Genomic DNA, 52,991 nt, shown 5'->3' with positions numbered 1-52,991 from the left:
ACGAACTGCGTGCGGTCCATCGCCAGCTCGAGGTAGAAGATGTTGTGCTGGCCGGTGTAGAAGGTGACGCGGCGCGCCTCGGCCTGGTCCAGGTTGGCGTCCACGCTCAGCACCACCTGCTGGTTCAGCACCAGCATCTTGGGCTGGTTCTGGCGGATATGCGTCTGCAGCTCGCGCCGCACGGCGCTGGTGAAATCGCCCACCACCTGGTTCATCAGCTCGCCCATGACGTTGCTGACCTCGTCGGAAGTGAACGAGCGTGCCAGGTCCTCGCGCCCCATGCCCATGCTGAGCATGTAGCCCTCGTAGATCTCCATGGCCGCGGCGGCCGAGAAGTTGGCGATCACCAGCCCGGAAAACCCGCCGTCGAACAGCACGAAGCAGCCAATGTCGGGCTTCAGGCAGGTCTTGGTGATGCGCTGCACCATGGCCGAGTAGTGCACCGGCGCCTGGGTGGCCACGGACAGCACGCGCGTGACCGAGTTGCACAGCGATACCAGCACGCTTTCGGTGCCATAGACGACGGGGGTGGAATCGGGTTGGATACTCATGGAGGGCAAAAGCGGCAGGCGCCGCAGGGCTGGGTTGGAACCGGCCGCCATCATGACACGCACCCCGTGTGCCGCCCGCCACGCCGGCCCATGGCGGGGAGTGTGTCGCCGGGCAGGATTCAAAATTCCTGAATGTCGATATGAATGCGATTGAATTGCAACTGGTGCCGGCCGGCCTAGCATGGCGGGCCTTCTGGGGCGGCGCCCGTGGGCCCGCCCGTCCGTCTGTTGATCTCCGATGCGTTCTCATCCCCATTCATTCCCCGTACCTGGTGTGCCCCAACGCTATGGCCTGGTCGCCATCGGCCTGCACTGGCTGCTGGCGGCGGCCGTTCTGTGCCTGCTGGCGCTGGGCTGGTACATGACCGGGCTGCCGTTCTCGCCGCAGCGCCTGAAGCTGTACAACTGGCACAAATGGGCCGGCACCGCCGTGCTCGGGCTGACGGCGCTGCGCCTGGCCTGGCGCCTAGTGCGCCGACCGCCGCCGCTGCCGCCCCAGGTGCTGCGCGCCATGCCGGCGTGGCAGCAGCGCGCGCACCATGCGGTGCATGGCCTGCTGTACGCGCTGTGCCTGGCGGTGCCGCTGGTCGGCTGGGCCTACAGTTCGGCCGCCGGCTTCCCGGTGGTGTTCCTGGGGCTGCTGCCGTTGCCCGACCTGCTGCCGGTGAACAAGGCGCTGGCCGAGGCCATCAAGCCCTGGCACGCCATCACGGCCTATACCCTGGCGGCGCTGGTCGCGGCGCATGTGGGCGCGGCGCTCAAGCACCACTGGGTGGATCGCGATGGCCTGCTGGCGCGCATGTGGCCGTCCGGGGCCCGGGCCTGACGCCCGGCGCCTGCTCTTCCTGACTTTTCCTTCGTGCCAAACGGATCGTCCGACATGCATCTGCAATCCCTTTCCTTCCTCGCCACCCACGCCTCTGCCGGCGTGCTGGCCATCGCCCTGACGGGCACGGCAGCCTGGGCCCAGCAGCCGGCCGCGCCCAAGCTGGTGCCGGCGCAAAGCGAGATCACCTTCACCAGCAAGCAGATGGGCGTGCCGGTGGAGGGGCGCTTCACGCGCTTCGACGCGCAGCTGGCGCTGGACCCCGCGCACCCTGAGACCGGCAAGGTGTCCATCACCGTGGACACCGGCAGCGCCACGCTGGGCGCCAAAGAGACCGACGCCGAGCTGCCCAAGCCGGTGTGGTTCAACGTGGCGCGCTTTCCGCAGGCCACCTTCCAGTCCAGCGCCATCCGCTCGCCCGGGCCAAACCGCTATGAAGTGCGCGGCACGCTGGCTATCAAGGGCGCCAGGCAGGACGTGACGGTGCCCGTCACCCTGGCCCAGAGCGGCGCCACCACGCTGGCCACCGGCAGCTTCGCCATCAAGCGCTTGGCCTTCAAGATCGGCGAGGACGAGTGGGCCGACACGTCCATGGTCGCCGACGAGGTGCAGGTGAAGTTCAAGCTGGCTTTCACCGGCCTGGCCAAGCCCTGACCGCGCCAGCCGCACGTATTTTTTTCACGCAACACCACCCATCCACGCAACAACGGAGAGACCTTCCATGCGCAAGCACCCCCTGGCCCTGGCCCTGGCCGTCCTGACCCTGGGCAGCGCCGCCCACGCCGAGCTGGCCACCTATGCCATCGACCCGGCGCACACCTTTGCCACCTTCGAGATCAGCCACTTCGGCGCCAGCGTGAACCGCGGCCGCTTCGACAAGAAGGAGGGCACGGTGCAGCTGGACAAGGCCGCCAAGACCGGCAAGGTGGACCTGACGTTCCACATCGACTCCATCAACACCGGCACGCCGCCGTTCAACAAGCACCTGCAGAGCGCGGAAATCTTCGATGCCGCGCAGTTCCCCACGGCGCGCTTCGTCGGCGACCGCTTCACCTTCGACGGCGACAAGCTCGCCTCCGTCTCAGGCCAGCTGACCATCAAGGGCAAGACCCAGCCCGCCACCTTCAAGGCGCACCAGTTCGCCTGCTACGACAGCCCGATGCTCAAGCGTGAGGTGTGCGGCGGCGACTTCGAGGCCACCATCGACCGCACGGCCTTCGGTGTGGACTACGGCGTGCAGTACGGCTTCCCGAAGAACGTGCGCATCGTGGCCCAGATCGAGGCCGTGAAGCAGTAATCGGCAGCCTGCGAAATGCTCCTGAAAAAATAGCTGCAGGCCCTTTCTTGATAAGGGTTAGAGGCCAATATGGCCTAAAACCTCAGCGCAGCGTCCGCAGGATGGCGCGCACCGGCGAGGCGTCGGCGCCCATCAGCTTCAGGGGCAGGGCGATGAGTTCGTAATCGCCCTCGGGCACGGCGTCCAGCACCAGGTTCTCCAGCACGCGCAGGCCGCGCTGGCGCACCACCTGGTGGCTGGACAACTCCAGGCTGTCCGCCGGGTCAATGCTGGCGCTGTCGATGCCCAGCAGCTGCACGCCGGCGTCGGCCAGGCGCTGTACCAGCGCCGGCTCCAGCCCGCTCAGTGCCTCGTCCCAGCGCTCCACCACCGCCTGCACGCGCGTGCGCACCAGCACCCGCGGCGGCGGCGCCGCCAGCGCGTGCGCGACGTGCCGCCACTGCACCCGTGGCCCGCAGTCGATGGCATGCACCACCCGGCATGGGCCGATGAACGGCGCCAGCGCCAGCGCGCCGATGGCGGCGCCGTGCGGGTCGTAGTGCAGCGGTGCATCCGCATGCGCGCCGATATGCGGCGACAGCGAAATCTCGCTGACGTTCACCACGCTGCCCGCGCCGATGCGCGCCGTCCAGCGCTGGCGATACGGCGCGTCGCCCGGGTAGGAAGGGCTGGCGGCGTGCACCGGCGGCGAGATATCCCACAGCCCAGGGGTGTCGTCGGATCTGGTCATGGCTGCAATGCCGGCAGGCCGTGGCGCGCCCGGGCGCGGGTGCAGGCGGCGCAGCCGGCCTCGAACTCGCGGCACGGCGAGGGGCGCCATTCATAGATGCCGCAGGCCACGCGCGCACCGACCTGGCCGGTCAGCGCCGCACAGCGCGGGCGCGCGTGGTCGGTGCCGCGCATGCGCGCGGTGTGCGCCGTCACCTCGACGGTCAGGCCCTGCGGCACGCTGCCGCCGAGCTCTTCGGTTTCGTGCACCGAAAAATCCACGCGCAGGCTGGCGCAGCAGGCGCCGCAGTGCAGGCAGGGGTCGCTCATGGAGGCATCGGGCTCGGGCTGGCTGGAGGCCATGCAGTCGGCAGGCGTGCTGATCATCGTGCGCCAGCCTTCAAGCCGCCAGGGGCAGGCCGCCGCCCGCGTCCCACGACGGATCCACCGGCCCCAGGCCGTGCGCGGCGCGCGCCTCGGCGCAGCGCTCGCTGGCCATGGCGAAGGCACGGCAGGCGCTGGGGCGCGCCTCGTAGATGCTGCAGATGGATTCCTCGCCGCACAGGCCGGTGAGCGCGGCGCAGCGCACCGGCCGCGCGGCCGTGCCGTTCATGCGCCAGCGGTTTCCGCTGACTTCGTGCGCCAGGGCGTCCGGTACGCTGCCTCCCATACTGGAAAGCTCATAGACGGAAAACTCGACGCGAAAGTGGTGGCAGCAGGCGCCGCAGGTCGGGCACGGGTGGACAGTCTCGGACACAGGGAGACGCTTTCTTTGGAAGTTCATCGGGCTTGGCGAGGGCGCCCGGAGCGCCGCGGCGGCGTCCAGGGTCTCGGCAGGCGAGGCAATGGCCCTGCGCGGGCCGGCTCAGGGTGTCAGCGCCGGGTGTGCGGTGGATGCACCAGCACCAGCTGGTAGGCGTCCAGGCAGCAGGGCGCGGGGCTGACTGGCATCGACGGCACAAGGAGGATGAAGGAATGACGGAAGAAAAGAAGGCGTTCCAGGTGGGCGACCACGTGCGCTGGAATTCCGAGGCAGGGCATGTAACGGGCCAGATCACGGCCGTCCACACCCGCGATTTTGACTACAAAGGCCATACCCACCGCGCCAGTCGGGAAGAGCCGCAGTACGAGATCAAGAGCGACAAGACCGACCACATCGCCGCGCACAAGGGCAGCGTGCTGCACAAGGTGCGCTGACGTGGCGGTGCTGCCGTTCTTCACCATCGGACATTCCAGCCGCAGCATCGAGGAGTTCCTGCAGCTGCTGGCGCAGGCGCAGGTGACGCGCGTGGTGGACATCCGCAAGATGCCGCGCTCGCGCGCCAACCCCCAGTTCAACGAGGATGCGCTGCCCGCCGCGCTGGCGCCGCACGGCGTCGGCTACGAGCACCTGGCGGCGCTGGGCGGCCTGCGCGGCAAGGTGACGGGCGTGCCGCGCGAGGTCAACGGCTACTGGACCAATGCCAGCTTCCACCGCTACGCCGACTATGCGCTGACGCCGCCGTTCAGCGCCGGCCTCCAGGAACTGATTGCCCTGGGGCGGCGCGAGCGCGTGGCGTTCATGTGCTCGGAGGCCGTGTGGTGGCGCTGCCACCGGCGCATCGTCGCCGACTGGCTGGCGGCACGCGGCGAGGCGGTGTTCCACATCATGGCTGCCGGGCGCATTGAGCCGGTCAAGCTGACGGTGGGTGCAGTGGTGGACGAGGGTGGGGTGGTACGTTATCCGGTGGCACGTTACGAGTAGCAAGAGGATGGCGCTGCAGGGTGATGGCCTTACGGCTCATCCTTACCAGAAGCATAGCGTTGACAAACGCGGACGCCCGCAGTGTCAGTAATGCAGCGACCATAGCCGACGGCGCGCCCACGAAACGCTGCGCGTGTCGTACAGCATTTCGGCCTGGATGGCGCCGGTGTCTGCACCGAAGCCCGAAGCGCTTGCCGCGACCTGGGCTACGTCGTCTGCATTCATGTCGTCGGCTGTGAGCATCCCGCCGGTATGCACCTCTGCCCGCGATGACTGTACATGTCGCTTGCGGCATCGCGGTTGATGCACGAGCGTTGCGCCTTGTCGGCATCCCCGGCAGGGTCGACTACTCCGGCGGCGGGGCGGCTGAGTCAAAGATTTCGCGCAGCTTTTCCTTGGTTTGCGGCGAGAGCTACGCGGTGCTGAAGAGGTGCCAACGGCACGTGATCTGCAGTATGCGCGGCTCCTGCTCCCCCTACTGCTCCTGCTACTTCAAAATCAACTCGGCTGCCAGAAATACCTGATCCAGGCCCACTTGGCGCACTTCCAGATCTCGCGCCGCGACCTTGATCTCCTCCTCCGTCCATCCCGCCTCGCGCCACGCGTGGCGCACGAAGAAGTGCGGATCTTTTTCCTTCTGCTCCCGGCTCCATCTCAGCGCGGCCTCTTGCTCTGGTGTCCCCAGTCGATAGGGTCCGGGCGGACGCTTGCTGCCCCGCGCCTTCATAGCCTGAATCCGCTTCGCTGCCAGGGCTGCCCCCTCCAGAAGTTCGCGCATCGGTGAGGGCACCGGGCGCCCCGCGTGGTGCTCCTCCAGGGCTAACAGGATTTCCTTGCGCGTCGGACGGAATCCGAATTTCATCGCTTCGCCAACCTTGCGGTATAGCTCGCTGAGGTCGTCTTCTGTAGGCATCTTCGAACTCCGATTGGTCACAGGCCAGCAGCTGCAGGTCCAGCTCACCGTCGTCATCGTTCAAGTTACTGACGTACCGGTCAATAGCGTTAGCGCTCCAGGGGTTTAGCCCACCCGCCCCAGCAAAAGGTACTCCATGAGTGCCTTTTGCACATGCATCCGGTTTTGGCTGCGGCCTGTGGCCTTCGCCGGAATCGAATACCGACGCTTGCGCGCCGCCGTCTTGCCTTTCAGGCAACCCGGCCGAGCAGAAGGTACTCCATAAGTGCCTTCTGCACATGCATTCGATTCTCTGCCTCGTCCCAGACGACGGATTGCGGGCCGTCGATGACCTCGGCGGTGACCTCCTCGCCGCGGTGCGCGGGCAGGCAGTGCATGAACAGCGCGTCGGGCCGGGCGGCGGCCATCATCTCCTGGTCCACGCACCAGTCGGCGAAGGCGCGGCGGCGCTCCTCGTTCTCGGCCTCGAAGCCCATGCTGGTCCACACGTCGGTGGTGACCAGGTCGGCGCCGCGGCAGGCGTCCAGCGGGTTGCTGAAGAATTGATAGCAGCCGGCCGTTGTTCCACCAGGGCCCATGGCCAGTTTCTCGTCGATCTCGTAGCCGCGCGGGGTGCTGACATGCACGCGGAAGCCCAGCAGCTCGGCGGCCTGCAGCCAGGTGTTGGCCATGTTGTTGCCGTCGCCCACCCAGGCCACCGTCTTGCCGGCGATCGAGCCACGGTGCTCAATGAAGGTGAAGATGTCGGCCAGGATCTGGCAGGGGTGGAACTCGTTGGTCAGGCCGTTGATGACCGGCACGCGCGAGTGCGCGGCGAAGCGCTCGATCTTCTCCTGCTCGAAGGTGCGGATCATCACCAGATCGACCATGCGGCTGATGACGCGGGCCGAGTCTTCGATGGGCTCGGCGCGGCCCAGCTGGCTGCCCTCGGCGGTCAGGTGCACCACCGAGCCGCCCAGCTGGTACATGCCGGCCTCGAAGCTCACGCGGGTGCGCGTGCTGGCCTTCTCGAAGATCATGGCTAGCGTACGGTCGGTGAGCGGGTGGTACTTCTCATAGTCCTTGAACTTGGCCTTGATGGCCGCCGCGCGCTGGAACAGGTAGACGTACTCCTGGGCGCTGAGGTCGCTGAACTGTAGGTAGTGTTTGAGGGGCGTGGCCATGGGTCAGGCCTCCGCCAGGAAGTCGCGCACCAGCGGCGCCAGCAGGGCGACGATCTCGTCGGCCTCGGCGCGCGTCAGGATCAGCGAGGGCACCAGGCGGATCACGCTGTCGGCGGTCACCGAGATCAGCAGGCCCGCGTCGGCCGCGCGCTGCACCAGCGCGCCGCAGGGGCGGTCCAGCTCCACGCCCAGCATCAGGCCCTGGCCGCGGATCTCCTTGACGCCGGCGACGCCGGTGAAGGCCCGCGCCAGCGCGGCCTTCAGGTACTCGCCCACCTCGGCGGCGTTGGCCAGCAGGCCGTCATCCTCCATGATGCGGATGGTCTCGACGCCGGCGCGCATCGCCAGCGGGTTGCCGCCGAAGGTCGTGCCGTGGTTGCCCGGGCCGAAGATGTTCGCGGCCTTGGGGCCGGCCACCACGGCGCCGATCGGCACGCCCGAGCCCAGGCCCTTGGCCAGCGGCATCACGTCCGGCACGATGCCGGCCCATTGGTGCGCGAACCACTTGCCGGTGCGGCCCATGCCGCACTGCACCTCGTCGATCATCATCAGCCAGCCGCGCTCGTCGCACAGGGCGCGCAGCTCACGCAGGTAGTCGGCGCGCATCGGGTTCACGCCGCCCTCGCCCTGAATGGTCTCGAAGAACACGGCGACCACGTTCGGATTGCCGTCGGTGGCCTGCCTGATGGCCGCGATGTCGTTCATCGGCACGCGGATGAAGCCCTCGACCAGCGGGCCGAAGCCGGCCTGGACCTTGGGATTGCCGGTGGCCGACAGCGTGGCGATGGAGCGGCCGTGGAAGGCCTTGTCATAGACCACGATCTGCGGCTGCGCGATGCCGCGGTCGTGGCCGTACTTGCGCGCCAGCTTCAGCGCCGCCTCGTTGGCCTCCAGGCCCGAGTTGCAGAAGAACACGTTGGTCAGGCCCGAGCGCTCGACCAGCAGCCGCGCCAGTTCCTCCTGCAGTGGTACGTGGTAGTAGTTGGAGGTGTGGATGAGCTTGGCGATCTGCTCCTGCAGCGCCGGCACCAGCTTGGGGTGGTTGTGCCCCAGCGTGTTCACGGCGATGCCGCCCAGGGCGTCCAGGTACTGCTTGCCGTTCACATCCCAGACGCGCACGCCCTGGCCCCGCTCCAGCGCGATCGGCACGCGGGCGTAGGTGTTCATGACATGGGGCGAGGCGGCCGGGGCAAAGGCGGTCATGCGGGGATCTCCTGGCGGAAACGGAAAGGCATCGGGGAATGCCAGCGCTGCGACGGGCAGGGCGCCGGCAAAAAGCGAAAGGCGATTCTAGGGGCCGCACCAGACCGCCGCGTTGAGGATTGCGCATCACAGCCATGCAGGCCCGCGCCTACGGTCTGTTTGGCTTGAGTCTTGTATAAGAGTTAGAATGCCATGTTGCGGTGCACCACGCCGCGACCGAAGAAACTTGACCGTACCGATGGTTGCTCCTCCCCCGCCTTCCAAGGAAGTTTTCATCCAGGGCATTACCCATGCCGGGAGGACTTTCCGGCCTAGCGACTGGGCTGAACGCCTGGCCGGCGTCATGAGCCAGTTCCGCCCCGGTGGCGCGTCCAGCGCACCCGGCCGGCACCTGGGCTACTCGCCTTGGTGCGTGCCGACCAACATGGGTGGCGTGAAGTGCGTGGTGGTGCGCGAGGCGCTGCGCGAGCACGAGCCCATGGCCTGGGACTTCGTCATGAACTTCGCACGTGACAACGACCTGCAGGTGGTCGATGCCTGCCTGCTGCCGGACGCTGCGGGCTGACTGCCGCCTTCTTTACTTGGGTTTCAAGCGCTCACGAAAAAACCGCCCGAAGGCGGTTTTGACGTTTTTGCTGGCAGCGCACCCGTTACAAACGGCGGGTGGCCGGGCCACCCGGGCGGTTGCCTGAAAGGCTCAGGCGGCGGCGGGAGCAGCCAGGGCCTTGACCTTGGCGGACAGGCGGCTCTTGTCGCGAGCGGCCTTGTTCTTGTGGAAGATGCCCTTGTCGGCAACGGTGTCCAGAATCGACTGGGCCTTGGCGAACAGCTCGGTGGCCTTGCCCTTGTCGCCGGCCAGCACGGCCTTCTCGACGTTCTTCACGGCGGTGCGGTACTTGGAGCGCAGCGAGGTGTTGGCTGCGTTCAGCTTGACGCCCTGGCGCGCGCGCTTGCGGCCGGATGCCAGGCGGGGGTTCTTCTTCTTGGGCTTGGTGGATGCCATTGATCAATATTCCTTGTGGTGTCTGTAGATGTTGCCAGCAAAGCCCGCGATTATAGCGCACGCCCCGTTTTGGGCCCCGTGCGCCGGCGCCCGCATACACTCGCGCCGGTGTCCCTGTTCAAAGCTGCCTCCACCGTTTCGCTGCTGACCCTGGCCTCGCGCGTGACGGGTCTGGTGCGCGACCTGCTCATGGCGTCCATCTTCGGCGCCAACGCGCTGACCGATGCGTTCAACGTCGCGTTCCGCATCCCCAACCTGTTCCGCCGCCTGTTCGCCGAGGGTGCCTTCAGCCAGGCGTTCGTGCCGGTGCTGGCCGGCCACCGCGCGCAGCACGGCGACGCGGCCACGCGCGGGCTGGTCGACGCCGTCGCCACGGCGCTGTTCTGGGTGTTGCTGGCGACCTGCGCGGCGGGCATGCTGGGCGCGCCGCTGCTGGTGTGGCTGCTGGCCAGCGGGCTGCGCCAGAGCGGCGCCGGCTTCGACGGGGCGGTCTTCATGACGCGCTGGATGTTTCCCTACATCGGCTTCATGTCGCTGGTGGCACTGTCGGCTGGCGTGCTCAACACCTGGAAGCGTTTCGCCGTGTCCGCCGCCACCCCCGTCCTGCTGAACGTCTGCATGATCACCGCCGCCTGGGCTGGCGCGCCGGCGCTGGCGGCGCGCGGCATCGAGCCGATCTACGCCATGGTCGGCGGCGTGATGGCCGGCGGCGCGCTGCAGCTGGCGGTGCAGGTGCCGGCGCTGGCCCGGCTGGGGCTGCTGCCGCGCATCGGCCTGCTGCCCGGCCGGGTGCGCGCGGCCTGGGCCAGCCCCGGCGTGTGCCGCATCCTGGCGCTGATGGCGCCGGCGGTGCTGGGTGTGGGCGTGGCGCAGCTGTCGCTGATGATCAACACCCAGATCGCCTCGTACCTGGCGCCGGGCAGCGTGACCTGGCTGTTTTATGCCGACCGGCTGATGGAGTTTCCGACCTCGCTGCTGGGCGTGGCGCTGGGCGTGGTGTTGACCCCGCAGCTGGCAGCCGCACGCGCCGCGGGCGACGGCGCGCGCTACAGCGCCATGCTGGACTGGGGCCTGCGTATCGTGCTGCTGCTGGCGCTGCCCTGCGCGGTAGGCCTGCTGGTGTTCGGCCTGCCGCTGGTGGCCACGCTGTTTCACCACGGCGCGCTGGGCGCGACCGACGTGCGGCAGATCACCCTGGCGCTGGCCGGCTACGGCGCCGGGCTGCTGGGGCTGGTGGCGATCAAGGTGCTGGCGCCGGGCTACTACGCCAGCCAGGACATCCGCACGCCGGTGCGCATCGCCATCGTGGTACTGCTGGCCACGCAGGCGATGAACGTCGCCTTCGTGCCCTGGCTGGCGCACGCCGGGCTGGCGCTGTCCATCGGCCTGGGCGCGCTGCTGAACGCTGGCTGGCTGCTGGCCGGGCTGGTGCGGCGCGGTAGCTTCGCGCCGACGGCCGGCTGGGGGCGCCTGGGCTTGCAGGCGCTGGCAGCGAATGCGCTGCTGGCGGCCTTCCTGTGGTGGGGCAGCACGCATTTCGACTGGCTGGCGCTGCAGGCGCGCGGCGCGCAGCGCGCCGGCCTGCTGGCGCTGTTTCTGGCGGCGTCCGCGCTGCTGTATTTCGGCACCCTGGCGGTGGCGGGCGTGAAACTGCGCCAGCTGCTGCGCCGATGAACCTGGTGCCCCCATGAACCTGAGCTATTTCATCCCCACGCCGCTGCAGTACTTCGCCGCCCTGGTCGCGCCCCAGCCCGGCGGTGACGCGCCGGCGCTGCTGGAGGCCGCTGCCTGCATCGCGCAGGTCGAGGAGCCGGCGCTGGACGTGCAGCAGGTGCTGGCCGACGTGGACGCGCTGCAGGCGCGCCTGGCGCGGCGCATCGCGCCCGATGCCGGGCCGCTGCAGCGCCTGCGCCTGCTGAACCATTTCTTCTACGGCGAGCTGGGCTTCGCCGGCAACCCCAACGATTACTACGCGCCGGGCAACAGCCACCTGCACACGGTGCTGCGCACGCGTCGCGGCATTCCGATCTCGCTGGCCGTGCTGTGGCTGGAGCTGGCCCAAGGCATCGGCCTGAAGGCGGCCGGGGTGTCGTTTCCCGGGCACTTCCTGGTCAAGGTGCGGGTGGCCGGCGGGCAGGTGGTGCTGGACCCCTTAAGCGGCCAGTCGCTGTCGCAGGAAGCGCTGGTCGAGCGCCTGGAGCCGTTTCGCGAGCAAAGCGGGCTGCCCGCCGACGAGCAGCCGCCGCTGCTGCTGTACCTGCAGCCGGCGTCCGTGCGCGAGATCCTGGTGCGCATGCTGCGCAACCTCAAGGAGATCTACCGCGCGGGCAGCGACACGCCGCGCCTGCTGGGCGTGCAGGAGCGCCTGGTGGTGCTGTTGCCCCAGGCCTGGACCGAGTGGCGCGACAAGGGCCTGGCGCATGCCGAGCTGAGCCAAGCCCAGCAGGCCATCGCCGATTTGCAGACCTACCTGGACAACGCCCCCGGCGCCGAGGACACGGCGGCGGTGGCCGAGTTGGTGCGTACCCTGGCCGACCGCTGACGCGGCCATGCCGCAGAGCACGGTATGGGCAGGCGTCAGGGAGCCTTGACGGCCAGCACCGGGCAGTCGACGGTCAGCAGCAGCTCCTGCGCCACGCTGCCCATGAGCAGCTTGCCCACCGGCGAGCGCTTGCGCAGGCCGATGACCAGCACCGATACCTCCAGCGGCCCGACCATGGCGTCGATCTCCTCGACGGCGCTCTTGCCGCGCACGAAGTGCTTGAACTCGGCCTGCACCGGCAGCTTGGCCAGACGTTCTTCGACCCGTTCGACCTCGTAGCCATCGACCAGGCCGGGGTCCTCGTTGCGCCCGCCGGGGCCGGCGTTGACGACCACCAAGCGCTCGTTGTTCCGGGTGGCGATGTCGATGCCCTTGTCCAGTGCGGCCCGGCCTTCGGGGCGGGCAACGTAGGCGACGAGAACGGTCATGCAGGTCTCCAGCAGGGTGATGGGTGGATGGATACGAAGGGAAGGCGGGGCGCGCCAGCGCAGGGCGCGCCGCCGGCAGGATAGCCCAACGCCTGTGCCTTGGCGAGCCGGGCCGTGGCACCCAGGCAATGGCTGGCCCACCGCGTCGTTTTTTGGAAGAAAATCGCTTTCGGCCCTTATGCATGAAGGGCGTGCAGCTATCGATAGAGGAGCAGTCGGCGGCTTCAGACGAGCCGCTCGGCCTCCAGTTCTTTCTTCAGGTAAGCATAGAACAGCGGCGCCGCCACCAGCCCTGCGGCGCCGAACACCGCCTCGGCGACGAACATCACGCTGAGCAGCTCCCACACGCCCATGTGCGTGCGCTGGCCGACCACCTTGGCGTTGATGACGTATTCGGCCTTGTGGATCAGCACCAGGAACGCCAGGCAGGCCACCGCCGCCGCGGGCGAGACCGACAGCCCGACGAGGGTGATGACGGCGTTGCACAGCAGATTGCCAACGATGGGCACCAGCCCGGCGACGAAGGTCAGCGTGATCAGCGCCGGGGTATAGGGCAGCGGCAGGTCCCACAGCGGCAGCACCGCCAGCAGGAACAGCGCCGTGAGCAGGGTGTTGAACGAGGCGATCCAGAACTGCGCGGCGACGATCTGGCGGAAGGCGTCGCCCAGGCGCGCCACGCGCAGCGTCAGCTCCTGCGCCAGCGGTCCGTGGGCGCGGCCCTGGGCGCGCACCGCCGCCAGCGCGCCGATCAGCAGCCCGACGTAGGCATACAGCACGCCGGCCAGCCACACGCGCCCGGCGATCGCCAGCGCGCCGGCCTTGGCGCCCAGGTAGCCGGCGATGATGCGCTGGATTTCGGCCGCGCCCTCGGGCAGCTGCGCGGCGATGTCGGGGGGCAGCTTCAGGCGCAGTTCCAGCACCGTGCGCGCCAGGAAGTCCAGCAGCTCGCGGTACTGCGCCGGCGCCGCCACGATGTAGCTGCGCGACTGCGACAGGCCCAGCGCCAGCAGCAGCAGCGGCGACAGCATGACCAGAGCCGCCGCCACGCTGGCGGCGCCGCTGATGCCGCCATGGCTGCCCGCGCCGCGCTGTGGCAGCCAGGCCAGGCGCGCCGTCAGCCAGCGGGTGAGCAAAAAGCCCAGGCACACCGTCAGCAGCCCGGGCAGCATGCCCTGCCACATGACCACCAGCAGCGCCGCGGCCATCAGCAGGTAGCTGGCGATCTTCACGCCGCGCGGCGGCTCGTGCCAGGACGGGCCAGGGCGGCGCCGGCGCCGGGCCGGCGCCGGGGCTGCGTCCTGCAACGCCAGCGATGCCGCGCACTGCGCGTCATCCAGGGGCGGGCGGGGCCCGTCGGTCATGGGTGTGGGTGGGAAGAAAAGGGTGTACGGCGGTCAGGCGACGACCACCGCCGCGCCCGCGCCGCGCTCGGCGATGCGGCCGATGGTGTGCACCGACTCGCCGTGCTGCGCCAGCGTGGCGCGTACCGCCTCTGCCGCCTCGGCGGCCACCACCACCACCATGCCGATGCCATTGTTGAAGGTGCGGTTCATCTCGATGTCGTCGATGCCCGCAGTGCGCTGCAGCCAGGCGAACAGCTCGGTGCGCGGCCAGCTGCCGGCCTGCAGCTGCGCGGCCAGGCCCTCGGGCAGCACGCGCGGGATGTTCTCCAGCAGGCCGCCGCCGGTGATGTGCGCCAGCGCCTTGATGCCCGCCGTGCCCGCGCCGTGCGGGTGCGCGGCCAGCGCCGCCAGGACGCTCTTCACGTACAGCCGCGTGGGCGCCATGACGGCCTGGCGGAACGGCTGGCCATCGAGCGTCTCGGGCAACGTGCCGGCGGCCTCGGCGCGCTCGATGCACTTGCGCACCAGCGAAAAGCCGTTGGAATGCACGCCGCTGGACTGCAGGCCCAGCACCACGTCGCCGGCCTGCACCGCGGCGCCGTTCAGGATCTTGGACTTTTCCACCGCGCCGACGGCGAAGCCTGCCAGGTCGTACTCGCCGTCCGGGTACATGCCAGGCATCTCGGCGGTCTCGCCGCCGATCAGCGCACAGCCCGACAGCTCGCAGCCGCGCGCGATGCCGCCGACCACCGCCGCGGCCGTGTCGACGTGCAGCTTGCCGCAGGCGAAGTAGTCCAGGAAGAACAGCGGCTCGGCGCCCTGCACCAGCACGTCGTTGACACTCATGGCCACCAAGTCGATGCCCACCGTGTCGTGCATGTCCCACTCGAACGCCAGCTTCAGCTTGGTGCCCACGCCGTCGGTGCCCGAGACCAGCACCGGCTCGGCGTAGCGCTTGGGCACCTCGAACAGCGCACCGAAGCCGCCGATGCCGGCCATCACGCCCTCGCGCATGGTTTTCCGGGCCAGCGGCTTGATGCGCTCGACCAGCGCGTCGCCGGCGTCGATGTCGACGCCCGCGTCCTTGTACGAGATGGGGGAGGGTGTGGAGGTGCTCATGGGAAGGAAGAAACAGGCGGGGCCCGCGCGGCGCAAACGGCGGATTTTAAGGGGCCTTAAAATCACCCGGTTACATCCCCTGCCAGCCACCCGGTTGGCGCTCCCGGCAGGATGGCCGGCGACCCTGCCGCCCCGAGCGCCGCCTTCCGTGGTTTCACGCAGCGTTCGCGCTGCCGCACCTCATGCCCACAGCTTTCCCCCGCGCACGGTGCGCGTCCCGACCCCGATGAAGCAGCTCGCGCTGGACATCGGCCTGGCCAGCGGCCCGACGCTGGAGAACTTCCAGCCCGGCGGCAACGCCCAGGCGCTGCAGCATTTGCGCCTGGCGGTGGGCGAGGCAGGCGCGCTGCGCTCGCCCGTGCCTACCTACCTGTGGGGCGAGCCGGGCACGGGCAAGTCGCACCTGCTGCGCGCCATGTACGAGGCGCTGCGCGCCCAGGGCGTGCGCGTGGGCTGGCTGGACCCATCCATGCGCTGGCCGACCTCGTTCGACGAGCGCTGGGGCGCGGTACTGCTGCACGACGTGCATCGCTACAGCGAGGCGCAGCAGGCGGCGGCCTTCAACTGGTTCATCAACGCCATCGACCCGGCTGTGGGCGCGCCGCGCTGGGTGCTGGCCGCCGGCGAGCTGCCCCCGGCCGACCTGCCGCTGCGCGAGGACCTGCGCTCGCGCCTGGCCTGGGGCCATGTGTTCCAGTTGCAGCCGCTGGCCGACGAGGACCGCCGCGCGGTGCTGTTGCGCCAGGCCGCCGAGCGCGGCATGGCCCTGCCGCGCGATGTGGTCGACTACATGCTGAGCCACTTCTCGCGCGACCTGGCCAGTCTGGCCGAGCTGCTGGACCGCCTGGACGCGCATGCCCTGCGTACCCAGCGCGCGGTGACCATCCCGCTGCTCAAAAGCATGCTGCAGGGCGACTGACGCCCGGCCGCGCCTTTGTCTTTTTCCGGATATCCATGCCACCCACCCTTTCCCCGCAGCGCCCGCGCCTGGCCCTGTTCGACCTGGACCATACGCTGCTGCCGCTCGACTCGGACTACGAGTGGGGCGAGTTCACCATCCGCCTGGGCTGGTGCGACCGCACCGAGTTTGGCCGGCGCAACCAGGCCTTCTACGACGACTACCTGGCTGGCCGCCTGGACGTGCACGACTACGTGCGCTTTGCCACCGAGGCCGTGTGCCGGCGCGGCCGCGCCGAGGCCGAGGCAGCGCACGCGCAGTTCATGCGCGAGGTGATCGCCCCGGCCATCCGCGCCGAGGCGCTGGCGTTGCTCAGGCAGCACCGCGACGCCGGCGACGAGGTGCTCATCATCACCGCCACCAACGAGTTCGTGACCCGTCCCATCGCGCAGGCGCTGGGCGTGCAGCAGCTGCTGGCCGTCGAGCTGGAGCAAGCGGATGGCTGGTACACCGGCGCCATCCGCGGCACGCCCTCGATGCGCGAGGGCAAGGTGCAGCGCATGACCGAGTGGCTGGCCGCGCGCGGCCTGGACTGGGACCGCGTGGACAGCACCTTCTACAGCGACTCGTTCAACGACGTGCCGCTGCTCGAGCGTGTCGACCACCCGGTGGCCACCAACCCCGACGCGCGCCTGCGCGCCCTGGCCACCGAGCGCGGCTGGCCCATCCTCGACCTTTTCGCCCCCGAGACCCCATGATCAAGACCTTCATCGACAAGCTGCTGGGCAAGAAGGACGGCGCCGCCGGCACCCGCGCCGCCGCCGCCCGGCGCCGCTTCGGCAAGCGCGAGGAGGTGCCGGCCAGCGTGCACGGCATCGACCCGCAGCTGGTGGACAAGCGCGCCTTCGAGGTGGTGCGCACGCTGCAGGAGGCCGGCTACGAGGCCTACATCGTCGGCGGCGCGGTGCGCGACCTGCTGCTGGGCCTGAAACCCAAGGACTTCGACGTGGCCACCAACGCCACGCCCGAGGAGGTCAAGGGGCTGTTCCGCCGCGCCTTCATCATCGGCAAGCGCTTTCGCATCGTGCACGTGGTGTACGGCCGCGGGCGCGAGCACGACGTGATCGAGGTTTCCACCTTCCGTGCCTACCTGGACAACGCCGCCGCTGAGCAGGTCAAGGGCAACGAAAAGACCAGCAAGGCGCAGCTGGCCGGCATGCAGCACGCCGTGGACGCCAGCGGCCGGGTGCTGCGCGACAACGTCTGGGGCCCGCAGGAGGAAGACGCCGCGCGGCGCGACTTCAGCGTCAACGCCATGTACTACGACCCGCAGACGCAGGTGGTGGTGGACTACCACAAGGGCATCCAGGACGCCAACGCGCGCGTGCTGCGCATGATCGGCGACGCCGCCGCGCGCTACCGCGAGGACCCGGTGCGCATCATCCGCGCCGTGCGTTTCGCCGCCAAGCTCAGCCCGTTGGGCTTCGAGCTCGAGCCCAAGACCGCCCGGCCGCTGCTGGCCAGCGAGCACCTGCTGCAGGACGTGCCGCAAAGCCGGCTGTTCGACGAGATGCTCAAGCTGCTGCAGACCGGCCACGCGCTGGCGACCATCGCGCAGCTCAAAAAGCTTGGCCTGGAGCGCGGCATCTATCCGCTGCTGGACGTGGTGGTCGAGCGCGCCGAGGTGCCGCTGGTGCACGCCGCGCTGGCAGACACCGACCGGCGCGTGGCCGAGGGCAAGGCTGTGGCCCCCAGCTTCCTGCTGGCTTGCGTGCTGTGGCAGGACGTGCAAACCGGCTGGCAGCGCCGCCTGGATGCGGGCGAGCATGCCTTTCCGGCGCTGCAGGACGCCATCGACGCGGTATTCGAGCAGCGCATCGGCGATGTCTCCGGCCGCGGCAAGCTGGCCGCCGACATGCGCGAGATCTGGGTCATGCAGCCGCGCTTCGACAAGCGCTCGGGCAACACGCCGTTCAGCATGGTGGCGCACATCCGCTTCCGCGCCGGCTTCGACTTCCTGCGCCTGCGCGCCGACACGGGCGAGGTGCGCGAGGGGCTGGTGGAGTGGTGGCAGGAGTTCTCCCTGACCGACGATGCGCGCCGCCACGACCTGCTGGCGCAGGCACGCGAGGAAGCGCGCCAGCAGCAGCGCAAGGCGCAGCCGGCGGCGCGCCGCGTGCCCAAGGCACCCGTGCCGCAGGCGGCAGATGAGGGCGACGAGCAGCCGGCCGCTGGCCACGACATGGAAGCCGGCGAGGCCGGCCTGGAGGGTGCTGCGCCCAAGAAGCGCCGGCGCCGTCGGCGCAAGCCCGCGGGCGGCGCCGGTGCGGCTGGCGAGGGCGCCAGCGGGGCCCCCGAGGCGTGATCGCCTGGATCGGCCTGGGCGCCAACCTGGGCGACGCACCGAAGGCGCTGCGCGCCGCGGTGCACGCCATCCAGGAGCTGCCCGGCACGCAGGTGCTGCGCGAGTCGGCGCTGTACCGCAGCGCCCCGGTGGGCGCCACCGGCCCCGACTATCACAATGCCGTGATCGCCGTGGACACGGCCTTGGCGCCGCACGACCTGCTGGCGGCGCTGCAGGCGATCGAGACCGCCGCCGGGCGCGAACGCCCGTGGCGCAATGCCCCGCGCACGCTGGACTTGGACATCCTGCTCATCGATGGCATGGAACTGGAAACGCCCGCTCTCACCGTGCCGCACCCGCTCTGGCGCGAGCGCGCTTTCGTGTTGCGCCCGCTGGCCGAGATCGCGCCCGAGCGCGTGCCGGCCGAATGGCTGGCGGCGGTGCAGGACCAGCGCATCGAACGCCTGCCGCAGCCCTGGTGAAGCACGGCGGGACACACGGTCTCAAGCTATCAAAAAAATAGCTGCAGGCCCAGATTCCATATGGGCTGCAGCCTGAAATCATCCAAAAACGTGGAAAGCGGTCCATAACAGGTCCACACCCGCCTGCGAAGCAGGCCGGTGTGGACCGGTGCCACGCGGCGCGCGCCAATCCGGCCTGCCGCGTGGCGTCGCCGCCAAGTCAGTCCACCTTGGCGCCAGAGGCCTTGACCACCTGCTGGTACTTGGCGCGCTCGGCGGCCATGAAGGCGTCGAACTGCTCGGGCGTGCTGGAAACCGGCTCGGCCAGCAAGGCCTCGAAGCGCGCCTTGGTCTCGGGCGCCTTGAGCGCGTCGGTGAAGGCTTTGTTCAGCTTGTCGATGACGGGCTTGGGCGTGCCCGCCGGGGCTACGAGGCCCCACCAGGTGTCGATGGCAAAGCCAGGGAAGGTCTGCGCCAGCGTCGGCACGCCAGGCAGCATCGGGCTGGGTTGGGCCGAGGTCACGGCCAGCGCCTTCAGCTTGCCGGCGCGGATGTTGGGCGCGGCGGCGGCCAGGTTGTCGATGTTGTAGTCCACCTCGCCGGCCAGCAGCGCCAGCTGCGCCGGGCTGGCGCCGCGGTAGGGGATGTGCAGCGCGTAGATGCCGGCCTTTTGCTTGAACATCTCGCCCGCCAGGTGCCCGGCGCTGCCGTTGCCGCCGCTGCCGTAGTTCAGCTTGGCGGGGTTCTTCTTGGCATAGGCGATCAGGTCGGCGACGGTGTTGATCTTCAGCTGCTCGGCGCGCGCGGCGTTCACCACCAGCACGTTGGGCACGCGCACCATCTGCGTGATGCCGGCGAAGTCCTTGGCCGCGTCGTAGGGCATGCGGCTGTACAGCCACGGGTTGACGGCATGCGTGGCGGTGGCGGCCAGGCCAATGGTCAGGCCGTCCGGCGCGGCCTTGGCCACCGCGTCGGCGCCAATGTTGCCGCCGGCGCCGGCCTTGTTGTCCACGACCACCGTGCCCAGCGAGTCGCGCACGCGCTCGGCCAGCACGCGCGAGGTCACGTCCAGCGGGCCGCCGGGCGCGTAGGGCACGACCAGCCGGATGGGCGCGGAGGAGCCCTGGGCATGCAGGGCCATGGGCGCGGCCGACACGGCGGCAGCGGCGGAGAGGAGAAGGAGGTTTCTGCGTTGCATAGGCCTGCGATTGTGCAAAAAAAGCCAGGCGGCTTGTGCAAACGGTTACGCGTGCCATGCCGGCGGACCGGCTGCGGACGCGAATCTGCCTGGTCCTACAACCCCGCTTCGGGGTGTGCCTAGGATGGTTGCACTGCGCCGCGGCCCGGTGGGGCGCGGCTTTTCACATCCCGCCAACAGGAGATTTCATGCCCCAAGTCAATCCACAAAGCCTGTCCGAATCGCGCTGGACCGACTGCATCGCCGCCTGCCTGCAATGCGCTGCCGCCTGCGACTTCTGCAGCGCTGCCTGCCTGCGCGAGGACGACCCAAAGCACATGGCGCGCTGCATCGCGCTGGACATGGACTGCGCCGAGGCCTGCCGCTTCGCCGCCGCCGCGATGGCACGCGAGAGCGCGCACGCCAGCTACGTGTGCGAGCTGTGCGCGCGCATCTGCGAGGCCTGTGCGCAGGAATGCGGCTCGCACCAGATGCCGCACTGCCAGGACTGCGCGCGCGAATGCGAACGCTGCGCGCGCATGTGCCGCGAGATGGCGGCGGCCTGATTCGCAGGCCGGCCCGTTTGCCGTGCGCAATGCCTGGCGCGCGGCGGGCCACGGGCGTCAGGCGCCGTGCTTGTCGGCCTCGCTGGTGAAGGCGTCGGCGAAGAACTCGTCGGCCGGCAGGCCGCGCTCGGCGCAGTAGCTGGCGCGCGCCGCATCCACCACCACCGGCGCGCCGCAGGCATAGACCTGGTGGCCGGACAGGTCGGCGAAGTCCTGCAGCACCGCCTGGTGCACGAAGCCGGCGCGCCCGCTCCAGCCGTCCTCGGGCAGTGCCTCCGAGACCACCGGCACGTAGCGCAGCTGCGGCAGCGCGGCTTGGTGCTGGCGCACCCAGTCGTCCAGGTACAGGTCGCGTGGGCGCCGTCCGCCCCAGTACAGCGACACCGGCCGATCGACGGCCTTGTGCTGCATGTGCTCCAGCAGTGCCTTGACCGGTGCGAAGCCAGTGCCGGACGCCACCAGCACGATGGGCTTGTCCGAATCCTCGCGCAGGAAAAAGCTGCCGAATGGGCCTTCCACGCGCAGGATCTCGCGCTCCTTCAGCGCGCTGAATACATGGTCGGTGAAGCGCCCGCCCGGCATGTGGCGGATGTGCAGCTCCACCGCCGGCGCGCCCGGCTGCAGCGTGTGCGGTGCGTTGGCCATGGAATACGCGCGGCGCGCGCCGTCCTTCAGGATGAACTCGATGTACTGGCCGGCGTGATAGCGGAAGGTGTCGGTGGCCGGCAGCTGCAGGCGCAGCTGCATCACGTCGTGCGACAGGCGGGCGAGGGCGGCGACGCGCACCGGCAGCTTGCGGATGGGGTAACTGCTCTCGTCGGTCACCTGACGCGACTCGATCACCACGTCGGTCAGCGGGCGCGCGCAGCAGGTCAGGATGAAGCCGGCAGTTTCCTCCGTTGCCGACAGCGCCTTGTCCTGGTGCGCGCCGTGCTGCACCGCGCCGCTGAGCTTGCGGCACTTGCACGAGCCGCAGGCGCCGTCCTTGCAACCGTAGGGCAGTCCGATGCCGCCGGCGATGGCCGCGGCCAGGATGGTCTGGTCGGCCGGCACCTCGAAGCTGCGGCCGCTGGGCTGCACGGTGATCTGGCGGGCGTTGTCGGCGGCGGAACTCATGGGGTGGCTATCCTCGCGGTCGTTGTCTCGTCATTGAACGGAAAGGCGCGATTTTGCCCTCCAACCAAAGCCCCCTCGGGGCCCTGCCGGCGCGCTTTCGGCGCGCGCGTCTGTTGATCGTCGGCTGCGGCGACGTCGGCCTGCGTGTGCTGCGCGAGCGCTCCGGCGCCGCCCGCGCGCCGCGACCGCTGGCCCTGACCTCCAGCCCGGAGCGCGTGGCCGCGCTGCGCGCCGCCGGCGCGCTGCCGCTAGTCGGCGACCTGGACCAGCCCGCCACGCTGGCGCGGCTGGCCGGCCTGGCGCACCAGGTGCTGTACCTGGCGCCGCCGCCAAGCGGCGCCACCGCCGCGCCATGGCTGGACCCGCGCAGCATGGCCCTGGCGCATGCGCTGCGCCGGCGCACGTTGCCGCAGGTGCTGGTCTATGCCTCCACCAGCGGCGTGTATGGCGACTGCCAAGGCGCCTGGATGGACGAAACGCGCCCGGTGCGCCCGGCTACGGCCCGCGCCCAACGCCGCGTGAATGCCGAACGCGTATGGCGCCATCTCGGCCGCGCCGGCGTGCGCGTGTCCATCCTGCGTGTGCCCGGCATCTATGCGCACGACCGGGTCGGCGGCACGCCGCGCGAGCGCCTGCTGCGCGGCGCGCCGGTGTTACGGCCCGAGGAGGATGTCCAGACCAACCACATCCAGGCCGACGACCTGGCGCGCGCCTGCATCGCCGCACTGTGGCGCGGCCAGCCGCAGCGCACCTACCACATCAGCGACGTCAGCGACCTGGCCATGGGCGACTATTACGACCTGGCGGCAGACCTGTACGGCCTGCCGCGCCCGCCGCGCGTCACGCGCGCCGAGGCCGCTGCGCAGCTGAGTCCGATGCAGCTGAGTTTCATGGGCGAATCGCGGCGCCTGCGCAATGCACGCCTGACGCGCGAGCTGCGCCTGCGCCTGCGCTACCCCACGGTGCGCGAGGGGTTGGGCGTGGGGCTGCCGGCGACCGGTCAGCGCGGGTAGGTGTTGCCCTGGCGGTCGTAGCAGCGAAAGACGTTGCAGTGGCTGATCTCGCGTGGGCGCGGCGGCGGCGGATGCGGCCGTGGCGGCGCAGGCACGACGATCACCGGCAGGGCGCCCGCCGCCGGCCAGGCGGCGCGGTCCGGCGTGCGCCGGGTGCGGGCGAACTCGGCCGCGGTGAGGCAGGCCAGGTCGACCTGTTCGCGTGCGGCGCTGACACGGGCCTGCTCGTCGTACAGCCCGCGCCCGCTGTCCGCCAGCACCTCCTGCAGCTGCGCTCGGGCGCGCTGGCAGGCCGGGCTTGACGCCGGGTCTGGCGGGCGCATGGCCGACGGTGCGGCCTCGGCCGGGGCGCGCAAGGCCTGCAGCGCCGCATCCTGCTGCTGACGCTCGTGCCGACGCGCCAGCGCCTCGACCGCCTGGGCGCGCTCGCGTTCGATGTCTTCCAGGCTTTGGCGGGGCTGCAGCTGCAGCTGTGCCTCGCCCCTGGGACAGTCGCCATCGGTATAAGTGACACGGCCGGTGGCCGCGTCCGTGCAGCGCAGCACCTGGGCGCTGGCAGACAACGCCCAGGCAATCGCGCCCGTCAGCACCAGCAGCGCGGCCAGGCGGGCCCAGGCGAGGCAGTTCAGCGTGGCCACGGCGGCGTGCCGCGCTGGCTCTCGCGCTCAGCCTGGCGGTCGCGCTCGAACTGTTCACGCCGGGCGCGCACCACGTCGGGGTCGGGGTGGTTCAGCAGGCGCTGCTCGCGCTGCCAGAGTTCGCGCTGGCGGTCGTTGGGCACGTTGCGCCGCTCGGCTTCGCGGCGCCGCTCCCAGTCGCGCCGCTCGGCCTCGCGGCGGCGCTCCAGTTCCCGTCGCTCGGCATCGCGCTGGCGGTCCTGGGCGCGCTGGCGCTCGGCCTCGCGCCGCTCCCAGTCCCGGCGGCGGTCGCGCTCGCGTGCCTCGCGTATTTGATGCTCGCGCCAAGCCTCGGCGCGCCAGCCGGGCGGCGGCGCGGTGTAGATCACGGCAGGCTGGTCATACACGGCGATCGGCGGGTTCGCCGGGTAGTAGGCCGGGCCGGCGTAACCGCCGTCGTAGTACGGGTCGCCGTCGAGGGTGGCGCAGCCGGTGGCCAGCAGCGCGACGGTCAGCGCCGCAGCCAGGCGGCGGCAGTGGTGGGTTTGAAAAAGCTGCTGCATGCGGAGTTCTCCTGTCTGGCCCAACCGGCATGACCGATGGGCCCGGTTGCTGCGCCTGCACGACGCGCCGGCGGCCATTGTGGTTGACCGGTCTGCGGCGGTTTCGTCAGTCTTTGCCGCAACTTCATGCTTGTGTGCAAACGTGCGCCAGCGGGTCAGTTGGCAAACGCCGCGATGCCCGTCTGCGCCCGCCCCAGGATCAGCGCGTGCACATCGTGCGTGCCCTCGTAGGTGTTGACCACTTCCAGGTTCACCAGGTGCCGCGCCACGCCGAACTCGTCGCTGATGCCGTTGCCGCCCAGCATGTCGCGTGCCAGACGGGCGATGTCCAGGGCCTTGCCGCAGTTGTTGCGCTTGATGAGCGAGGTGGCCTCGATGACGTTGTGCCCCTCGTCCTTGATGCGGCCCACGCGCAGCGCCGTCTGCAGGCCCAGGGCGATCTCGGTCTGCATGTCGGCCAGCTTCTTTTGCACCAGCTGGTTGGCCGCCAGCGGCCGGCCGAACTGCCGGCGCTCCAGCGTGTACTGGCGCGCGGTGTGCCAGCAGAACTCGGCCGCGCCCATGGCGCCCCAGGCAATGCCGAAGCGGGCGCTGTTCAGGCAGGTGAAGGGGCCCTTGAGGCCCTGCACCTCGGGAAAGGCGTTTTCCTCGGGCACGAAGACTTCGTCCATGACGATCTCGCCGGTGACCGAGGCGCGCAGGCCGACCTTGCCGTGGATGGCCGGCGCCGACAGGCCCTGCATGCCCTTGTCCAGGATGAAGCCGCGGATCGGGCCGACGCTGCCGGCCGCGCTGACCTCCTTGGCCCAGACCACGAACACGTCGGCCACCGGGCTGTTGGTGATCCACATCTTGGCGCCGCTGAGCCGGTAGCCGCCATCGACCTTGCGCGCGCGGGTGGCCATGCTGCCGGGGTCGGAGCCGTGGTCGGGCTCGGTCAGGCCGAAGCAGCCGATGAACTCGCCGCTGGCGAGCTTGGGCAGGTACTTCTGCCTCTGCGCCTCGGTGCCGAACTCGTTGATCGGCACCATCACCAGCGACGACTGCACGCTGGCCATGGAGCGGTAGCCCGAGTCCACGCGCTCGATCTCGCGCGCCACCAGGCCGTAGCTGACGTAGTTCAGCCCGGCGCCGCCGTACTCCTGCGGGATGGTGGGGCCCAGCAAACCCAGCTCGCCCATCTCGCGGAAGATGCCGGTGTCGGTCTTTTCGTGGCGGAACATGTCCAGCACGCGCGGCATCAGCCGGTCTTGGCAGTAGGCGGCGGCGGCGTCGCGCACGGCGCGCTCGTCCTCGGTGAGCTGCTGGTCGAACTGCAGGGGATCGTCCCACTGGAAGCTGCGGGTCATGTGGAAGGTCTTTCGCGGTAAGGGGTGGACCGGCCTGGCCGGCGGCGGGCGCCAAGTAGGCGCGGCGAGCGCATGGTAGGCGCGCGCGCGCCATGCCGGCAAACGATTTGATCGCATTCAGGCATGAGCCCATTGCATGAATGAACGCGACCCAGCCATAGAATCAGGGCTTCCTGGCATGCATCCGGCACATGCGTACACCCCTGCCATCTGTCCAGGCGCTGGCCTGCTTCGAAGCCGCCGCGCGCCACTTGAGCCATACCCGCGCGGCGCAGGAGCTGTCGCTGACCCAGGGCGCCGTCTCGCGCCAGATCCTGTCGCTGGAGGCGCTGCTGGGCGTGGCGCTGTTCAGGCGCACGCGCCATGGCGTGGTGCTGACCGAGGCCGGCCGGCAATATGCGCGCCAGGCTGCGCGCTGGCTGCAGGAGCTGCGCCGCGGCACGCTGGACGCGATGGCGCACCAGGGCACGGCCGGCGGCGGCAGCGTGGCACTGGCGGCCGTGCCCACGTTCGCCACGCGCTGGCTGTTGCCGCGCCTGCCCGAGCTGGCGCGCGCGCACCCCGACATCACGGTGCATATCGACGTGCGCACACGCCCCTTCCTGTTCGCCGACACGACGTTCGACGCGGCGCTGTACGCCGGCACGCCGGAGCAGCTGGCGCAGTGGCCCGGCGTGCATGCGCAGTGGCTGATGGACGAGGACATCGTGCCCGTGTGCAGCCCGCAGCTGCTGGCGCGCGCCGCACGCCGGGGCCCCGGCCGTGCCTGGCGGCCGGTGGCGCCGCGGGCCATCGCCGAGCTGCCGCTGCTGCAGCAGAGCACGCGCGTGCACGGCTGGCAGCAGTGGTTCGAGATGGCCGGCGTGGCGGCGCCGCGCGCCTTGCACGGGCCGCGCTACGAGCTGTTTTCCATGCTGGCGGCGGCCGCCACGCACGGCCTGGGCGTGGCGCTGATCCCACCGCTGCTGATCGAGCAGGAGCTGGCACGCGGCGAGCTGGTGGTGGCCTGTGCCCAGCCGCTGCGGCGCGTGCGCAGCTACTACCTGGTGGTTCCGCAGCACGGCGGCTCACCGGCGCTGGAGCGTTTCGGACAATGGCTGCAGGCGCGCGCCGCCGCCGGGCCGGGCTGAGCGCGGTGGCCTGGGGTTGCCGTCCGGCAGGGATTGCTACATAAAATATAGCTGAAGGCCCTTTTTACATAAGGGCTGGGGGCGGTTTTTCCTTGATTTCCTTAGTCTGGAGTCGGAGGCGGCCGCCCGGCGCGGTATCGTGGCCGGCCCGCCACGCCGGCCTTCCTCCTTGTTGCACGCCCCATGACCATCCCGGCCCTCGTCTGGCTGCGCCGCGACCTGCGCTGCCATGACCATGCCGCGCTGCACGCCGCGCTCACGCGCTTCGATCGCGTGCACTGCGCCTTCGTCTTCGATACCGACATCCTGGACGCGCTGCCCAGTCGCCAGGACCGGCGCGTCGAATTCATCCATGTCAGCGTGCTGCAGCTGCACCAGGCGCTGGCCGATCTGGCGCACGCCAGCGGCGTGCCCGGCGGCGGGCTGATCGTGCGCCACGGCGCGGCGCTGGCGCAGGTGGTGGCACTGGCGCGCCGCCTGGGCGTGCAGGAGGTGCTGGCCAGCCGCGACTACGAGCCCGCCGCGCGCGAGCGCGACCGCCGCGTGGCCGAGGCGCTGGCCGCGCACGGTATCGCCTTCAGCCTGCACAAGGACCAGGTGCTGCTGGAGTGCGACGAGGTGCTGACCGGCCAGGGCCGTCCGTACAGTGTCTTCACCCCCTACAAGCGCGCCTGGCTGCACAGGCTGGACGCCTTCCAGCTGCGCGCCTACCCCGTCGAGCGCCACGCCCGGCGCCTGGCGCCGCTGCCGGCGGACGAGCCGCCGCTGCCCAGTCTGGCCGACCTGGGCTTTGCCCCTACCAACCTGGGCGCGCTGCCCCTGCCACCCGGCGCACAGGGCGCGCAGGGCCTGTTGGATGGCTTTGCGCGGCGCATCGACGACTACCACGTGGCGCGCGACTACCCGGCGCGCAAGGGCGTGTCGTACCTGTCGGTGCACCTGCGCTTCGGCACGCTGTCGATCCGCCAGGCGGCGGCGCTGGCGCACCAGCGTGCGGCGCAGGGCAGCGAGGGCGCGGCGGTGTGGCTGTCCGAGCTGTGCTGGCGCGACTTCTACTTCATGGTCCTGTGGCACTACCCGCACGTGGTCACGCAGTCCTTTCGCGCGCAGTACGACGGCGTGCAATGGGACGACGCCCCGGACCTGTGGCAGGCCTGGTGCCAGGCGCGCACCGGCTACCCGCTGGTGGACGCGGCCCTGCGCCAGTTGCACCAGACCGGCTACATGCACAACCGCCTGCGCATGGTGGTGGCCAGCTTCCTGACCAAGGACCTGGGGATCGACTGGCGTGCCGGCGAGCGGCATTTCGCCGAGCACCTGAACGACTACGACCTGGCGGCCAACAACGGCGGCTGGCAGTGGGCCGCCTCCACCGGCTGCGACGCGCAGCCGTGGTTCCGCATCTTCAACCCTGTCACGCAGTCGCAGCGCTTCGACCCGCAGGGTGCCTTCATCCGCCGCTATGTGCCCGAACTGGCGCGCGTGCCCGACCGGCACATCCATTTTCCCGCGGCCATGCCGGCGGCGGCGCTGCAGGCCTGTGGCGTGCGCCTGGGCGAGGACTACCCGCACCCGGTGGTGGACCATGCGCGCGCCCGCGAGCGCACGCTGATGCGCTTTCATTTCCTGCAACGCGACGGCGCCTGACCGCGTGCGCGGCCAGCCGGGCTGATGGCCTGCGCGGCGGGCGGCCGCAGGGCGCTACAGCCAGCCCAGCGCGGCGATGAACAGTGGCGTCATCACGGCCGTGGCCACGCCGTTCAGGCCCATGCCCAGGGCGGCGAAGGCGCCGGCCGTCGGGCTGTTCTGCAGCTCGCGCGCGGTGCCGATGGCATGCGCCGTGACGCCCGATGCAAAACCGCGCACCGCTGCATTCTGCGTGCCCAGCAGGCGCGCCAGCGGGCTGGCCAGCACGGCGCCGGCGATGCCTGTCAGCGCTACGCCCACGGCGGTCAGCGACGGCAGGCCGCCGACCTGCTCGGCCACGGGTAGTGCGATGGGCATGGTGGCCGACTTGGGCGCCAGCGACAGCAGCGTCTCGCGCGTGCCGCCCAGCGCCCACGCCAGGCCCAGTGCCGACACGATGGCCGCCGTGCAGCCGCACAGCAGCGCGATGGCCAGTGGCCGCCACAGCCGGCGGATGCGCTGGCGCTGGGCGAACAGCGGCACCGCCAGGGCCACCGTGGCCGGTCCGATGAGCAGCGTCAGCGGCTGGGCGGCGGCGCTGTAGGTTTCGTACGAGGTCCCGGTCAGCAGCAGCAGCGCCACCACCAGCGTCACCCCGGTGAGCACGGGAATCAGCAGCGGGTGCGAGCCGCTGCGCCGGTACAGCGCCACGGCCGCGACATAGGCCGCCAGCGTGATCAGCAGCCAGGTGATGGGCCAGGCCTGGAGCGACTGCAGCGCGCCGCTCATGCCTGCGGCTCCTCGCCGGTTTCCGTGGCGGGCAGCACGCGCCGCATGGTCCAGGCGGTGACCGCGAACGTCACGCCGGCGCCGACGATGCCGGAGACCGCGAAAGGCAGCCATTCGCGCGCCAGGTGCTCGAAATGCAGCATCACCGCCGCGATCGACGGAATGAACATCAGCATCATGTTCTGCAGCAGGCCGTCCGAGACGCGCTGCAACGCCTGCGGCACGCGTCCCAGTCCCAGCAGCGCCACCAGCATCAGTAGCATGCCGGCCAGGGCGCCGGGCAGGGGCAGCTGCAGCCAGCGCACCAGCAACTCGCCCAGCAGCTGGAAGGCAATAAGAGACGTGAAGGCGTAAAGCATGGCAAGGCCGAGGGAAATATCCAGGTAGGGGGGCGAAGCAGGGCAGGGCGGCGAGTGTAGGCGGCGAACGCCACGCACCATCGGTCAAAGACCGATTGCGGCAGGCCGGCAGTTGCGCTTAGTCTGTGTCGCCAGGACGCCGGCGCCAAGCCAGCGCCAGCCGCAGAGGCAACGCACCGAACAGGAGGTTTTATGCCCAGCACACAGTCTACCTACCATGCACCCGTGTTCGAGCCCACCGTGGACGAGCTCGCGGCACTCAAGCAGCTCGAAATCGAGCTTGTGATGACCATGCCCGAGGCGCTGCGGCAGCACCTGTCCGGCCGGCTGCTGGAGTGGGGCTACATCCACAAGACACCGGGCGGCGGCTTCGCCATCAGCGACAGCGGGCGCAAGCTGGTGCAGCGGCAGAACAACTGAGGCCTACGGTCCGTCACACCTGTGTCACGCGCCGGGGCCATCGTCCTACATGCCACCCGTGGGGCAGCCCGTAAGGTGGCGAACGTTGCAGTTGCGGTGCCGGTAACGCACCCCTGCCGGTACCTGACCTCTGGTTATCCGACCAATGACGCATTCCGCCATGTTCCTGTCTCGCCATCGTTGCCCTGCAGTGCTTTTCCTCGCGCGGCTGCACGCACCAGCGTGCCCCGGATCTTTCGCGTATTGATTTCCTGGCGCCGTGAAGAAAGGCTGTTGGTGGCCCACAGGCTTTTCGCACACCTCCATTGCGGGGGTCTGCGCCTGAACCCCACCCGCAGTGCCCTTCCCGGATCCAGGCCAGGAGCCGCTCAGGTGCCGCCTTGCCCACATGGCGCAGCGCCTCACCGGCCGATGGAAGCATCCGGTTTTCTTCATTGCGCATCAGGATCGGACAGTGCCCGGGACCGTGTCCCGGCGCTGGCAGGCGATTGCCGTCTGCCCGTGGGAGGTTGCCGCGTGCGCCCCCGCTGTCCTGTATCTGCGGCTGCCCTGCCGCGTGCAGGCGCGTCAGGAGCCATGCCATGACCTTGCACACCCCACGTTTCCCAGGCGACCAGCCCGTCGAGCCGGATGTTCCCGGACCACCACCCGAGCCGGCCGACACGCCGCCGCACTTGACGCTATCCCCCCGCTGCTGAAGCGGCTGTCCGCGCGGCAGGCCGTAAGCTGCGGTTGCTACAGTGGTTGTACCTTTTCCGCTGGTCCGTCGAGCCTGGCAGTGGCGACGGAAAGCCAACGGGAGATCACGGTAGCCCTTCGCCCTCTGGAACGTTTCTTTTATTGCAGCGCCCTGGCGCCGCAACACCAGGCCACCTGTGTGGGCGCCATTCTCAAGACCGCCCGGGCCTTCAATGCCACGCACGGCATCACCGGCATCCTGCTGTTCGACGGCGCCCGATTCGTTCAGTGCATCGAAGGCGACGGCGATATCCTGAATCCATTGATCGGGCGCATCCTGGGCGATGAGCGCCATTGCGCCAGCCAGATCCTGCTGTGCGAGCCACTTGGACAGGACGAAGAGCGGCGCTACCCCGGCTGGTCCATGGGCTACTGCGATGTGGAAAGCGAAGACCTCATCGCCAGCATCGCGGCACTGCCTGGAGCGCAAGGCCTGGAGATGCTGCGCCTGCGCCATCACAACCTGGACCTGGGCTGAGACGGCCATGAAAAATGCCGCCGCTGCACAAAAGCAGGGGCGGCATTGACAAAATCATGCCTGGTGCCGAGGCCGCTATCCAATTTTTCACGCAAGTTGTTGATGCGCAAAGTTTTTGGTTGGTGATATCTGAAAAGGTACCGTCAAAAATACCGTCAAATTTCTTTGCTGCCCCTTTTTCAGCCTTGGCAGGCCTGTTGGTTCAGCGCATCAGCCGCCAGGCCGGCCGCAAGGTTGCGCCCTCGGCCCGCCGGATCGTTCCCGTCGCGATTGACTGGGCTGCCCGGCAGACGAAGGCGCACCGGCATTTTATGAAGCATGCTGCGCAGGCACATCGTCCGCAGCCGCGCCACCTCAGAAAACCTCAGTTCGCACTCGATGTCGCTGGCGTTTGGCAGACGGTATCCATCTGGTGGTTTCCAAGAGGTATCCAACAGGTATCCACGGAAACCAGGGTATGAGCGGGTCGGTACGCAAGCCGGTACGCACGCAATGCGACAAGTACGCGCGCGAGGGCTGCGGCGTCAGACACAACAAAGCCCGCACCGGGCGGGCCTGGGGCTGGGTGCCGGGGCTGGTCATGCCAGCGCCAGAACCTGAAAAAACCTGAAGCGCAGGCGGCTCAGAATGGGAGTGGCTCACCATCGTCCAGCGGGGCCTGCTGGGCAGGGGCCATCGCGCGCCAGGCGGCATCGTTGGGCTGGGCGCCGGGATCACGGGCGGGGCGCGTAACAGCATCCGTAACGCGCGTCGGGCTGTTTCCAGCTGCGTAACCCTGAGCGCCAATGTCGCCGCTGCCATCGTCCTCAGGCTGCATGGCACGGCGCTTTCGGGTGACGTGGTAGCTGGTCAGCACGGCATGGGCCACCACATCCAGTGCCGGGTGGCTGGTGCCTTCGCGGTCAGTCCAGACCTTCGGGGTCATGGCGCCGGCGATGGCGATGCTGTCGCCCGCGTCCAGCGCCAGCAGCGCCGACACGGCGGCTTGCTCGAAGGCGATGACGTTCACGAACAGGTTGGCGCCATCACCTGCGGCTGCGCGCAGCTTGGCGGTGGCAAAGGGCTTGCCGGTCTTGCTGGTGCGGGCTTCGGGTCTGGCGTGCAGGCGGCCGGCTATCAGGGCGTCCATCATGGTCGGGTTCCTTTTCGGGTCTGGGGGGGGTGAATAGTTGACAACGGTTGCCACAGGTTGCGGGGCTGGCAAGCGGTGGACTGGGATCAGCGGCGCCGGATCGGCGGCCACTCGCGCGGGTCGGGGGTGTTGGAGTAGTCGCGCCACAGGGCGGCGCCCGCGCCGCAGCGCAGGCCGTAGCCCTTGCCGGCGGCGATGCAGACCGGGCAGGTCTAGTGGTGCAGGTAGTAGGCCTCACGCACGGCGCGCCAGTCTTGGGCTGGGGCTGGTGGTGCTGGCATGGCGGCCAGGGCAGGTGCTGGTCTGGCGCCAGTTGCCGGTGCTGGTGTGCAGGGGACGGGCATGGTCGGTGCCGGCGCATCCACCGGCGGCTGGGCCGGCGCGTTCAGCCAGGCATCCAGCCCGTCCGCGATGTGCGCGCGGCGGCCGAAACCCGTGCAAGTGAATTCCCCTCTCACTTTTTCAGGTGCCACAGGTGCCACAGGTGCCGCAGCCTTGTAAATCAACGGGTTAGCAGCGGCGAACCCGTGCCACGATGGTGCAACAGTGGTGCCACAACCAGGTGCCGGGGTCATTTTTCCGCCTCCTCGGCGCCCATCAGGCGGTCGGGCTGGACGTGGTACAGGCGCGGCGTCCGGCCGTCCGGGGTGCGGGTAGTAGCGGCGGTCTTGCCGTTGGCGCCGCGCTTGGCGAAGGCGCCGGCGGTGTCCAGTGCCGCCAGCACGCGCGCCAGGTCATATCCCTGGGCGGCCTCGCGCAGCCCGCCAGAGGTGAACAGGTACACCGTCCCGCTGGGGCTGGTGCTGACGTAGCCGGCGCGGTTGACCACGGCGCGCGGCGCATCGGCGGCGCTCATGCTCTCGAAGCGGCTGCTGCCGTGGCGGTCGATGAAGTCGCCCACGGCGCGCAGGATGGCGGCGTCCTCGGCGCTGCGCCCGCCGGTGCCGCGCTGGCCGCGCCACAGGCCGAAGCCATGCAGTGCCGCCTGGGCCGCGCATCCTGCTTTCCAGGGCACGATGCCGGCGCCGGCGGCCAGCTCGCCGGCCAGCGCGCACAGGGCGAACACGCGCGCACCACGGGTTTCCTGCCCGTCGGTGGCGGCCATGCGCGCCTGGATGGCTTGCAGCCGCTCGGGCAAGTCCAGCCCCTGGGCCAGCGCATCCAGCAGCGCGCGCACGAAGGCCGGGCCGGCGTGGCCGTAGTGGCGGGCGGCGCCGTCGCGCAGCGCGTCCGACAGGGCGGCGCCGGATGCCCGGCCATGCAGCGCGTCCCATGCGCCATGCTTGCCGGTGATGGGCACGTCCAGCAGGCGCAGCGACTGCCCGGCCTTGGCCTCGAACCCGCCGGCGGCCATGCGCGACGCAATGGTGACTTCGCCGGTCGAGAACACGAAGGTGCGCCAGCGCGCGACATGCCGGGCCTCGCCGCGCACATTGGCGCGGGTCTTGCCGTGGCCGTTGACCAGGGCGTAGGCCGATTCGTAGAGGTCTTTCGGCGCCACCTCGCCCACCTCGTCCAGCGCCAGCAGCGTGCCCGAGTGCATGCGCGCCGCGCCCTCCAGTCCGTTGCTGGTGGTGCGCCAGGTGCGCCGGAACTGTGCGCCGCCCCAGACGCTGGTGGCGGCTGTCAGGATGGTGGTCTTGCCCTTGGAGCTGTCGCCGAACAGGTGCAGGCCGGCGCCGTCGATGTTCAAAGGCTCCAGCAGCACGCCGGCCAGCGCGGCGGAAATGCCCAGCGCCAGCATCGGGTTGCCCACGGCCAGCGCCGCCACCTCCGACTGCCAGCCTTGCAACGTGCCGGCACTGCCGTAGGGCGCGGTGCGCTCGCTGGCCTGGAACCAGATGTCGTCCGCCCCCAGCACCTGGTCGGGCAGCACGAAGGCGCCGGCGTGCCAGCCAGTCGAGGACGCGGCGCGCATGCGCTGGCGCGGCTGCTGGCTGTTGATGTAGTCCAGCACCCGCGCGCGCATCTTGCGCTCCAGCGCCAGGCCGTCGCGCAGCAGCGCGGCCAGCACCTCGGCGCCGTCGCCGGCCATCAGCTCCATGGGCATCGCCCACTGGCGCCAGTTGCCGCTGACGTTCTTCCAGCGCAGCAGCCGGCCATGGTCGCCGTCTTCGGTGTTGGCGGTGAGCGCCTGCACATGCAGCGGGCCGCATATCCAAGTGTCCACCGGGGCGCTGGGCGCGCGCTCGGTCTCCTTGGTCATGCCGTGGTGGTAGGTGCCGGGGCGCAGCTTGCGGCCATTGCGCTCGATCCACTCGTCATAGACCCGCCAGCAAGGGCGTTCGCTGGTGTCGGGGAAGGGGTCGGCGGTGCTGCCCTCGGCGCCGTCGATGTCCAGCAGCGGCGCGGGGGCAGGAGCTGGATCGGCGGCGGGCGCTGTGCGCTGGCGCGGCGGATCGTTGACGGGTGCCTCGTCCAGCACGGCCAGGTCTTCGGTGGTGGTGGCCTCGCTCATGTGGTGGCCCTCCTTGCAATGAGTTCGTCCGCCCAGTCGGTGCCGGGGCTGGGCGGGGTGAGGGTGCGCGCCACCAGCCCCATGCGGGCGGCGCGCTGGGCCAGGCGCTCGGCGGCACGCTGGCCGGCGCCGCTGGCGTCGTGGTCGGCGAAGACGTAGATGCGTTGCACACCAGCCGGCGGCTCGAAGCTGGCCAGGCCGTGGGCCGACACGCACGGCCAGACCGGGATGCCGGCCAGCACGGACGCAGCCAGCGCGGTCTCGATGCCCTCGGCCAGCCCCAGCACCAGCGCGCCATCGCGCAGCAGGGGCGGCCAGACCTTGATGGCGCTGCCTGCCAGCGGGCCGGCGGTGCGGGTCAGCTTCTTGGCCGTGGGCAGCGGGGCCTTGTGGCCGTCCTCGGTCAGATAGGTGCGGTGCAGCGCCACCAGCGCGCCGGTGGGGTCGGTCACGGCGGCCAGCAGCGCCGGGTAGCCGCCCACGCGCTCGGGGCCATCCCAGTAGTCGAGCTGGGGCACGAAGCGCAGCGGCAGCGCGTCACCCACGGGCACCGGCAGGCCACGGCGCGCCAGGTAGATGCCGGCGGCGCAGTGCTCGGTCAGGGGCTGGGCGGCGTTCCACTGGTGGATCAGCTTGGGCAGTTGGGCCTGCCACTGCCGGGCCTGCTCGTGCTGGCGTTCGCGCTGCGCCTGGGCGATGCGCTGGCGCTGGTGCTGCTGTTGGGCGGGCGTCAGCGGCGGGCCATCGGCCACCCACACGCCGGACGTGCCGGCCTTCCAGTTCCACCAGGGCGCAGCCGGGCGGCCATCGGTGAACAGGCGGTAGGCGCCGCTGGTCTGCCCACGGCGGTCTCCATCGACGGGGCAGCGCATCAGCCGCTCCGGCTCGATGCTGTCCACCCGCAGGCCAGCAGCGGCCAGGGCGGGCGCCAGACCGTCCAGCGTGCTGCCCACGGCGGATTCAATGGGCAATACGCGCGCGTGCGATGGGCCGGGGGCCGTCGACATGTGGCGGGCGGCGCTCATGGCGTGTCCTCCAGCAGTTCCACGGCGCCGGCCAGGGCCTCGAACTCGGTGAGGGCGCCGTCCAGATACCGCTGGGCCGTGCAGTCGCCCTTGTCCAGCGTGCGCGCCACCAGCCGGACGGCCTCGTAGGCGCGCCACCAAAGGCCGTCCACGTCATCCCAGCTGGTGGGCGCGGCGGCGGCGATGCCGTCCAAATGTTCCAGCACCAGCTCAAGAATGCTCGCGTGCGGGGCTGTCGCCTCGTCGCCATCGAAGTCCTCGCGGATCAGGCGATGGGCATGGCGCAGGGAGTGGCGCACGGTCAGCAGCGCCAGCTGGACGGCCTGTTGCACGGTGGGCAATGCTACGGTTTCAGTAGCTGCAGGCGCTTTTTCCGCAAGGGCTTGCGGCGGTTTGAGGCACGGCTTTTCGGCGTCGGGCAAGGCGGTGCAGTGCAGCCGGTGGAACGCCTGTCCAGCCACGGCGCGGCGGTCGAAGAAGTCCAGCGCGTGCCAGTCGCGGGGCAGGGCGCTGGTAGCGTGCGCGCAGCTGGCGCAGGCGCTGGGGACGGGGGGCGGGCAAGGCTTCGCCGGCGCTGCCTCGGGTGCAGCGTTGTGCGTGGTCGTGCTCATGGTCAGCCCTCCGCGCGCAGGTTGTGGGCCAGGCGCTTCATGGCGCTGCTGGCGCGCAGGGCCTTGCCGATGGCGCGGTGCAGCTGCACCTGGTCGAGCTGGCCGTGCATGAGCGTGTGCAGCGCGATGTTCAGGCCGTTGATGGCCTGGGCGTGCAGCTGGATGGTGTCGGCCTGATGGGGCTGGATGGTGGGCGCGGTACGGCCCTGGGCGGCGGGGATCATGGTCTTGGCTCCTGAACGAGACAAAGGGGCCACCGTTTGCGCTACGACGCGCAGCGGATGGACGGGATGTTCGTAGCACGGGTTCAGCCGTGCGGGCGTCCTTGCGGACAAGGGGCGTCCTTGCGGATAGCCCAGCCCCATCCCGTCCAAAACCATGAGGGGCTGGCGCACCAGCTCCCGGAATTTGGGCGTGACAAAACCCCGCTTGTCGGTGGGGGCTGCAACCGCTGAACCGAAGGTGCTACGACACACCATCCCTTTCGGGACGCGGCCAGTGTAGCGCAGGGCGGCGCGGCCCTGTGTGCGGTGGTGGAAGGTCAGCATGACAGGCCCCCCATGGCGGGTGCGGCCAGCGCCTGGAGCGGGGCCAGCATCTGCTTGATGCGGGCGTAGGCATCACGGTCATCTCGTGCGCCGGCGGCGGCGCGCGCGGCCAGCATTTGCCCAACGGCCAGGACTGCCAGGCTGCCGTGCTGGGCGTGGGCACGCTGCCCGGCCTCGATGCCAGCAGTGCGGTTGAGCAGGCGGTTCACGTTGGTGTGCAGGTGGCGCTGGTGCGCCGGGTCACGTCCCAGCCCGCGCAGCGCGTCGTGCGCCAAGTGGTAGCTGGGCAGGTACTCGGCACGGCGCAGCTCGGCGGCGCGGCGTGCTTCGCCGAACGCTTCGACCAGCGAGACCTTGAGGCCGCGCACGCGGGTGGTGTTGCGCGAGTAGGTCAGCAGCAAAAATGCCTGGTCTTCGTTCAGCAGGGCGAAGCGTTCCGGGCGCCCGCCCTGAGTGCCCATGGGTTTCTCCGTTTGAAACGGAACAACCCCGAAGCACTGAAAGTCTGCGCGGTGGCGCTCCAGCAACTCCATGGTGTTCTTGTGCTGCACATGCAGGTGCCGCGCCAACAGGCGGGAATCCACGCGGGGTGCGTCCTTGCACATGGTGATGGCGGGGATGGTCAGCACGATGCACCTCCCATCTGTGCCAGGCGCTGGCGGCCCTGCTCGGTCAGGCGGTACTGGCCGGGCCGGCAGGGGCGGTTGTCGCGGTCGAGCGCGTCCACCTGCCGCATGTCGATGGCGTCGTCTCCCAGCTTGCGGCGCAGGCGCATCACCACGTCGGGCGAGTTGCTGGCGCCGGCGATGCGGTCGAGGGCTTCGCGGGCGATCCAGCCGGCGGTGGTGGTCAGGGCATCCAGCACGCGGGACTGGCGGGGCGACAGGCGCAGGGCGGGGATGGTCATAATGGCGGGGTTCGTGAGTTCGTTTTGAGGAAGCCCTGGGGTGCTGGCCGCGCCCTGGGGCTTTTTGCTAGGGGCTGTGCTGGGGGCCGTCATGGGCGTGCCCTCCAGGCGCGCAGCAGGCGCAGCAGGTGGAAGATGGCGATGGCAGTCATGGCCTACACCTCCGGTTGCGCCAGGCGCAGCAGCCGGGCTTGGGCGCGGCGCTGACGGCCACGGGCGTTCTGGAGCTGGCGGTACTGCTCGGCGGTGGCGGCCAGCATGGCGTGCCACGCGGGGCTGGCGCGCTCGATGTCATCGAAGTGGCCCATGCGCTGGCGCCACGCGGCGTAGCCGTCGCTCAGGTCTTGCTGGCGCTGGCGGGTGTCGACCACGGCGGCGCTGTAGCGCGCGGCGGCCTGGGCGATAGCAAGGAGGTCGAGGGCGCGGCCGGGCATCACGCAACCTCCTGCTGGGCCAGCCAGCGGCGCACGTCGGCCACGCGCCAGCAGGTGGTCTTGGCGCCCAGCTTCAGGGGGGCAGGGAAGGTGCCCGCCTTGACCATGCGCCACAGGGACGAGGCGCTGATGGGCACGGGCGCGGCCGGGTTCTTGGGGGAGGCGACGAGTTGCGCCAGACGGATCAGGCCCTCGTCGGGGAGCGCGTCGAACTGGCGCGCGGTGGGGTGGAGTTGCATTCCATGCTCCGTAGTGAACATGGAGCCCCATTGTTCGCATGGAACGGCAGGTAAGTGCCTGCCGTTTGCTTTCCGTTTGCCTGCTGCTGCTACTGCTGGCGGTTGAAGACCCGCTCCCGGTAGGCATCCAGGTCTTGTTTGAGGGCCTGCCGCGTGATGCGTAAACCTTCGGCCACGGCGCCGAAGCCGCGTGGATATGAGGCGTAGGTGTCAGTCGGCATTACTAAGCCGGCGTCGATGCATGCCTGCCAGCGCCGCGCCTGCCTTTCTTCTGCGGAAGGGGTTGGTGAAGTTGGCGCTTGACCCAACGCGCTGCCCGTCTGGTCGATCAGGTATTCCACGGCGCGGCCAATCTCCGTGCAGTGCCTCGCGCCCTGTTCGCGGGCGATGCGTGCCCACTGCGCCAGCGTGCGCGGACCAGGGTGGCAGGTGCTCCAGCTCTCGAACAGGTGGGTCAGGGTCTGTGCATCCCTGTCGCTGGCGTTCTCGCTCAAGGGGTCACAGCCGCACAGCAACCGGGCCGCTTGCGCGGGCGCTACGGCGGGATGGCGCGCCCATTGCTCTATGTCGAGGGCGCGGGCGTAGCATCCAAGGGTGAGGGCAACCTCGTGCGCCTGGGCTCCGTCCTGGGGCGGCGCGTCAGGCAGCAGCACGCGGGCCAAGTGCGCGACTGCCTCGTTGGCCGTGCCGCCCTCGGCCAGTCGCTCGGCGATCCAGCCTTCAGCATCCGGCGGCAGATGCTCGGACAAGGCGCCGCCCGTGTCGCGGTCGTAGTGCCACAGCTCGAACGCGGTACATGGAAACCGCAGCAGGGGCCGGGGGCCGCACAGGCCAATCAGGGCGGTGCCATCCTCCGAGAGTTTCGGTGTGCCGTCCTGGTTTTGGCACGCCATAGGCCAGGGGCTGCCGGCGATGGCTTGGCGTTCCTCGTCGGTCAAGTCCTGCCATGCCCGCCAGTTCATGCGCAGGAAAATGCCTTCAGGGGTCAGGACGTAGGGGCCTGCGGTGAAGGTGACGGTACAGCCCAGCAGTACGGCCAGGGCTTCGCGGGTGTACTTGGGAAACACGGTGCATCCTCCCGAATGCGCTCCCGCTCGATGGATGCCACCAGCCGGCCAGCGGGAGGTCTGGCGGTGCAGCAGGATTGCGGCCCTGCTTGGCTGGTGGCGAGTGCTTATTGTGACGGCCCTCCTGTGTTTGCGTGCGGGCTTCGGCAGCCATCGACCATGCGCCATGCTGCGCGCATTGGCCCGCGCCATGGCCTCGATGTCCGCCGGTTGAGGCCTTGGGGCCTGGCGGCCGGCAGTTCGCGAGTGCTCCTCCTTTAGAATCCTGCGCATTCCCGGCTTGTTCTGCCAAGCGCTGCTGGACAACTGGAGTCCAGAGTCGCCCAGGACGGCCGGGAATCCTTTTTAGTCGAACGGGCAAGCCTTCTACCAACGCACGCTGTACGCCATGGGCTGAACGGCTGTATGAACAGCCAGCTTTGGCCTGAAGCCGGGGATCAAGGGCCTGTTTGTGGCACCTTGTGGCACCCTGCGGCACCACACCAACAACCGCCCCATGCCTCGCAAACCCGCATGGAATAAGGCTGTGGCACCTGTGGCACCTTGTGGCACCAGCTTGAACAGGGGTCGGTTGCGTTTTGGCGTTTCCAGCCCCTTCAGCCTTGGCGTGGTTCAGGCGCTGCGCACCAGTGGCAGCACGTCAGCACCACGGCGCAGGCGGTCGAGGTAGTCGGCCCATGCGCGCATCATCGTGATGCGCTGCTGCATGAACTCGGCCCGGTCGTAGGCCATGCCCAAGGGGCCGCTCTTGCCGTGGGCCAACTGGGCCTCCAGCACGTCGGCGCCGATGCCGGGCAGGTTCTCCACCATCAAGGTGCGGGCCATGGCGCGGAAGCCGTGGGCGCTCATGTCCTCGGTGGAGTAGCCCATGCGGCGCAGCGCGGCGTTGATGGTGTTGTCGCTCATGGGCCGCTGGCTGGTGCGCAGGCCGGGGAAGACGAACTCGCGGTGCCCGGTCAGCGGTTGCAGCTCGCGCAGGATGGCGATGGCCTGGGGCGCCAGGGGCACCAGGTGCGGCCTGCCGTTGACCTTGCCGTGGACGGTGCGCTTCATGGCCTGGGCCGGGATGGTGAGCATGGCGCGCTCGAAGTCGATCCAGCTCCACTGCATGGCGCGGATGTTGCCGGGCCGCTGGAACAGCAGGGCCGACAGTTGCAGCGCGGCGCGGGTCATGGGCTGGCCGGTGTAGCCGTCGATGGCGCGCAGCAGCTCGCCGGCCTTGGCAGGCTCCAGCACGGCGGCCATGTGCTGGGTGACAACGGGCTGTAGCGCGCCTTGCAGCATGGGCACGTGGTGCGCCTTGCATCGGCCGGTCTGCACGCCATAGCGGAACACCTGCCCGGCGCGTTCGGCCAGGCGACGGGCGGAAAACCCGGCGCCGCGCTTTTCCACCTTGCGCAGCACCTCCAGCAATAGGGGCGTGGTGATGGTGTCCATCGGCATCTTGCCGATGAAAGGGAACAGGTCGTTGACCATCTGCGCCAGCCAGCGGGTAGCGTGCAGCGTGCTCCAGCCGGGCATCTTGTTGGCGTGCAGTTCGCGGGCCACGGCTTCAAAGGTGTTGGCGGCGGCGGTCTTGGCGGTGGCCTTTTCAACACGGCGGATCACGCTGGGGTCGATGTCCTGGGCCAGCAGCTCGCGCGCGTTGTCGCGGGCCTTGCGCGCCTGGGCCAGCGAGACAGCGGGGTACACGCCAAGGGCAAGGGTCTTGCGCTTGTCGGCATGGCGGTAGTCCATGCGCCAGTACTTGCCGGCCGGCTTGACCAGCAGGTACAGCCCCTGCCCGTCGGTGTGCTTGGTGCCTGCTGCCTTGCTGGTGTCAGGCTTGACGTTCTTCACGAAAGTGTCGGTCAGTGCCATGTGCGTCCCCTGTTGACGGTACCTGCGGGGGTGACGGTATCTGGTACCGCCAAAAGTACCGTCAAAACGACGGTATGTGATGGAGGACTATGGCACGGTATGAGACAAAGAAAAACCCGCTATGCCTTGCAGCACGCGGGTTTTGAGACGCCTTGCGATGGCGTGATATTGCGATGTGGTGCCCGAGGCCGGAATCGAACCGGCACGCCTTGCGGCGGGGGATTTTGAGATTGACTCCCGAGACTAGCATAAGACTACGCTGGAACCTGCATAGCCTTGCTGCGCTTGGTTTTCCGGGGAGTTAGTCCCGTTTAACCTTACGCCTAGACCAGACCGATTGCGGCACACCTGCCGATGCCGTGGCTCCTGGCTGGTTCCTGCGTTCGATCTCGAACTAGGAGGCGTCATGGCTAAGATCAAGCTCACCAAATCCGCCGTTGATGCGGCTGGAAACACCGGCAAGGACTACGAACTGCGGGACACCATTGTCCCCGGCTTCCTCTGCAAGGTCACCGCTCACGGCCGCAAGGTCTTCATGCTCCAGTACCGCACGAACTGGGGCGAGCGCCGCAAGCCGAAGATCGGCCAATTCGGCGAACTGACCGTCGAGCAGGCCCGGTCGATTGCCCAGGACTGGCTGGCCGATGTGCGCAAGGGCGACGACCCAAGCGCTGCCAAGCTGGCCGCGCGCATGGCTCCCACGGTCAAGGAACTGTGTGGACAGTTCATCGAGGAATACTCCAAGCCGCGCAACAAGCCCCGGACGGTGGACTCGTACCAGGGCTACATCGACCGTCACATCCTGCCTGCGCTGGGCAAGCTCAAGGTGCCCGACGTGACGAGGGTGCACATCACGGCACTGATGAAGGACAAGGCGAAGATCGGCGTCACGGCCAATCGGGTTCTGGCCTGTCTGCGCAAAATGTTCAACATGGCCGAGGTGTGGGGCTACCGGCCCGACGGCTCCAATCCGTGCCGCCATGTCCCCAAGTACCGGGAAGACGGCGAGACGCGGTATATCAACAACAACGAGTTGGCGCGTCTCTATGCCTATCTCGACCGCGCAGATGCCGAGGGGCTTGAACATCCAACCGTGACGTTGGCGGTTCGCCTGCAATTCGAATTTTCTGCGCGCATGACGGAAATCCGCACGCTAGAATGGGCCTGGGTCGATTTCGAGAATCGCCGCGTCGCGTGGCCCGACAGCAAGACCGGCGATATGTCCAAGCCGATGAGCGAAGCGGCCTATCAACTGCTGTCCAATGCGCCCTGCATCGACGACTCGCCCTATGTGTGCCCGGCGATCTTCAATGCCAAGCAGCCTTTGCCCGACAGCACGTACTACAACGGGTGGAAGCGCATCTTGGGCCGTGCGGGAGTGCCGCACGTCGGAACGCACGGCATTCGCCATCGCGCGGCCACCGACATTGCCAACTCCGGGATCCCCATCAAGGTTGGCATGGCGCTGACCGCGCACAAGACAGTCACGCAGTTCATGACGTATGTACATACGGAGGATGATCCGTTGCGTGCCGCAGCCGAGAAAGTGGCAACCTTGCGCAGGGGCGCCATTGGCGGCCAGGCGCCGGCTACGCCGGCTCCTGCGCCGACGGACGCGGCTCCCACTCCGGTGCCGGCGCCAAAGCCTGTGCAAGCAGCCGCGACCCCGACCTCCGCCATCGTAGTCGGCGAGAAGACTCGCACCAGCCAGGGCAACTACCGTCCCTATCGCCATCGCAAGGCTCCGACGCGCGCCGTACCTCCTGGTACGAAGCGGGCTGACACGCCGGCGCCTACCGCTTGAACGGCGGTGCCCGGCCTGTCATAACGCTGCCAAGCCGAGCCGGGCATCCCATCCCGACGTTTTCGCACCTCTTGACCTGTATTCGTATGTAAACGAAAATGAGCATGTATCGAATCGAGCATTACCTGACGGCCGACGAGCAGAAGGATCTCTACACCGACTGGTTGCGCCGCTTGCGCGATATGCAGGCCAAGGTGGCGGTCATCCGGCGCGTGACCCGCGTCGAGCAAGGAAACTTCGGCGATCACAAGTTCTGTCGTGATGGCGTGTGGGAGTTGCGCATCGACTTGGGGCCGGGCTACCGGGTGTATTACGGGCTGGCTGGCCAGCGGCTGGTGTTGCTGTTGTGCGGCGGCGACAAGCGCACACAGGATGCAGACATCGACCGGGCGGTAGGCTATTGGCAGGACTGGCAACGGAGATTGGATGATGAGAAGCAGACCCCATGACGAGGCGATGGCTGAGCTGTACCGCAGCGATCCGGCGCTGGCGCTCGAAGTCATCAACGGCATCCTGGCCGATGGCGACCAGGCCGAGTTGATGATCGTGCTGCGCCAGCTCGCGCAGGCGGTCGGTGGCGTGCAGGTGGTGGCGGAACAGGCGCACCTGAATCCGACACAGCTTTACCGCACGCTGTCGCCGAAGGGCAATCCGGCCCTGAACAGCCTGACCGCCATCCTTAAGGCGATGGGCCTGCGCCTAGCGGTGCAACCGCTGGCCTCGTCGCCGTCCGTGCACGCGGCCTGAAGGCCGAGGCAGGGAAATACCCGCCGATTCTCGTATCACCGTTACGACAATTCTCCGGTTCACGCTGTTTCCCGCCCGAACCTGGACGCTCCGGCGTCCCGGCGTCCCGGCGTCCCGGCGTCCCGGCGTCGCGCTTGCGCACATTGAGCCGCCTGCGGCGTCTTGCCCCTGTCGGGCTTTCATCGTTGCCTCGTTTCACTCTGCTGACGCCTCCGGCCCGGTTCGTTGATCCGGGCCTGTGCGCCACGCTTACTGCGATACCTACCAAATATCGAGTGCATGAAACGGGTGGGTTAGTGCGTGGTGTTGCTGTCACCATCACCGTATCACGGCGTTCTCGCAGCCAATGGCTGCGCGTTTAGGCGCGCTTGCGGCCTGGCGGCCGTCTTCGATCTTTGACTGCTTGCGCTGCGCCGTGCTGGCCATGGTTCCGGGCAATTCCGCCCGAGCAACCGGAGCACGATCATGTCGCAACTGTCCTTTTCCTCGTTCGATGCCGCGCTGATGGTGTGCGACTCCTTGGGCCAGTACCTGCCGGTGACGGATGACCAGATTCTGGAAGCCGCGTGTCAGACCATTGAGCACAAGATGCAGCATGGTGCATCGTTTACTTCGTCGGCGGCGGTCAAGGAGTACCTGCGCGCCAAGTTGGCCGGCTTCGCGCATGAGGTGTTCGCGGTGCTGTTCCTTGATTCGTAGTTGAGCTTGTCCTTGCGCTTGCCGTAGCGATCGACCGGATGCAGCGCCGGAATGCACGGCGCCTTCTCCTGTGCGTGAATCGGCTCTCAAGGAAATAATTTAAAAACCACGACTTCATAACTGAAAGTTCGTTTTCTGCGAGCGCACTTGCCCTGCGCGCGGGGCTGAATTGCTCAGAGGCCCAGTTTGGCGCCCGCGCCCAGCAGGGTTGCAATGCCCAGCACCGCGAAGACGCCCGCGGCGATCGAATGCACCAGCTTCATTGGGATTTTGTTGGCCAGCTTATCGCCCACGAACACGGCGGGCACGTCCGCGATCAGCATGCCCAGGGTCGTGCCGATCACCACCAGCAGCGGCGTTGCGTAATGGGCGGCCATCGCAACGGTGGCAATCTGTGTCTTGTCGCCCATCTCGGCCAGGAAGAAAGTGATAAGCGTCGCCCCGAAGACGCCGAAACGCTTGGCGACTTGGGTTTCCTCCTCCTCAATCTTGTCTGGAATCAGCGTCCAGATCGCCATACCGATGAACGAAGCGCCCAGTACCCAGCGAAGAATCGCGGGACTCACGGCGCCAGTAATCCAGGCGCCCAGCGCACCCGCGAGACCATGGTTCACGATCGTTGCGACCAGGATGCCAAGGATGATCGGCACGGGCTTCTTGAAGCGTGCGGCGAGGATGAAGGCGAGGAGTTGGGTCTTGTCGCCGATTTCTGCGAGGGCGACGACTCCGGTGGAGACGAGTAGCGATTCCATGTTGGTTCCCTGGCCGGGTACTGACGATTGACCACCACGCATCCCCGGCCAAGTCGGAGGCGTTGTGGTCAAAGGTCTTGCCGGGTTCGGAAACTGCTGATGCCATGACCTGCGGGTCAAGTATGTTGACATCAGCCCCGCCAGGACGGCGGTTAGCTACTCCCCAATGACGCCGCGATTGTAATCCGGCGCGTTTTGATCTCTCGGCTGCGGCGGGTGCCTCGCCCATGTCTTAAGGGTATTGGTTTCAACCTATCCTCCTTCTTAATGTAATATAGTCCACTAGTCTATAAAACCACCTGTCGCTATGTCCCACACCTCCCGTGAGAAAGCCAAGCTGATCGCGCGTGTCCGCCGTATCAAGGGCCAGCTCGAAGGCATCGAGCGCGCCCTGGAGGCGGATGCGGCCTGTGTCGAGGTACTGCGCCAGATCGCTTCCGTCCGCGGCGCGGTCAGCGGTTTGACCGCCGAGGTGATGGAAGATCATCTGCGTGAACACGTCCTGGCACCGTCGAGCGACCTGGAGCGCCACCAGGGCGGAGAGGAAATGATCGAAGTCATTCGGGCTTACATGAAATGAACTTGTCGCTCGCAGAGCGCCCCCATTCAGGAAATCACGCATGACCAGCGCCACGACCGCTCCACTCGCCGAGTCCGCACACGACCATTTCTTCCTTGGTACTGATCACCAGCGCAATGAGCGCAAGGTGTGGCTGGTGATCGCGCTGACGGCCAGCATGATGCTGGTGGAAATCGTTGCCGGCACGATCTACGGCTCGATGGCGCTGGTAGCTGATGGCTGGCACATGTCCACTCATGCTGGCGCGATGCTGATCACCGCACTGGCCTACCGCTTCGCGCGCAAGCAGGTGGGCAATCCGCGCTTTACCTTCGGCACGGGCAAGCTCGGCGATCTGGCCGGCTTCGCCAGCGCGATCGTCCTGGCCTTGATCGCGTTGCTGATCGCCTGGGAAAGCCTGGTGCGGCTGACCCAGCCGATCCACATTGATTTCAACCAGGCGATCGCCGTGGCCGCCGTGGGCCTGATCATCAACCTGATCTGCGCTTGGCTGCTGAAAGACGACCATGCGCACCATGGTCATGATCACGGCCATCACCACCACCATGATCATGAGCACGGCCATGACCAAGGGCACGATGCTCATCATGCTGCGCATGGCCACAGCCGAGACAACAACTTGCGCGCTGCGTACATCCACGTCCTGGCCGATGCGCTGACCTCCGTGCTGGCCATCGTCGCGCTGCTGGTCGGCCGCAACTACGGCTGGCTGTGGGCCGATCCGGTCATGGGCGTGGTCGGCGCGCTGGTGATCGCTCGCTGGTCATGGGGGCTGATTCAGGATTCCGGTAGCGTGCTGCTTGATGCCGCGGCCGAAGGCGAGGAAATCCGACAGGAGATCCGGGAAGCTACGGAGCCGACAGGGAGTCAGATCGCCGACCTGCATGTGTGGCAGGTCGGACCGGGGCATTTCGCGGCCATTGTTTCGCTGATCGCTCAGGAGACCCAGGAACCTGCGTACTACAAGGCACTGCTCGCGCATATCCATGAGCTGTCGCATGTCACGGTCGAGGTGCAGCGGCAGGCCGCATGAGTATCGGCACGTCCCTGAAAACCTGGACCAAGCGGATCAAGCGCGATGGCATGACGCTGTGGTTTGCGGGCAAACATCCCGGCACCCCCTGGTACGCGAAGGCCCTCGGGGTCTTTGTGGTGGCCTATGCGCTGAGTCCTATCGACTTGATCCCGGACTTCATTCCTGTGCTGGGCTACGTGGATGACATGCTGCTATTACCCGCGCTGATCTGGCTGGCCGTCAAACTATTGCCTCCAGACATCCTTGCGGCGTGCCGCAGCCAGGCAGACGCATGGATGCAAGCCAACGGTGCCAAGCCCAGGAGCCGGTTCGGGATAGGGCTCATCGTGTTGATATGGCTGGGCGTGGTCGCTGCAGCTTGGTGGGGACTCAAGCCGCACTTGTAGGGCGTTGCGCAGCCGTGCCAGCGTGGGAAGCAAGGTCACGGCGAAGGCAATGGCCTCGTAGGCGCACGCGTGCTTGCGCCAGTTCCTCCAGCCAAAGGATGTAGTCGGTGGTCCTGTCGAACAGGGCCTGGATGGTGCTTTGTTCGGCCATGTCGCATGGCCTGCACCTGTAGCATCCAGATTTGCCCGCCTTCCTGCAGGACTTCGTCGGCTAGGCCTGCAACTGCGCGGCCTGCTCCGTGTGCGCTGGCAACAAGTAGGCGCTGTCATGCAGGGCGGCACAGCCCGGCGCTTTGACGGCACGCCAGATTCGCATGCGGGGCGTGGCGCTGGTGGATGGGAGGCTGACGATGAGGGCCAGCCAGGAATCGGAGAGGAGAGGCGCGGCAGCAGGCTTAAGGTGGCTGTCACGATTGCTGTAATGCTGTAGCTATCTCAACAAATTCTCTGCTGTGCGGCCTGGGCAATCTCAGGCAAAAAAATGCAATGGCACGTCCCCGGCCGATGAATCGGCCGGTCGCGCTCTCGTGCTGCGCATTGAGCCTCGCCATGCGAGTCTCGCCCCATTCGGCTTCCATCGCTGACGCCTGCGGCCCGGCTGGTGCCGGGCCTGCGCGCTGCGTTTGCCGCAAAAACCGAGTCTGTGCAGTGGGCGGGGTGTAGGCGGTCTTGCTGTTTCCTTCACCGTATCACGGCGTTCTCGCCGTCAATGGCGGCGCGCGCCGTGCGCGCTTGCGTCCTGGCGGCCGTCTGCGACCCCTGACTGCTTGCGCTGCGCCGTGCCCTGAACGGGTCGGGCAATTCCGCCCGGCATCCTTTCAGGAGTTCACCATGCACAACGCATTCATCACCGACGAGCAGCGCATCGCGCTGCTGGCCAACGGCCGAGCATCCTTGGACAACCCGGACTTCGATCCGGCTCCCGTGGTCAAGCTGTTCACGCCGGACGCCGGCGCGACCTGGCTGCTGAGCGAGATTGATCCCGATGACCATGACCATGCTTTCGGGCTTTGCGACCTGGGCCTCGGGATGCCGGAGATGGGCTGGGTCAGTTTGGACGAGCTGGCGACCGTGCGCGGCGGGCTGGGCCTGCCGATTGAGCGCGACCGGTCTTTCCGTGGCGAGAAGCGGTTGAGCGCCTATGCGCGCGATGCGCGGCTGGCCGGTCGGATCGTCGTCTGATCTCGCCCTGGGAGCGCTGCAAGGCGCTCCTTGCGCTTTCTCGATCATCACAGGAGATCCTTTCTCGATCATCACAGGAGATCAATGCAATGAGCAGTCATCACGACTACATTATCGAAATCACCGCGCAGCACGATGCGCTCAAGCCCTTCGCGCCAGAGAACGGCTAGCCGCTGCGCTTCCAGATCGGCGACGCGGTGATCTACACCAATGAATACGGCGTGCAGTTTCGTCGCCGCGTCACCGGGTTCTACAAGCCAACCGAGCCTTCGGGGCTGTACGCGCGCGGCAGGCGCTACTACCTGGACTCGTCTTCGCCGTGGATGCCGGTTGCGCAATCCTGCCTGCGTCCTGAAGACTCGGCCTGATGCCTTCGCGCCCCTTCCGGGGCGCTGCGCACTTCGCTTGCCTCCAGGGGAAAGCCCTGCGGGCTATCCCCGCCGCACAGGCTTGGCGCCCCTGAACACCGCCGACCCGGCTGCGCCGGATCGGCCAGACAGCATCCGCAGCAGATCCACGATGCCTTGCGTGTGCTCGTCCTGACCCTATTGTTCCTTCGGTTTTGAAGTCTGGGCGTCCCCGGCCACCTGGGAGATGGCCGGTCGCGCTGTCGTGCTGCGCATCGAACCCCCTGCGGGGTTTCGCCCCTGTCGGGCTTCCATCGTTCCCTCGCTCCGCTCGGCTGATGCCTCCGGCCCGGCTTGCCAGATCCGGGCCTGCGCGCTTGCGCTTGCCGTGCGGTCGGCGTGGAAGGTGCCCGTTGCCTTGTCCAGCCGTCTCCCCTGACTTCATCACCTTGTCCGCGACTGTAGCCCGCTCCCGTATGCCATCAAGGCGCGCAGGGCCGTGTCCTCGGCTGCGCCTGCGGGCCGCACCCACCCTGCGCTTTCCTCCTTGACGGCCCCCGTCCGCGCGCTCCTGACCGTCGCGGGCGATGAACTCAGGAAAGACGGTGGCAACAGGGCCAACCGGGTTCCTCGTGCCGACCGCACCGAACAGCCGAAAGGCTGGGCTCCGAATCTTGGAATCCGGTGTGCGCTTTCTTCAACAGCCAAGTCAGGAGAACGACATGCTTGCAACCCGTTTCGCTTCCCATTCCCCCGCGCTGCGCAGCGACACCCCGCTGTCCGATGACCAGATTCACCGGGTGGCCCCGTCCATCTTCGCGGACGCCCCGCATGAGAGCCGTTCGCAGCGATACGCCTATATCCCCACGGCGGCGGTTCTGACCGAACTTCGCAAGGAAGGGTTTCAGCCTTTCATGGTGACGCAAACCCGCGTGCGCGATGAAGGCAAGCGCGAGCACACGAAACATATGCTGCGCCTGCGCCATGCCAGCCAGATCAACGGCGCGGAAGCCAATGAAATCGTGCTGCTGAATTCCCATGACGGCACGAGCAGCTACCAGATGCTGGCCGGAATGTTCCGCTTCGTGTGCAGCAATGGCCTTGTCTGCGGTGACACCGCGGCGGACGTGCGCGTACCCCATAAGGGCGACGTGGCCGGGCAAGTCATCGAAGGCGCGTTCGAGGTGCTGCGCGGTTTCGACCGCGTGAAGGAATCCCGCGACCTGATGCGCGGCATCACCTTGGACGATGGCGAGGCCGAAGTCTTCGCCCGCGCCGCGCTGGCCCTCAAGTACGTCCCCACCGACAACAAGCCCGCTCCCATCACCGAATCGCAAATCCTGATGCCGCGCCGGTTCGACGACCGCCGCCCAGACTTGTGGAGCGTGTTCAACCGCACCCAAGAAAACCTGACCAAAGGCGGATTGCATGGCCGCAGCGCCAACGGACGTCGCCAGCAGACCCGCCCGGTGCAGGGCATTGATTCGGACATTCGCCTCAATCGCGCCCTGTGGCTGCTGGCCGATGGCCTACGCCAGCTCAAAGCCTGACCCGTCCCCCGCAGGAGGGGCGGTCTCCCCTCCATTCCTTGTTCCATTCGATTGGAGAACCACCATGAACGCCATTACCACCACCGAAGCCCGCACCGTCAACACCGCCGCCGTTGTCCCGCTGGAAGCCGCCGACCCGACCAAGAACCTGATTCTTGTGCCGTTGTCGCGGCTGGTGTTGCGCCCTACGGGCCGCAACGTGCGCAAGACCCCGCGCATGTCCATCCCCGAACTGGCCGCAAGCATCCAGCGCGTGGGCCTGCTGCAAAACCTGATCGTGATTGCATCCGCCGATGGCGAGCATTACGAAGTCGTCGCCGGTGGCCGCAGGCTGGTCGCGTTGAAGCTGCTGGCGAAAAAGCACCGCATCGCCAAGGATTGGGAGGTGCCTTGCTTGCAGGTAGCCGATGGCACGGCCCGCACGGCCAGCCTCACCGAGAACGTGCAGCGCGAAGCCATGCACCCGGCAGACCAGTTTGAAGCCTTCGCCGCGCTGGTGGCCGAAGGCCGACCCATCGAGGACATTGCGGCGGATTTCAGCGTCACGCCGCTGGTGGTGCAGCGCCGCTTGAAGCTGGCGAATGTCTCGCCGCGCCTCATGGCCGACTACCGGGCCGATGCCGTCACGCTCGATCAGTTGATGGCGCTTTCCATCACCGATGACCACGCTGCGCAGGAAGCCGCCTTCTACGATGCGCCGCAATGGCAGCGCCAGCCGTCCGCGCTGCGCGACCGTCTCACCGAGCGCGAAATCGACGCCTACCGGCATCCGCTGGTGCGCTTCGTCGGGCTGGGCGCCTACGAAGCCGCAGGCGGTGGCGTGCGCCGTGACCTGTTCGCGGAAGGTGACGCGGGCGTGTATCTGACCGATGCCGCATTGCTGGACAGGCTGGCGCAAGACCGGCTGACAGGCATCGCCGCCGAGGTGAAGGCCGAAGGCTGGGCATGGGTGGATGCCACGCCGGGCGTGACCCATGCCGATCTGCACGCCTTCCAGCGTGCGCCGAGGGAGCGGCGCGAACCGACCAAGCGCGAAGCGCAGCGCATCGAAAAGCTGCAAGCCAAAGTGCAAGCCATTGGCGAAACCCTCGATGATGCGCTGGAAGCCGAGGACGAAGACAAGGCCGACGCGCTGCAAGAGGAAGGCGAAGCCGTGGGCGAGCAGTTGCAGGCGTTGGAAGATGGTTTGCAGGACTACAGCCCGACCGTGAAGGCCGCAGCCGGTGCCATCGTCACCATCGACGGCAACGGGCAGGCCGTGATTCATCGCGGGCTGATGCGCGAAGCCGAAGCGAAGGCGCTGCGCACGCTGGAACGCTTGCGCCAAGGTTTCAGCGGCGAGGATGCCGGGAGTAACGACGAAGGCGAGGACGACGAGCAGCCCAAGACCGCCGCCATGTCCGACAAGCTGGCGCAGCGGTTGAGCGCTCACCGCACCGCCGCGCTGCAAATCGAAGTGGCACGGCATCCGCAAGTGGCGCTGGCCGCGCTGGTGCATGGCATGGTGCAGACCGTTTTGCGCGGCAGCCACTACGGCCCCCGTCATGATGCGTTGCCGCTGGGCGTGAGCCTGAAAGTGCAAGACCGGCTGGAAGGCATGGCCCCGGACTGGCCTGAATCGTATGCTGCCGTGGCGCTGCGCGAACTGCAACAGGTGGCAGGCGAAGCCTTGCCGCAGGACAGCACCGAACTGTTCGCCGCGCTGCTTGCGAAGTCGCAAGACGAACTCGTCAAGCTTCTGGCCGTGTGCGTGGCCTCCACGGTGGACGTGGTGATGCCCCGCGCCACGCCGCACCAACCCGGCGCGGAACTGGTGCAGGCCGTGGGGCTGGACATGGCCGCATGGTGGAAGCCCACCAGTGAGGGGTATTTCCGGCATGTATCGAAGGCCGTGATTCTGCAAGCCGTGGGCGAGTTCGCGCCGGATTCCGTCAACCGGCTGACAAAGATGAAGAAGGCCGACATTGCCAGCGAAGCCGAGTGGCTGGCGAACGGCACCGGCTGGATGCCCGCCATCTTCGCGGCCGAAGGCACGCAGGAAGCCACGCAGGAGCAGAGCGACGCCCCGGAGGATGCCGAGGCAATGGCGGATGAACCCGCCGTGGCGCTGGCTGCTTGACCCACGCCGACAGCAAGCGTCCCGGCCTCGACCGGGGCGCTTCGCTTGAAGGAGAACGCACCATGACCCACACCACCAACCGCCCACACATGGCGGCGATCTACGCCCCCGGCACGGTATGCGCCCGCCGCTGGCACGGCGATGGCGACGTGCGCGGCTACCGCTCGCCCTCGGGCTGGTCAGCCCGCGCCGACCTGACCGACATTCACCCCATCACGGGCCGTGCCTTGCCGCGTCCCGTGTGGTGGCTCATCGAGACGAAGGAATAACGCGATCAGCACCGCGCCCAGGCCGTTCCGCCCTGGGCGCGGTGAAACGCAAATCTGGGCGCGGCGGTGGCCGCGCCCGGTGTTCAAGGCCAACAGCTGAATCAGAACGCTGCCGCCTTGGCTGTGGCTCTGGCGGCGGCGTTGGTGGCATCACAGTGTAGCGCGGGGCCTTCGGACACCTCCTACCCTAAAGAATGGAGCTCCGTGGTGCAATCGCACATCTGGAATATGCTCTAATTTCCCTGCCTATTGGTGGCAGGGCATAGATGATGCCCCGGCCTCCGTAGCAGCCAACAAGAAGGAGGAGTTGTGGCGGAGACAATAAACATTGGTGAAATCGCACCAAGGCTTTCAAAGGATATTTTGAAGCATTTCTTGTGGGGAATTCATCCCAAGATGGATGACAACTTCGAGTGCTCAAATGAGAAGCATCTTGGCGAAGGTGGAAAGCCAAAGGTGACCCACCCAGGTGATGTGGTTTTTCTGTATCAAGACCCATATTTGGGAAAAACAGTTTATCTTCACACCGATTTAAAGAGCTACGCCGCTGACTCAATTAATTCTACTAGATTGCGCAGCGCTTTTAAATCATTGTGCATGACGATTGACTGTGCGCGAGGCTCAGATTCTTGGCGATCAAAATATTCCGTTGACGAATCAGAGGCATATGAGGTTCGTGGACTGCTATTCGTTCACAATCATGACAATGGCTACGACAAGCCATTTTATGAAGCCATCGATAAAGTCGATTTACA

62 protein-coding genes, 2 pseudogenes and 1 riboswitch (2 of these 65 cut by a window edge) are annotated in these 52,991 nt (G+C 68.2%); of the genes and pseudogenes, 32 read left to right on the top strand and 32 right to left on the bottom strand.

All coding sequences use genetic code 11. From position 1 onward, the window contains the following. Positions 1-551: the 5' portion of a DUF3334 family protein gene (locus BLQ61_RS12670; protein ID WP_175488288.1), read on the bottom strand. It extends 163 nt beyond the left edge of the window; only the first 551 of its 714 coding nucleotides appear in the window; its start codon is at positions 549-551; the stop codon falls past the left edge of the window. 238 nt (positions 552-789) lie between these two features. On the opposite strand from BLQ61_RS12670, the gene BLQ61_RS12665 reads away from it, so the two are divergent. The 3 genes from BLQ61_RS12665 to BLQ61_RS12655 all read left to right on the top strand — a co-directional run bounded on the left by BLQ61_RS12665 (position 790) and on the right by BLQ61_RS12655 (position 2,674). Continuing rightward, complete coding sequence (locus BLQ61_RS12665; RefSeq protein ID WP_091570849.1) at positions 790-1,377, top strand: cytochrome b; 588 nt, start codon at positions 790-792, stop codon at positions 1,375-1,377. Between the two features lie 54 nt (positions 1,378-1,431). Then, positions 1,432-2,031, top strand: coding sequence for a YceI family protein (locus tag BLQ61_RS12660; RefSeq protein WP_091570846.1), 600 nt, complete (start codon positions 1,432-1,434; stop codon positions 2,029-2,031). 67 nt (positions 2,032-2,098) lie between these two features. Continuing rightward, the gene (locus BLQ61_RS12655; protein WP_091570844.1) at positions 2,099-2,674 is read left to right on the top strand and encodes a YceI family protein; all 576 of its coding nucleotides are present in this window, start codon (positions 2,099-2,101) and stop codon (positions 2,672-2,674) included. Between the two features lie 82 nt (positions 2,675-2,756). Here the strand turns inward: BLQ61_RS12655 and kynB are convergent, their stop codons facing one another. From kynB to BLQ61_RS12640, 3 genes are all read right to left on the bottom strand, one after another. Next, positions 2,757-3,404 carry an arylformamidase gene (gene kynB / locus BLQ61_RS12650; protein WP_091570841.1) on the bottom strand — a complete coding sequence of 216 codons (648 nt, stop codon included), beginning with the start codon at positions 3,402-3,404 and terminating at the stop codon, positions 2,757-2,759. Further along, on the bottom strand, positions 3,401-3,712 hold the full coding sequence (locus BLQ61_RS12645; RefSeq protein ID WP_091570982.1) for a YkgJ family cysteine cluster protein: 312 nt from the start codon (positions 3,710-3,712) through the stop codon (positions 3,401-3,403). Before BLQ61_RS12645 ends, kynB begins: the two co-directional genes overlap by 4 nt. Before the next feature lie 70 nt (positions 3,713-3,782). Then, positions 3,783-4,139: a YkgJ family cysteine cluster protein gene (locus tag BLQ61_RS12640; protein WP_091570838.1), complete on the bottom strand. Its 357-nt coding sequence runs from the start codon at positions 4,137-4,139 to the stop codon at positions 3,783-3,785. Positions 4,140-4,357: 218 nt separating this feature from the next. Between BLQ61_RS12640 and BLQ61_RS12635 the strand changes: the two genes are divergently transcribed. Beyond that, positions 4,358-4,579: a hypervirulence associated TUDOR domain-containing protein gene (locus BLQ61_RS12635; protein ID WP_091570835.1), complete on the top strand. Its 222-nt coding sequence runs from the start codon at positions 4,358-4,360 to the stop codon at positions 4,577-4,579. A 1-nt stretch (position 4,580) separates the two neighbouring features. Next, on the top strand, positions 4,581-5,126 hold the full coding sequence (locus BLQ61_RS12630; RefSeq protein WP_245704041.1) for a DUF488 domain-containing protein: 546 nt from the start codon (positions 4,581-4,583) through the stop codon (positions 5,124-5,126). 84 nt (positions 5,127-5,210) lie between these two features. On the opposite strand, the gene BLQ61_RS17390 is transcribed toward BLQ61_RS12630, so the two are convergent. From BLQ61_RS17390 to BLQ61_RS12615, 4 genes are all read right to left on the bottom strand, one after another. Continuing rightward, entirely contained in the window at positions 5,211-5,351 is a 141-nt protein-coding gene (locus tag BLQ61_RS17390) for a hypothetical protein (protein ID WP_175488287.1), read from the bottom strand. A gap of 262 nt (positions 5,352-5,613) precedes the next feature. Next, positions 5,614-6,039 carry a hypothetical protein gene (locus BLQ61_RS12625; RefSeq protein WP_091570833.1) on the bottom strand — a complete coding sequence of 142 codons (426 nt, stop codon included), beginning with the start codon at positions 6,037-6,039 and terminating at the stop codon, positions 5,614-5,616. A gap of 230 nt (positions 6,040-6,269) precedes the next feature. Beyond that, the gene (gene argF, locus BLQ61_RS12620) at positions 6,270-7,202 is read right to left on the bottom strand and encodes an ornithine carbamoyltransferase (protein WP_091570830.1); all 933 of its coding nucleotides are present in this window, start codon (positions 7,200-7,202) and stop codon (positions 6,270-6,272) included. A 3-nt stretch (positions 7,203-7,205) separates the two neighbouring features. Then, complete coding sequence (locus BLQ61_RS12615) at positions 7,206-8,405, bottom strand: aspartate aminotransferase family protein (RefSeq protein WP_091570828.1); 1,200 nt, start codon at positions 8,403-8,405, stop codon at positions 7,206-7,208. A 238-nt stretch (positions 8,406-8,643) separates the two neighbouring features. Here BLQ61_RS12615 and BLQ61_RS12610 point away from each other — a divergent pair, with 238 nt between their 5' ends. Then, positions 8,644-8,970, top strand: a complete 327-nt coding sequence (locus tag BLQ61_RS12610) for a DUF3579 domain-containing protein (RefSeq protein ID WP_091570825.1) — start codon at positions 8,644-8,646, stop codon at positions 8,968-8,970. Between the two features lie 132 nt (positions 8,971-9,102). Here the strand turns inward: BLQ61_RS12610 and rpsT are convergent, their stop codons facing one another. Next, positions 9,103-9,408 (bottom strand): 30S ribosomal protein S20, encoded by a 306-nt coding sequence (gene rpsT / locus BLQ61_RS12605; RefSeq protein WP_091570822.1) that lies wholly within the window; start codon positions 9,406-9,408, stop codon positions 9,103-9,105. A gap of 108 nt (positions 9,409-9,516) precedes the next feature. On the opposite strand from rpsT, the gene murJ reads away from it, so the two are divergent. Together murJ and BLQ61_RS12595 are read left to right on the top strand one after the other, a co-directional pair. Then, positions 9,517-11,082, top strand: a complete 1,566-nt coding sequence (murJ, locus tag BLQ61_RS12600) for a murein biosynthesis integral membrane protein MurJ (RefSeq protein WP_091570977.1) — start codon at positions 9,517-9,519, stop codon at positions 11,080-11,082. Positions 11,083-11,095: 13 nt separating this feature from the next. After that, positions 11,096-11,950, top strand: a complete 855-nt coding sequence (locus BLQ61_RS12595; protein ID WP_091570820.1) for a SirB1 family protein — start codon at positions 11,096-11,098, stop codon at positions 11,948-11,950. A 35-nt stretch (positions 11,951-11,985) separates the two neighbouring features. On the opposite strand, the gene BLQ61_RS12590 is transcribed toward BLQ61_RS12595, so the two are convergent. The 3 genes from BLQ61_RS12590 to purM all read right to left on the bottom strand — a co-directional run bounded on the left by BLQ61_RS12590 (position 11,986) and on the right by purM (position 14,840). Continuing rightward, positions 11,986-12,378 carry a universal stress protein gene (locus tag BLQ61_RS12590; RefSeq protein ID WP_091570817.1) on the bottom strand — a complete coding sequence of 131 codons (393 nt, stop codon included), beginning with the start codon at positions 12,376-12,378 and terminating at the stop codon, positions 11,986-11,988. A gap of 224 nt (positions 12,379-12,602) precedes the next feature. Then, complete coding sequence (locus BLQ61_RS12585; protein ID WP_139182749.1) at positions 12,603-13,739, bottom strand: AI-2E family transporter; 1,137 nt, start codon at positions 13,737-13,739, stop codon at positions 12,603-12,605. Positions 13,740-13,772: 33 nt separating this feature from the next. Continuing rightward, positions 13,773-14,840 carry a phosphoribosylformylglycinamidine cyclo-ligase gene (gene purM, locus BLQ61_RS12580; protein WP_091570814.1) on the bottom strand — a complete coding sequence of 356 codons (1,068 nt, stop codon included), beginning with the start codon at positions 14,838-14,840 and terminating at the stop codon, positions 13,773-13,775. Positions 14,841-15,066: 226 nt separating this feature from the next. Here purM and hda point away from each other — a divergent pair, with 226 nt between their 5' ends. The 4 genes from hda to folK are packed head-to-tail and all read left to right on the top strand — an operon-like array spanning position 15,067 to position 18,564. Beyond that, positions 15,067-15,759 (top strand): DnaA regulatory inactivator Hda, encoded by a 693-nt coding sequence (hda, locus tag BLQ61_RS12575; protein ID WP_091570812.1) that lies wholly within the window; start codon positions 15,067-15,069, stop codon positions 15,757-15,759. A 35-nt stretch (positions 15,760-15,794) separates the two neighbouring features. After that, positions 15,795-16,496, top strand: coding sequence for a histidinol-phosphatase (locus BLQ61_RS12570; protein ID WP_091570809.1), 702 nt, complete (start codon positions 15,795-15,797; stop codon positions 16,494-16,496). Next, positions 16,493-18,103 (top strand): polynucleotide adenylyltransferase PcnB, encoded by a 1,611-nt coding sequence (gene pcnB, locus BLQ61_RS12565; protein ID WP_091570807.1) that lies wholly within the window; start codon positions 16,493-16,495, stop codon positions 18,101-18,103. The genes BLQ61_RS12570 and pcnB overlap by 4 nt, the downstream gene beginning before the upstream one ends. Further along, positions 18,100-18,564 carry a 2-amino-4-hydroxy-6-hydroxymethyldihydropteridine diphosphokinase gene (gene folK, locus BLQ61_RS12560; RefSeq protein ID WP_091570804.1) on the top strand — a complete coding sequence of 155 codons (465 nt, stop codon included), beginning with the start codon at positions 18,100-18,102 and terminating at the stop codon, positions 18,562-18,564. The genes pcnB and folK overlap by 4 nt, the downstream gene beginning before the upstream one ends. Positions 18,565-18,763: 199 nt before the next feature. On the opposite strand, the gene BLQ61_RS12555 is transcribed toward folK, so the two are convergent. Then, positions 18,764-19,741, bottom strand: coding sequence for a Bug family tripartite tricarboxylate transporter substrate binding protein (locus tag BLQ61_RS12555; protein ID WP_091570801.1), 978 nt, complete (start codon positions 19,739-19,741; stop codon positions 18,764-18,766). Between the two features lie 188 nt (positions 19,742-19,929). Between BLQ61_RS12555 and BLQ61_RS12550 the strand changes: the two genes are divergently transcribed. Further along, positions 19,930-20,286: a four-helix bundle copper-binding protein gene (locus BLQ61_RS12550; protein ID WP_091570799.1), complete on the top strand. Its 357-nt coding sequence runs from the start codon at positions 19,930-19,932 to the stop codon at positions 20,284-20,286. A gap of 57 nt (positions 20,287-20,343) precedes the next feature. Here the strand turns inward: BLQ61_RS12550 and BLQ61_RS12545 are convergent, their stop codons facing one another. Beyond that, entirely contained in the window at positions 20,344-21,402 is a 1,059-nt protein-coding gene (locus tag BLQ61_RS12545) for a CDP-6-deoxy-delta-3,4-glucoseen reductase (protein WP_091570796.1), read from the bottom strand. 53 nt (positions 21,403-21,455) lie between these two features. On the opposite strand from BLQ61_RS12545, the gene BLQ61_RS12540 reads away from it, so the two are divergent. After that, on the top strand, positions 21,456-22,415 hold the full coding sequence (locus tag BLQ61_RS12540; RefSeq protein ID WP_091570793.1) for an NAD-dependent epimerase/dehydratase family protein: 960 nt from the start codon (positions 21,456-21,458) through the stop codon (positions 22,413-22,415). On the opposite strand, the gene BLQ61_RS12535 is transcribed toward BLQ61_RS12540, so the two are convergent. The 3 genes from BLQ61_RS12535 to BLQ61_RS12525 all read right to left on the bottom strand — a co-directional run bounded on the left by BLQ61_RS12535 (position 22,403) and on the right by BLQ61_RS12525 (position 24,944). Beyond that, a complete protein-coding gene (locus BLQ61_RS12535; RefSeq protein WP_245704039.1) occupies positions 22,403-23,053 on the bottom strand; it encodes a DUF4124 domain-containing protein in 651 nt (216 codons plus the stop codon). The two genes, BLQ61_RS12540 and BLQ61_RS12535, sit on opposite strands and share 13 nt — an antisense overlap. Continuing rightward, a complete protein-coding gene (locus BLQ61_RS12530) occupies positions 23,041-23,595 on the bottom strand; it encodes a hypothetical protein (RefSeq protein WP_091570790.1) in 555 nt (184 codons plus the stop codon). The genes BLQ61_RS12535 and BLQ61_RS12530 overlap by 13 nt, the downstream gene beginning before the upstream one ends. 155 nt (positions 23,596-23,750) lie before the next feature. Then, complete coding sequence (locus BLQ61_RS12525; RefSeq protein ID WP_091570787.1) at positions 23,751-24,944, bottom strand: acyl-CoA dehydrogenase; 1,194 nt, start codon at positions 24,942-24,944, stop codon at positions 23,751-23,753. A gap of 191 nt (positions 24,945-25,135) precedes the next feature. Between BLQ61_RS12525 and BLQ61_RS12520 the strand changes: the two genes are divergently transcribed. Together BLQ61_RS12520 and BLQ61_RS12515 are read left to right on the top strand one after the other, a co-directional pair. After that, a complete protein-coding gene (locus BLQ61_RS12520; protein WP_091570785.1) occupies positions 25,136-26,074 on the top strand; it encodes a LysR substrate-binding domain-containing protein in 939 nt (312 codons plus the stop codon). Positions 26,075-26,257: 183 nt separating this feature from the next. Continuing rightward, positions 26,258-27,721 (top strand): cryptochrome/photolyase family protein, encoded by a 1,464-nt coding sequence (locus BLQ61_RS12515; RefSeq protein WP_091570782.1) that lies wholly within the window; start codon positions 26,258-26,260, stop codon positions 27,719-27,721. A 54-nt stretch (positions 27,722-27,775) separates the two neighbouring features. Here the strand turns inward: BLQ61_RS12515 and BLQ61_RS12510 are convergent, their stop codons facing one another. Together BLQ61_RS12510 and BLQ61_RS12505 are read right to left on the bottom strand one after the other, a co-directional pair. Next, a complete protein-coding gene (locus BLQ61_RS12510) occupies positions 27,776-28,489 on the bottom strand; it encodes an LrgB family protein (protein WP_091570779.1) in 714 nt (237 codons plus the stop codon). After that, entirely contained in the window at positions 28,486-28,848 is a 363-nt protein-coding gene (locus BLQ61_RS12505) for a CidA/LrgA family protein (protein ID WP_091570777.1), read from the bottom strand. Before BLQ61_RS12505 ends, BLQ61_RS12510 begins: the two co-directional genes overlap by 4 nt. A gap of 192 nt (positions 28,849-29,040) precedes the next feature. On the opposite strand from BLQ61_RS12505, the gene BLQ61_RS12500 reads away from it, so the two are divergent. The 3 genes from BLQ61_RS12500 (at position 29,041) to BLQ61_RS17240 (ending at position 30,945) form a co-directional block, all read left to right on the top strand. Continuing rightward, on the top strand, positions 29,041-29,268 hold the full coding sequence (locus BLQ61_RS12500) for a hypothetical protein (RefSeq protein ID WP_091570774.1): 228 nt from the start codon (positions 29,041-29,043) through the stop codon (positions 29,266-29,268). Between the two features lie 778 nt (positions 29,269-30,046). Continuing rightward, positions 30,047-30,484 carry a BLUF domain-containing protein gene (locus BLQ61_RS17640; protein ID WP_245704038.1) on the top strand — a complete coding sequence of 146 codons (438 nt, stop codon included), beginning with the start codon at positions 30,047-30,049 and terminating at the stop codon, positions 30,482-30,484. A 14-nt stretch (positions 30,485-30,498) separates the two neighbouring features. Continuing rightward, a complete protein-coding gene (locus tag BLQ61_RS17240) occupies positions 30,499-30,945 on the top strand; it encodes a hypothetical protein (RefSeq protein WP_139182748.1) in 447 nt (148 codons plus the stop codon). Positions 30,946-31,106: 161 nt separating this feature from the next. Here BLQ61_RS17240 and BLQ61_RS17760 read toward each other — a convergent pair whose 3' ends face one another. The 11 genes from BLQ61_RS17760 to BLQ61_RS12440 form a co-directional block, all read right to left on the bottom strand. Then, positions 31,107-31,616 (bottom strand): single-stranded DNA-binding protein, encoded by a 510-nt coding sequence (locus tag BLQ61_RS17760; protein WP_091570773.1) that lies wholly within the window; start codon positions 31,614-31,616, stop codon positions 31,107-31,109. A 571-nt stretch (positions 31,617-32,187) separates the two neighbouring features. Next, a complete protein-coding gene (locus BLQ61_RS12485; protein ID WP_091570770.1) occupies positions 32,188-34,074 on the bottom strand; it encodes a DUF927 domain-containing protein in 1,887 nt (628 codons plus the stop codon). Further along, complete coding sequence (locus BLQ61_RS12480) at positions 34,071-35,099, bottom strand: DUF7146 domain-containing protein (RefSeq protein ID WP_139182747.1); 1,029 nt, start codon at positions 35,097-35,099, stop codon at positions 34,071-34,073. The genes BLQ61_RS12485 and BLQ61_RS12480 overlap by 4 nt, the downstream gene beginning before the upstream one ends. Next, positions 35,096-35,710 carry a hypothetical protein gene (locus BLQ61_RS12475; RefSeq protein WP_091570765.1) on the bottom strand — a complete coding sequence of 205 codons (615 nt, stop codon included), beginning with the start codon at positions 35,708-35,710 and terminating at the stop codon, positions 35,096-35,098. The genes BLQ61_RS12480 and BLQ61_RS12475 overlap by 4 nt, the downstream gene beginning before the upstream one ends. A gap of 2 nt (positions 35,711-35,712) precedes the next feature. Beyond that, complete coding sequence (locus BLQ61_RS12470; protein ID WP_091570762.1) at positions 35,713-35,934, bottom strand: hypothetical protein; 222 nt, start codon at positions 35,932-35,934, stop codon at positions 35,713-35,715. A 317-nt stretch (positions 35,935-36,251) separates the two neighbouring features. Continuing rightward, a complete protein-coding gene (locus BLQ61_RS12465) occupies positions 36,252-36,887 on the bottom strand; it encodes a Rha family transcriptional regulator (RefSeq protein ID WP_217629400.1) in 636 nt (211 codons plus the stop codon). Further along, positions 36,881-37,165, bottom strand: a complete 285-nt coding sequence (locus BLQ61_RS12460) for a helix-turn-helix domain-containing protein (RefSeq protein ID WP_091570760.1) — start codon at positions 37,163-37,165, stop codon at positions 36,881-36,883. The genes BLQ61_RS12465 and BLQ61_RS12460 overlap by 7 nt, the downstream gene beginning before the upstream one ends. Before the next feature lie 155 nt (positions 37,166-37,320). Further along, complete coding sequence (locus BLQ61_RS12455; protein ID WP_091570757.1) at positions 37,321-37,599, bottom strand: hypothetical protein; 279 nt, start codon at positions 37,597-37,599, stop codon at positions 37,321-37,323. Next, complete coding sequence (locus tag BLQ61_RS12450; protein ID WP_091570755.1) at positions 37,599-37,838, bottom strand: helix-turn-helix transcriptional regulator; 240 nt, start codon at positions 37,836-37,838, stop codon at positions 37,599-37,601. The genes BLQ61_RS12455 and BLQ61_RS12450 overlap by 1 nt, the downstream gene beginning before the upstream one ends. An 89-nt stretch (positions 37,839-37,927) precedes the next feature. Then, entirely contained in the window at positions 37,928-38,905 is a 978-nt protein-coding gene (locus tag BLQ61_RS12445) for a hypothetical protein (protein ID WP_091570752.1), read from the bottom strand. A gap of 612 nt (positions 38,906-39,517) precedes the next feature. Then, on the bottom strand, positions 39,518-40,765 hold the full coding sequence (locus tag BLQ61_RS12440) for a tyrosine-type recombinase/integrase (RefSeq protein WP_091570750.1): 1,248 nt from the start codon (positions 40,763-40,765) through the stop codon (positions 39,518-39,520). 406 nt (positions 40,766-41,171) lie between these two features. On the opposite strand from BLQ61_RS12440, the gene BLQ61_RS12435 reads away from it, so the two are divergent. The 4 genes and pseudogenes from BLQ61_RS12435 to BLQ61_RS12420 form a co-directional block, all read left to right on the top strand. Beyond that, positions 41,172-42,569, top strand: a complete 1,398-nt coding sequence (locus BLQ61_RS12435; protein WP_091570747.1) for a tyrosine-type recombinase/integrase — start codon at positions 41,172-41,174, stop codon at positions 42,567-42,569. 98 nt (positions 42,570-42,667) lie between these two features. After that, positions 42,668-43,018 carry a type II toxin-antitoxin system RelE/ParE family toxin gene (locus tag BLQ61_RS12430; protein ID WP_091570744.1) on the top strand — a complete coding sequence of 117 codons (351 nt, stop codon included), beginning with the start codon at positions 42,668-42,670 and terminating at the stop codon, positions 43,016-43,018. Next, positions 42,999-43,316, top strand: a complete 318-nt coding sequence (locus BLQ61_RS12425) for a helix-turn-helix domain-containing transcriptional regulator (protein ID WP_091570742.1) — start codon at positions 42,999-43,001, stop codon at positions 43,314-43,316. The genes BLQ61_RS12430 and BLQ61_RS12425 overlap by 20 nt, the downstream gene beginning before the upstream one ends. A 465-nt stretch (positions 43,317-43,781) precedes the next feature. Beyond that, positions 43,782-44,012, top strand: a pseudogene (locus tag BLQ61_RS12420) (DNA repair protein RadC); the annotation flags it as partial. A 176-nt stretch (positions 44,013-44,188) separates the two neighbouring features. Here the strand turns inward: BLQ61_RS12420 and BLQ61_RS12415 are convergent. After that, positions 44,189-44,767 carry a TMEM165/GDT1 family protein gene (locus BLQ61_RS12415; protein WP_091570739.1) on the bottom strand — a complete coding sequence of 193 codons (579 nt, stop codon included), beginning with the start codon at positions 44,765-44,767 and terminating at the stop codon, positions 44,189-44,191. 3 nt (positions 44,768-44,770) lie between these two features. Further along, a riboswitch (yybP-ykoY riboswitch) is annotated at positions 44,771-44,948 on the bottom strand. Positions 44,949-45,074: 126 nt separating this feature from the next. On the opposite strand from BLQ61_RS12415, the gene BLQ61_RS12410 reads away from it, so the two are divergent. The 3 genes from BLQ61_RS12410 to BLQ61_RS12400 are packed head-to-tail and all read left to right on the top strand — an operon-like array spanning position 45,075 to position 46,769. After that, the gene (locus BLQ61_RS12410) at positions 45,075-45,347 is read left to right on the top strand and encodes a metal/formaldehyde-sensitive transcriptional repressor (RefSeq protein WP_091570737.1); all 273 of its coding nucleotides are present in this window, start codon (positions 45,075-45,077) and stop codon (positions 45,345-45,347) included. Positions 45,348-45,387: 40 nt separating this feature from the next. Beyond that, positions 45,388-46,380, top strand: coding sequence for a CDF family Co(II)/Ni(II) efflux transporter DmeF (gene dmeF / locus BLQ61_RS12405; protein WP_091570734.1), 993 nt, complete (start codon positions 45,388-45,390; stop codon positions 46,378-46,380). After that, positions 46,377-46,769 (top strand): YkvA family protein, encoded by a 393-nt coding sequence (locus BLQ61_RS12400; RefSeq protein WP_091570731.1) that lies wholly within the window; start codon positions 46,377-46,379, stop codon positions 46,767-46,769. Before dmeF ends, BLQ61_RS12400 begins: the two co-directional genes overlap by 4 nt. Before the next feature lie 58 nt (positions 46,770-46,827). Here the strand turns inward: BLQ61_RS12400 and BLQ61_RS17630 are convergent. Next, positions 46,828-47,130 (bottom strand): annotated as a pseudogene (locus BLQ61_RS17630) (Chromate resistance protein ChrB); the annotation flags it as partial. A gap of 470 nt (positions 47,131-47,600) precedes the next feature. Here BLQ61_RS17630 and BLQ61_RS12390 point away from each other — a divergent pair. From BLQ61_RS12390 to BLQ61_RS12355, 6 genes are all read left to right on the top strand, one after another. After that, entirely contained in the window at positions 47,601-47,951 is a 351-nt protein-coding gene (locus BLQ61_RS12390; protein ID WP_091570729.1) for a DUF2958 domain-containing protein, read from the top strand. A 197-nt stretch (positions 47,952-48,148) separates the two neighbouring features. Beyond that, positions 48,149-48,319 (top strand): hypothetical protein, encoded by a 171-nt coding sequence (locus BLQ61_RS17795; RefSeq protein ID WP_245704037.1) that lies wholly within the window; start codon positions 48,149-48,151, stop codon positions 48,317-48,319. Between the two features lie 701 nt (positions 48,320-49,020). Next, entirely contained in the window at positions 49,021-49,848 is an 828-nt protein-coding gene (locus BLQ61_RS12370; RefSeq protein ID WP_091570726.1) for a DUF932 domain-containing protein, read from the top strand. Between the two features lie 64 nt (positions 49,849-49,912). Then, positions 49,913-51,967, top strand: a complete 2,055-nt coding sequence (locus BLQ61_RS12365) for a ParB/RepB/Spo0J family partition protein (RefSeq protein ID WP_091570724.1) — start codon at positions 49,913-49,915, stop codon at positions 51,965-51,967. A 62-nt stretch (positions 51,968-52,029) separates the two neighbouring features. Next, on the top strand, positions 52,030-52,236 hold the full coding sequence (locus BLQ61_RS12360; RefSeq protein WP_091570721.1) for a hypothetical protein: 207 nt from the start codon (positions 52,030-52,032) through the stop codon (positions 52,234-52,236). Positions 52,237-52,545: 309 nt separating this feature from the next. Beyond that, on the top strand, positions 52,546-52,991 hold the beginning of the coding sequence (locus BLQ61_RS12355; RefSeq protein ID WP_091570719.1) for a PD-(D/E)XK nuclease domain-containing protein. Its footprint extends 547 nt past the window's final position; 446 of the gene's 993 nt are visible here — the first part of the coding sequence; the start codon lies at positions 52,546-52,548; its stop codon lies beyond the right edge, outside the window.

Origin of the sequence: Oryzisolibacter propanilivorax (assembly GCF_900103645.1) — a bacterium.
Classification (GTDB): domain Bacteria; phylum Pseudomonadota; class Gammaproteobacteria; order Burkholderiales; family Burkholderiaceae_C; genus Melaminivora; species Melaminivora propanilivorax.
The sequence above is the reverse complement of the archived record's forward strand: the minus strand, read 5'-3'. Positions and strand labels throughout refer to the sequence as shown.

Coding starts and splice junctions, on each gene's coding strand:
- BLQ61_RS12665 (WP_091570849.1), top strand. CDS start 790: ATGCGTTCTCATCCCCATTCATTCCCCGTACCTGGTGTGCCCCAACGC.
- BLQ61_RS12660 (WP_091570846.1), top strand. CDS start 1,432: ATGCATCTGCAATCCCTTTCCTTCCTCGCCACCCACGCCTCTGCCGGC.
- BLQ61_RS12655 (WP_091570844.1), top strand. CDS start 2,099: ATGCGCAAGCACCCCCTGGCCCTGGCCCTGGCCGTCCTGACCCTGGGC.
- kynB (WP_091570841.1), bottom strand. CDS start 3,404: ATGACCAGATCCGACGACACCCCTGGGCTGTGGGATATCTCGCCGCCG.
- BLQ61_RS12645 (WP_091570982.1), bottom strand. CDS start 3,712: ATGAGCGACCCCTGCCTGCACTGCGGCGCCTGCTGCGCCAGCCTGCGC.
- BLQ61_RS12635 (WP_091570835.1), top strand. CDS start 4,358: ATGACGGAAGAAAAGAAGGCGTTCCAGGTGGGCGACCACGTGCGCTGG.
- BLQ61_RS17390 (WP_175488287.1), bottom strand. CDS start 5,351: ATGAATGCAGACGACGTAGCCCAGGTCGCGGCAAGCGCTTCGGGCTTC.
- BLQ61_RS12625 (WP_091570833.1), bottom strand. CDS start 6,039: ATGCCTACAGAAGACGACCTCAGCGAGCTATACCGCAAGGTTGGCGAA.
- argF (WP_091570830.1), bottom strand. CDS start 7,202: ATGGCCACGCCCCTCAAACACTACCTACAGTTCAGCGACCTCAGCGCC.
- BLQ61_RS12615 (WP_091570828.1), bottom strand. CDS start 8,405: ATGACCGCCTTTGCCCCGGCCGCCTCGCCCCATGTCATGAACACCTAC.
- BLQ61_RS12610 (WP_091570825.1), top strand. CDS start 8,644: ATGGTTGCTCCTCCCCCGCCTTCCAAGGAAGTTTTCATCCAGGGCATT.
- rpsT (WP_091570822.1), bottom strand. CDS start 9,408: ATGGCATCCACCAAGCCCAAGAAGAAGAACCCCCGCCTGGCATCCGGC.
- BLQ61_RS12595 (WP_091570820.1), top strand. CDS start 11,096: ATGAACCTGAGCTATTTCATCCCCACGCCGCTGCAGTACTTCGCCGCC.
- BLQ61_RS12590 (WP_091570817.1), bottom strand. CDS start 12,378: ATGACCGTTCTCGTCGCCTACGTTGCCCGCCCCGAAGGCCGGGCCGCA.
- BLQ61_RS12585 (WP_139182749.1), bottom strand. CDS start 13,739: ATGACCGACGGGCCCCGCCCGCCCCTGGATGACGCGCAGTGCGCGGCA.
- purM (WP_091570814.1), bottom strand. CDS start 14,840: ATGAGCACCTCCACACCCTCCCCCATCTCGTACAAGGACGCGGGCGTC.
- hda (WP_091570812.1), top strand. CDS start 15,067: ATGAAGCAGCTCGCGCTGGACATCGGCCTGGCCAGCGGCCCGACGCTG.
- BLQ61_RS12570 (WP_091570809.1), top strand. CDS start 15,795: ATGCCACCCACCCTTTCCCCGCAGCGCCCGCGCCTGGCCCTGTTCGAC.
- pcnB (WP_091570807.1), top strand. CDS start 16,493: ATGATCAAGACCTTCATCGACAAGCTGCTGGGCAAGAAGGACGGCGCC.
- BLQ61_RS12555 (WP_091570801.1), bottom strand. CDS start 19,741: ATGCAACGCAGAAACCTCCTTCTCCTCTCCGCCGCTGCCGCCGTGTCG.
- BLQ61_RS12550 (WP_091570799.1), top strand. CDS start 19,930: ATGCCCCAAGTCAATCCACAAAGCCTGTCCGAATCGCGCTGGACCGAC.
- BLQ61_RS12545 (WP_091570796.1), bottom strand. CDS start 21,402: ATGAGTTCCGCCGCCGACAACGCCCGCCAGATCACCGTGCAGCCCAGC.
- BLQ61_RS12530 (WP_091570790.1), bottom strand. CDS start 23,595: ATGCAGCAGCTTTTTCAAACCCACCACTGCCGCCGCCTGGCTGCGGCG.
- BLQ61_RS12525 (WP_091570787.1), bottom strand. CDS start 24,944: ATGACCCGCAGCTTCCAGTGGGACGATCCCCTGCAGTTCGACCAGCAG.
- BLQ61_RS12520 (WP_091570785.1), top strand. CDS start 25,136: ATGCGTACACCCCTGCCATCTGTCCAGGCGCTGGCCTGCTTCGAAGCC.
- BLQ61_RS12515 (WP_091570782.1), top strand. CDS start 26,258: ATGACCATCCCGGCCCTCGTCTGGCTGCGCCGCGACCTGCGCTGCCAT.
- BLQ61_RS12510 (WP_091570779.1), bottom strand. CDS start 28,489: ATGAGCGGCGCGCTGCAGTCGCTCCAGGCCTGGCCCATCACCTGGCTG.
- BLQ61_RS12505 (WP_091570777.1), bottom strand. CDS start 28,848: ATGCTTTACGCCTTCACGTCTCTTATTGCCTTCCAGCTGCTGGGCGAG.
- BLQ61_RS12500 (WP_091570774.1), top strand. CDS start 29,041: ATGCCCAGCACACAGTCTACCTACCATGCACCCGTGTTCGAGCCCACC.
- BLQ61_RS17240 (WP_139182748.1), top strand. CDS start 30,499: ATGCCGCCGCTGCACAAAAGCAGGGGCGGCATTGACAAAATCATGCCT.
- BLQ61_RS17760 (WP_091570773.1), bottom strand. CDS start 31,616: ATGATGGACGCCCTGATAGCCGGCCGCCTGCACGCCAGACCCGAAGCC.
- BLQ61_RS12485 (WP_091570770.1), bottom strand. CDS start 34,074: ATGAGCGAGGCCACCACCACCGAAGACCTGGCCGTGCTGGACGAGGCA.
- BLQ61_RS12480 (WP_139182747.1), bottom strand. CDS start 35,099: ATGAGCGCCGCCCGCCACATGTCGACGGCCCCCGGCCCATCGCACGCG.
- BLQ61_RS12475 (WP_091570765.1), bottom strand. CDS start 35,710: ATGAGCACGACCACGCACAACGCTGCACCCGAGGCAGCGCCGGCGAAG.
- BLQ61_RS12470 (WP_091570762.1), bottom strand. CDS start 35,934: ATGATCCCCGCCGCCCAGGGCCGTACCGCGCCCACCATCCAGCCCCAT.
- BLQ61_RS12460 (WP_091570760.1), bottom strand. CDS start 37,165: ATGACCATCCCCGCCCTGCGCCTGTCGCCCCGCCAGTCCCGCGTGCTG.
- BLQ61_RS12455 (WP_091570757.1), bottom strand. CDS start 37,599: ATGCCCGGCCGCGCCCTCGACCTCCTTGCTATCGCCCAGGCCGCCGCG.
- BLQ61_RS12450 (WP_091570755.1), bottom strand. CDS start 37,838: ATGCAACTCCACCCCACCGCGCGCCAGTTCGACGCGCTCCCCGACGAG.
- BLQ61_RS12440 (WP_091570750.1), bottom strand. CDS start 40,765: ATGGCACTGACCGACACTTTCGTGAAGAACGTCAAGCCTGACACCAGC.
- BLQ61_RS12435 (WP_091570747.1), top strand. CDS start 41,172: ATGGCTAAGATCAAGCTCACCAAATCCGCCGTTGATGCGGCTGGAAAC.
- BLQ61_RS12430 (WP_091570744.1), top strand. CDS start 42,668: ATGAGCATGTATCGAATCGAGCATTACCTGACGGCCGACGAGCAGAAG.
- BLQ61_RS12425 (WP_091570742.1), top strand. CDS start 42,999: ATGAGAAGCAGACCCCATGACGAGGCGATGGCTGAGCTGTACCGCAGC.
- BLQ61_RS12415 (WP_091570739.1), bottom strand. CDS start 44,767: ATGGAATCGCTACTCGTCTCCACCGGAGTCGTCGCCCTCGCAGAAATC.
- BLQ61_RS12410 (WP_091570737.1), top strand. CDS start 45,075: ATGTCCCACACCTCCCGTGAGAAAGCCAAGCTGATCGCGCGTGTCCGC.
- dmeF (WP_091570734.1), top strand. CDS start 45,388: ATGACCAGCGCCACGACCGCTCCACTCGCCGAGTCCGCACACGACCAT.
- BLQ61_RS12400 (WP_091570731.1), top strand. CDS start 46,377: ATGAGTATCGGCACGTCCCTGAAAACCTGGACCAAGCGGATCAAGCGC.
- BLQ61_RS12390 (WP_091570729.1), top strand. CDS start 47,601: ATGCACAACGCATTCATCACCGACGAGCAGCGCATCGCGCTGCTGGCC.
- BLQ61_RS12370 (WP_091570726.1), top strand. CDS start 49,021: ATGCTTGCAACCCGTTTCGCTTCCCATTCCCCCGCGCTGCGCAGCGAC.
- BLQ61_RS12365 (WP_091570724.1), top strand. CDS start 49,913: ATGAACGCCATTACCACCACCGAAGCCCGCACCGTCAACACCGCCGCC.
- BLQ61_RS12360 (WP_091570721.1), top strand. CDS start 52,030: ATGACCCACACCACCAACCGCCCACACATGGCGGCGATCTACGCCCCC.